Here is a 57,671-nt window from a genome sequence, read left to right as displayed (position 1 = left end):
TGATAATATTTAAATTGTGCGCCTGCGCGTTGCACAACCTTTATACTCGCTAAGTTTTCCTCTAAACAACAAAACTCAATCACTTTTGCATGACTATTATTTTTTATATAAGGCACTATTTTAGTAAGCACTTGATTCATGGCTCTTTGCCCGCGTGCAAAATCAGCTAACCAATAACCGCATTCAGCATCCTTACTGTCAGGATCAATGTGTTTAATACCAAATACACCGCTTAAGCGATCCTCTATATATACCGCAAACCACTGAGAACCTGCTTTACCGCTGTGTAGTCGTTCATATATATAACGTTTAGTTGAATTAACATCTATTACGTAATCCACCCAAGGTAAAAATTGACTCAGATTTTCCCGACTATCGGCGATAACTTGGTAAAGTTCAACTGCGTGACTAATATCTAATGGCTTTAAAGTTATTGAATCTGAAATCACCAGTTCCATTTAGTCAGCCTCAACTACTTTTGCTAAACGCATATGTAGCAGCGGAAACGGCTTTCCTTGACCATCTAATTCAGAGCGCCCTATTTGCTCAAACCCTCTACTTAAATAAAAACCATGGGCTTTAGGGTTTTGCTCGTTAACATCAACATGAGTTGCCGCTAAATTATCAATCGCGTAATTAATTAAGAACGTGCCAACCCCCTTCGCAAAGAAAGTCGGCTCAACAAACAGCATTTCAATATTGCCGCCAGCAACGCCAATAAACCCAATTATTTTTCCACTGTTGTCTTTACAACAAAAAAGACTAACAGCATCAAAATAATGTGTCAAAATCAATGGTTTCAGTTCATCTATGTGTTGTTGGGTTAAAAAGTCATGGGTATGAGAAACGCAAGCTTCCCAGATCTCAATTAAAGAGGCGTAATCTTTTTGCTCGGCGGATTTAATAAGCATTGTTAGTTCCTTTGAATATTAAAATAACCATCATCAGTTTTGCAAAAATATTGTAGCGGAGTTGGGCAACAGCTCCGAGGCTAAATCAACAAAAAGCAGCGTAACCGCTGCTTTTATAGTACTTACATTTTAGTCTCTAACTTTGCGTTAAATAAAACGCTTAATAATAAAATCAACTTTGACACGCTTAGCTTGCCCCAGCAGTTTTTTAACCGCTGGCGGGTAATCGTCCATGGTTTCTAAATCTTCGGCACCGTTTAAACGACGACAGTGTTGTAATATCTCGGCTCTTTCATTGTCGATTGCTGGCATGAGACTTTGCTCAGGATCTTCTAATAAAATGCCATTTTCGATATCTAATCCCCAGGCACGAGGATTTAAATTATGACCACTCAATAAATGATATTTACGATCAGCACAAATACCTTTCAAATGAAATGAGTTACTTTCATGCTGCCACAAATACACATTTAAATTACCGTTAATAATATGGCGCTTTTGCGATTTTAAAAATTTATGCAAAATCGTTTCATACAAGTATGGCAAAGCACCTATTTTACTAAATGGTTCACTTGGTGGCAGGTAAAAATCATTCGCCGTTTTATCGCCTACTACGATTGTTACTTGCTTGCCCTGTTTTAGTAAGCGGCGCAAGGAACGCATTAACGGTGCAGGAAAATTAAAGTATGGGGTATACAGCACTAACTCTTGCTCGGTGGCATCAAATAAGGATTTGATCACACGATTAAGCTCGTTATTACGTCGTCCCAGTCCTAAAAATAGTCGCACGCCAAGTGCTTGCTCATTTTGCTCCACACTGTGAGCGTAGTTAGCTTGCTTTAATGAACGCATCAATTGTTTTTGTGCGATTTTAATATCATTAAACTTTGTTAAAGGCCGCACATCAATACGTGGAACGGCTTCAGAACTCAACAATTCATGTTCAATAAAGTCAATCACAGAATCACATAGTGAGGCCTGCTCGACTAAAAAATAGCGATCTAACCGGTAGCGCTCTTGATACTGCAAATACACATTATTTAAACTCGCACCGCTGTAAAGCAGCGTATCATCAATTACAAAACCTTTTAAATGCAGCACCCCAAAAAGTTCTTTTGCTTTTACTGGTACGCCAAAAATTTGTACATTTGATTGATATTTTTCTTGATATTCACAATATAAACTGGCGTTACCATCTGACTTTGCCGCACCAATTAAACCGCGTTGGGCACGATGAAAGTCAACCAACACTTTTACATCTAATGCGGGGTTTGCTAATGAAGCCTGATGTAACGCTGCTAACACTTCACGCCCTGCTTCATCATCTTGCAGATAAAGTGTCGTAATATAAATACGTGTTTTTGCCTGCGCAATCAGTGCTAGTAAATGCGTGCGATATTCTTGTGCATTGGTTAAGACGTTAACGTCTTTTGAAGTCAACCCGTACGCGGGTTTTTCCTGCCAAAATAACATAATTGCCTATTCACTTAGGTCACCCTTAATCAGGGTCACAAATCAAAATTAGTTAAAACATATCAAAAAAACACAGCTTGGTCATGAATTAACGTCGCATGCTGAGTTAATACTGAATTAATAGCTCAGATATCATACAAATCGTACACTTATCATGATTCTAGTACACAATATTTGACAGCTTTGTGATTTAGAAAAAAAAATAATCGCCGCTTTTATTTACTTCCCTCTTGTTTCTCTTAAAATCGAGCGCATTAATACGCTATTAAACGTTTAGGATATAAAAACATGAGTGAAGTAAAACATTGTAAGTTGCTAATTTTAGGATCTGGACCTGCGGGTTACACTGCAGCAGTTTACGCAGCACGCGCAAATTTAAACCCGGTATTGATCACCGGTATGCAACAAGGCGGTCAACTTACAACAACGACTGAAGTTGAAAACTGGCCGGGCGATGCTCACGGTTTAACAGGTCCTGCATTAATGGATCGTATGAAAGAGCATGCCGAGCGTTTTGAAACTGAAATTGTCTTTGATCACATTCACACTGTTGATGTAACTAAGCGCCCTTTCACGCTAACTGGCGACCAAGGTACTTACACGTGTGATGCGCTGATCATTGCAACGGGTGCATCTGCTAAGTACTTGGGCCTAGAGTCTGAAACTAACTTCCAAGGCCGTGGTGTGTCTGCCTGTGCAACCTGTGATGGTTTTTTCTATAAAGGTCAAAAAGTTGCGGTTGTTGGTGGTGGTAATACTGCGGTTGAAGAAGCGCTTTATTTATCGAACATTGCTGATGAAGTACATGTAATTCACCGTCGTGATAGCTTCCGCAGTGAAAAAATCTTAGCCGATCGCCTCGCTGAAAAAGCAGCAAACGGTAACGTAGTCATGCATTATAACCGTACGCTTGATGAAGTACTGGGCGACCAAATGGGTGTTACCGGTGTTCGTATCAAGGATGCAAACTCAGAAGCCACTGAAGAAATTGATTTAGCGGGCGTATTTATTGCAATTGGTCATAAACCAAATACTGATATGTTTGTTGGCCAACTTGAAATGAAAGACGGCTACTTAGTGGTTGAGTCAGGCCTAAACGGCAATGCAACACAAACAAGTGTACCAGGTGTTTTTGCTGCAGGTGATGTGTCTGATCATATCTACCGTCAAGCAATCACTTCTGCTGGTACTGGCTGTATGGCAGCACTTGATGCTGAGCGTTTCTTAGATAACCTATAAGTTTACACAACATATAGTAAGGGCTGAATTTTCAGCCCTTTTCTTGTGGCACAAAATTATAAAGGCTCATCCAACACCGAAAAGTACTCATTGCAGTCGCATCAACATTCACCACACTTATACTCGGAATCAATCATATTTATACAATTAATGGCTTAGGTGCGATAGGATCTAAGTTCGAGCAATGAATATCGTCAAAGTATAGTAAGTAAAACTAGCTATAATTATAGTTAGGCAGAAAAGCTTTATTCATTTAGGCATTACTAGAGACTGTAAAATCAGTTAAAATGCTTAACTTCATATCAAGTAAAATACCGAGAGTTTTCTATGAGTTTGTATACAAAATATATGGAAGAAATCCAAACCCGTAAAACGGAGCTTGGATTAAACCCACAACCAATCGATAGCGCTGAACTAGTATCAGAAATCATTAATCAAATTAAAGATACTAATAACGAGCACCGTAAAGATTCACTGCATTTCTTTATTTTTAATACATTACCAGGAACAACCAGTGCTGCGGGCGTTAAAGCACAGTTTCTAAAAGAAATTATTTTGGGTGAAGAGCAAGTTGCAGAGATCACTCCAGAATTCGCATTTGAACTGCTTTCACACATGAAAGGCGGCCCGTCAATTGAAATGCTAATTGATTTAGTATTTGCTGATGACGCAACAATCGCAGCACAAGCGGCTGAAGTACTTAAGACTCAAGTATTCTTATACGATGCAGATATGGCGCGCATAAAAGCGGCATACGAAGCAGGCAATGCTATTGCTAAAGAGTTACTAGAGAGTTTCGCACAAGCTGAATTCTTCACAAAATTACCTGACATCGAAGAAAAAATCGATGTAGTAACCTATATTGCCGGTGAAGGCGACATCTCAACTGATTTACTATCTCCAGGTAACCAAGCACATTCACGTGCTGACCGTGAATTACACGGTAAATGCATGATCACTGAAGAAGCACAGCAAGAAATTGTTGCACTTCAAAAGAAACACCCTAACGCTAAAGTAATGCTTATTGCTGAAAAAGGCACGATGGGCGTTGGTTCATCTCGTATGTCTGGTGTGAATAACGTAGCACTTTGGGCGGGTAAACAAGCAAGCCCATACGTTCCTTTCATCAACATTGCCCCTGTTGTTGCAGGTACTAATGGTATTGCGCCAATCTTCTTAACAACCGTTGATGTAACTGGCGGTATTGGTCTTGACCTTAAAAACTGGGTTAAAAAAGTAGACGCAAACGGCAATACAGTGACTGATGACAATGGTGATGCAGTGCTTGAAGAAGCGTACTCTGTTGCTACCGGTACTGTGTTAACAATCAATACTAAAGAGAAAAAGCTTTATAACGGTGATAAAGAACTTGTTGATATTTCGTCAGCATTCACACCGCAAAAAGTTGAATTCATGAGAGCCGGTGGTTCTTACGCTGTTGTATTCGGTAAAAAACTACAAACGTTTGCTGCTGAAACACTCGGCATTGAAACTCCACTTGTGTATGCACCTTCAAAAGAAATTTCACATGAAGGCCAAGGCTTAACAGCGGTTGAAAAAATCTTTAACCGTAATGCAGTAGGTGTACTATCTGATACACCACTTCATGCAGGCTCAAATGTTCGCGTTAAAGTGAACATCGTTGGTTCGCAAGATACAACCGGCCCAATGACAGCACAAGAATTAGAAGCCATGGCTGCTTCTACGATTTCACCTCTTGTTGATGGTGCATATCAGTCTGGTTGTCACACTGCATCTGTATGGGATAGCAAAGCGCAAGCAAACATTCCTAAACTAATGGCGTTCATGAATAAGTTTGGTTTGATCACTGCACGTGACCCGAAAGGCGTTTATCATGCAATGACTGACGTTATTCACAAAGTATTGAACGACATTACTATTGATGACCGCGCAATCATCATCGGTGGTGACTCGCATACACGTATGTCTAAAGGTGTTGCCTTTGGTGCCGACTCGGGTACGGTTGCTGTTGCACTTGCAACGGGTGAATCAGCGATGCCAATTCCTGATTCAGTTAAAGTTACGTTTAAAGGCAAAATGGCTAAGCACATGGATTTCCGCGACGTTGTACATGCAACGCAAGCGCAAATGCTTAAGCAATTTGGTGGCGAAAACGTGTTCCAAGGTCGCATCATTGAAGTGCATATTGGTACTCTTATGGCTGACCAAGCGTTTACCTTCACTGACTGGACTGCAGAGATGAAAGCGAAAGCATCAATCTGTATTTCAAATGATGAAACGTTAATTAAGTCAATTGAACTTGCTAAGTCACGTATCCAGATCATGATCAACAAAGGGATGGATAACGAGGCGCAAACGCTACAAGGTCTAATCGACTTAGCCGACAAGCGTATTGCAGGTATTCAATCTGGTGAAGAGCCAGCACTTTCTCCAGACGATAATGCTAAATACCACGCAGAAGTTGTGGTTGATTTAGACCAAATCGTTGAGCCAATGATTGCCGATCCAGATGTAAATAACGATGATGTTTCTAAGCGTTATACTCACGATGTGATCCGCCCTGTTTCTTTTTACAACGACAAGCCTGTTGATTTAGCTTTTGTTGGTTCGTGTATGGTTCATAAAGGCGATATGAAAATTATTGCTCACATGCTACGTAACCTTGAGAAGAAAAACGGTTCTATCTCATTCAAAGCGCCATTGGTCGTTGCGCCACCAACATATAACATTGTTGATGAGCTTAAAGCGGAAGGCGATTGGGATATCCTTGCTAAATACGCAGGGTTTGAATTTGACGATGCAAAACCAAAAACGGCTGCACGTACTAAGTATGAAAATATCTTATACCTAGAACGCCCTGGTTGTAACCTATGTATGGGTAACCAAGAAAAAGCTGAACCTGGTGACACTGTTATCGCAACGTCAACACGTCTGTTCCAAGGCCGTGTAGTAGCTGATACATCTGAGAAAAAAGGTGAGTCACTACTGGGTTCAACGCCAGTTGTAGTACTTTCTTCTGTTCTTGGTCGTTTCCCGACTATCGAAGAGTATAAGTCTGCAGTTGAAGGTATTGACCTTACATCGTTTGTACCTGTTGAAGAAGCGATGACAACTAAGTTCAACGCAGGTCAAGCAGTACCCGTAAAAGTGGTTAGCTAATTCGATTAGTTAATGGTTCAATTAAGCGCGTTTTTTAACGCGCTTTTTTTATGCCTACAATTTGCCTATCATAAGTAAGCGCTGTACGAGGGGATGGATAACACAATAATTTGTGGTTTGTGAATTTAAAGCAACAGGTTACACTTTATCTTGACCATTCAGTTATTCAATCGGTGTTATGACTAAACAACTTTATCAACTCGCTAAAAGCCACTTTGCTTTTCCTGATCCCACCCATGCATTAGATGATCCAGATGGTTTACTTGCCATTGGTGGATGCTTATCTGTAACGCGATTAAAAAATGCCTATCGCTACGGTATTTTTCCATGGTTTAGTGAATACGAGCCAATTATGTGGTGGTCGCCAAGTATGCGCGGCATCATTGAACTCGATGAATTTCATATTAGCCGAAGCTTACGCAAGCATCTGAAAAAAAATCCGGTTAAAGTGACTATTAATACCGAATTTACTCAGGTGATTGAAGCCTGTCGCCAACAACGATTAGAAACCGATGGCACCTGGATCACAAAAAAAATGCTCAACGCTTATAAAGATGCACATAAAGCAGGCTTAGCGCATAGTTTAGAAATCTGGTCAGACGACAAACTTGTTGGTGGCTTGTACGGTATTATGCAGCATGGCGTATTTTGCGGCGAATCAATGTTCCATCATCAAGCTAATTGTTCAAAATTAGCCATGTGGGCATTGGTCAATTGGTTGAAACGTCACCATGCGCATTTTATTGACTGTCAGCTTGAGAATCCTTATTTAGTCACTTTAGGTGAAAAAGTGCTACCGCGCTCAGAATTTTTAACTAAACTAAAACAAGCAGAAGAGTTTATTATTCCAACAACAATGTGGCAACCTAAGGAGCTTATCGCTATTTATGACTGAACACTTACCTGCTCGTTTAGGTTTAAGCCAACAATTTGATTGTAGCTACCTAGCCGATCGCCAAGAGCAATTATTAGTCATTTTGGATCCAAGTTGTTATACCCCGGGCAAATTTGAGCAATTACTGGCCCTCGGTTTTCGCCGTAGTGGTGACCAAATTTACCGACCACACTGCCCTGTTTGCAGCGCATGTAAGTCTGTGCGTGTATTAGCTAAGGCATTTTTACCGACAAAATCACAAAAACGTAAACTTAATAAAGCAAAAAATGCCTTTTGCGTGAAATACTCAGACCAACAACGCCCTGAATACTTTCCGTTATACAGTAAATACATTACCGAGCGTCACCAAGACGGTTCTATGTACCCACCAGAACAAAGTCAGTTTAACAGCTTTATATTTTGTCACTGGTTACCAATTACTTTTATTGAATTATGGGACCAAGAGAAACTGGTTGCAGTGGCGGTAACTGATTGTATGCACAACGCTGTTTCTGCTATTTACACTTTTTTTGATCCTGATTATGAGCACTTCAGTGTGGGCACAATTATGATTTTAGAGCAGCTCAAATTCGCCAAACAATACGATAAAGAATTTGTCTATTTAGGTTATCAAATTGATGAATGTGCAAAAATGCGTTACAAAACCCAATTTTTACCTGCCCAAAATAGGGTTGCAGACCAGTGGCTGGCTATTTAATTTACAAAAATGCCTACTGCGGCTTTACTTATTGGTGTATTTTCGGCAGAATCTGCATCGTTTAACTATTAAAGAGGTGTTACGCTAAACATGGCGAAAGAAGACGTAATCGAAATGCAAGGGACGGTCCTTGATACTTTACCAAATACAATGTTCCGAGTTGAGCTTGAAAATGGTCACGTAGTTGTGGCTCACATTTCAGGTAAAATGCGTAAAAACTATATCCGCATTTTAACCGGCGATAAAGTTACCGTAGAAATGACCCCATACGATTTATCAAAAGGTCGCATCGTATTCCGTGCTCGCTAAGTTAGTGCGTTAACGAAATATCAAGTTTTTAGCTAAGTTGTCTGAGTAACTTAGTTACTTTCTACATTAGCTTGAAGCGTTTATTAAATGTAATTGATAGCTAAACTAACAATTACATTTAATAAACAAAAAGCCCAGCAATTGCTGGGCTTTTTGTTTTCTATTTAACGCTGCAATTATGCAGGTGTTAAATTCGTTTCATAATCAAAACGCAATTTTTTATCTTTGATAGACACTTTCACTGTGCCACCGTCGATAAGTTGCCCAAATAAGATCTCGTTTGCCAGCGGCTTTTTCAATTGCTCTTGGATCACGCGGCCCATTGGACGTGCGCCCATAGCTTTATCGTAGCCTTTATCTGCCAACCATTCCCGCGCTTTATTAGTAAGCTCAAGATTAACTGACTTTTTATCCAGCTGCGCTTGTAACTCAACAATAAATTTATCAACAACCAGTAAAGTTACATCACGATCAAGGTGGTTAAACCAAATGATGTTATCTAGGCGGTTTCTAAATTCTGGCGAAAATACTTTATTGATTTCGCTCATCGCATCATGAGAATGATCTTGATCAGTAAAGCCTATTGATTTACGTACTGTTTCTTGTACGCCCGCATTGGTAGTCATCACCACCACAACATTTCTAAAGTCAGCTTTACGGCCGTTATTATCTGTCAGCGTGCCATGATCCATCACTTGCAGTAAGATATTGTAAATATCTGAGTGAGCTTTCTCAATCTCATCCAGTAAGACAACCGAATGTGGATTTTTAATCACAGCCTCAGTTAACAAACCACCTTGTTCAAAACCAACGTAGCCTGGAGGCGCACCAATTAAACGGCTTACCGCGTGGCGCTCAACATACTCAGACATATCAAAACGGATAAACTCAACACCCATACATTTTGCAAGCTGTTTAGTTACCTCCGTTTTACCTACACCCGTTGGTCCTGCAAACAAGAACGAACCGACTGGTTTATCTTCATTTGATAAGCCTGAACGTGATAAGCGAATGGCCGAGGTTAGTGCATCGATTGATTGATCTTGGCCAAATACCAACATCTTCAAGTTACGATCAAGATTTTTAAGAGTCTCTTTATCGCTTGATGACACACTTTGCTGCGGAATACGCGCCATTTTTGCCACGATCAATTCGATATCTGCCACACCAATGGTTTTTTTGCGTTTAGAGATCGGTTGTAATCGTTGGCTAGCACCCGCTTCATCAATAACATCAATGGCTTTATCAGGTAAGTGACGCTCATTAATGTACTTAGCACTGAGCTCTGCCGCCGCTTTTAACGCTTTTTGCGTATAGCGAATGCCATGATGCTCTTCGTAACGTTCTTTTAAACCATTAAGTATCTTAGTGGTATCAGCGACACTTGGTTCAAGTACATCAATTTTCTGAAAACGGCGCACTAACGCACGGTCTTTTTCAAAGATATTTTTATACTCGTTATAGGTAGTTGAGCCCATACAACGTAACTTACCGCTCGAAAGCAGTGGTTTAAGCAGGTTAGATGCGTCCATAACGCCACCAGAGGCTGCGCCGGCACCAATTATGGTATGGATCTCATCAATAAACAAAATAGCGCCAGGTTTCGCCTGAAGCTCTTTTAGTAATGCTTTAAAGCGCTTTTCAAAATCACCGCGGTATTTAGTACCTGCAAGTAATGCCCCCATATCTAACGAGTACACCACAGCATCGGCAATCACTTCGGGTACTTGTTCATGCACTATGCGATACGCTAGACCTTCAGCAATAGCAGTTTTACCTACCCCAGCTTCGCCAACTAATAACGGATTATTCTTTTTACGACGACACAGTACTTGTACCGTGCGCTCTACTTCACTATCACGGCCCACCAATGGGTCGATATTCCCTTCACGGGCGAGTACATTCAAATTAGACGTGAAGTTTTCTAATTTACTTGGCTCTTCGCCTTGAACGGCTTGTACTTCTTCATGGATGTCATCAGCATCTTCACCGCCCATGTCATCGTCTGCTTTAGAGATACCATGAGATATAAAGTTCACAATATCTAGTCGCGAGATATCAGCTTTTTTCAGCAAGTAAACCGCTTGGCTTTCTTGTTCTGAAAAAATGGCAACCAGCACATTGACGCCTGTTACTTCGTTTTTACCCGATGATTGCACATGAAATACTGCGCGTTGCAATACCCGCTGAAAACCAAGTGTTGGTTGAGTTTCACGTTCTTCTTCTAAATCAGGAATGACTGGAGTGGTCTCATTAATAAACTCTGATAGCTCAGCTTTTAATGCTGCCATATCAATCCCGCAGGCGTGTAGCGCTTCTCCAGCCGATGGATTATCAAGTAGGGCAAGTAATAGGTGCTCTACAGTCATAAATTCATGGCGACGTGTACGCGCTTCGCGAAACGCCGCGTTTAAAGTTAGTTCTAAATCTTTGTTTAGCATTAGCAACCCCTTACTGAGATAATATTTTTATACCGTTGTGATGGGTATTTTGATCACCCTACCTTGGTATTATTCCTGCTCACAACTACATAGCAGTGGATGCTCGTTATCTCGTGCATAACGGTTAACTTGTTCAACTTTGGTATACGCTACATCTGCGGTATAAACACCGCAAATTGCGCGACCATTTTGATGAACTTGCAGCATCACATCTGTTGCTCTATCGCTATCCATATTAAAAAACGTCGTTAGTACTTCTATCACAAAGTCCATTGGCGTGTAATCATCATTATTTAAAATGACTTTGTATTTTCGCGGTGGTTGCAGTTTTTGCTTCTCACTATCGCGAACCGTATCTAAAACACCTGAATCTTTCATGCCACTCATAATTAAATATAGTCTTGTCTTTGGAACTCAAGCAAACTTGAATAAAAAATAAATTAAATGTTAAAAAAATAGTTTAAAACACTTGACTGATCGGCGAAATAAACTACAGTCAGTTGTAGATTGATTAAACCTTAGTCAGTCTATCAAACTATACGGTTTAGAATAACTAAATTAGTCAACTTATAGAAGGATGTAGAAGTATGGCTTGTGGTAAAGTCAAATGGTTCAATAATGCCAAAGGTTTTGGTTTCATCGTAGAAGACGGCTGCGAGAATGATATATTCGCCCATTACTCAACGATTGTAATGGACGGTTATAAAACACTTAAAGCTGGTCAAGATGTAACATTCGAATTGCAGCAAGGCCCTAAAGGCATGCATGCGACTAATATAGCGCCTAACGAAGAGTTAGTGTAGTTGTTTAGACGTTCGACTAAAGCGAGCGACCTGTAAAGATCCTCGCTTAATTCCTCTAAACTATTTAATCTCAATTAAATTTTACATTCAGATTCAAAGCTGGCATTTCTAATCTATTAGAAATTAAACGTACAGAATGAACAAAAACTGTCCTTCCTCTTGAAATTCTTTTTTAATACCCCCATGTTATATTTGTTATTAGCCCTTTGTTGCCAAGCTTGTTACACTCTTAGGTGCTTAAAAGCAGCCTCAAAAGGCCCTTTAAACACTAATAATTAGGCTAATGGCTAATTTACTTAGTTTATAAATAACATAAAATTAAATACAGTTCGTCAGGTGTGATTATTTAATCAACAGTATTAACACCTAACTGACTGATCATTGTCACGTCGTGCACGCATGATGGCGATGATATTTCTTTGCATTGTTGAATATGGCTCTTACGCCTACTATCTAGGAATGATGATGACATCAAAAATTATCTACACTAAAACAGACGAAGCTCCGGCACTAGCAACATACTCTTTGCTGCCGATCATCCAAGCATACACTAATGCCGCAGGCGTTGAAGTTGAAACACGTGACATCTCTTTAGCGGGTCGTGTTATTGCTAACTTCTCTGAGTATTTAACTGAAGAACAACGTATTGGTGATGCGCTTGCTGAATTAGGCGAGCTGGCTAAAAAACCTGAAGCAAACATCATTAAATTACCAAATATCAGTGCATCAGTTCCACAATTACGTGCTGTTATCAAAGAATTACAAGCAAAAGGTTACGCACTGCCAGACTACCCTGCAGAACCTAAAACAGATGAAGAAAAAGCAATTCAAGCAACTTACGACAAAATCAAAGGTAGTGCTGTAAACCCAGTATTACGTGAAGGTAACTCTGATCGTCGTGCTCCTGGCTCTGTAAAAGAATATGCACGTAACAACCCACATTCAATGGGTGCGTGGAGCAAAGATTCTGCTTCAAATGTTGCGAGCATGAGCGAAGGCGATTTCTTTGGCTCTGAGCAATCAGTAACGCTTGATACTGCTACTGATGTACGTATTGAGCACGTTGCTGAAAATGGCGACGTATCTGTTCTTAAAGCAAGCACGCCATTACTTGCTGGTGAAGTGATTGACGCATCTTCAATCAGTATTACGAAACTACAAGCTTTCTTAGCGGCTGAAATCGATGCTGCAAAAGAAAAAGGCATTCTGTTTTCATTACATATGAAAGCAACCATGATGAAAGTATCTGATCCAATCATCTTTGGTCATGCGGTAAAAGTATTCTATAAAGACGTTTTTGCTAAGCACGGCGCTTTATTTGCTGAGCTAGGTGTTGATGTTAATAATGGTCTTGGTGATGTTTACGCTAAAATCCAAACATTAGACGATGCTAAACGCGCTGAAATCGAAGCTGATATTGACGCTGTATACGCTACACGCCCTGCAATTGCGATGGTTGATTCTGATCGTGGTATCACTAACTTACACGTACCAAGTGATGTGATCATCGATGCGTCTATGCCTGCTGCAATTCGTTCAAGTGGTCAAATGTGGAACAGTGAAGGTAAATTGCAAGATACTAGCTTTGTCATTCCTGATCGTTGTTACTCTGGTGTTTATCAAGCAACAATTGATTTCTGTAAAGAACACGGTGCATTTGATCCAACCACTATGGGTAGCGTTCCTAACGTTGGCCTAATGGCACAAAAAGCTGAAGAATATGGTTCACACGACAAAACCTTTGAAGCACCAGCAAATGGTGTGATCCGTGTTGTTGATAGTGCTGACAACGTATTGCTACAACACACTGTTGAGCAAGGCGATGTATGGCGCATGTGCCAAGTTAAAGATGCACCAATTCAAGATTGGGTAAAATTAGCTGTAAACCGTGCACGCGCTACCGGTAACCCTGCTATTTTCTGGCTTGACGAAAACCGTGCGCACGATGCACAGTTAATCAAGAAAGTTAACGCATACTTGCCAGACCACGATACATCGGGCCTTGATATTCAAATACTTGCACCACTTGAAGCAACCTTATTCTCTCTTGCACGCATTAAAGATGGCCTAGATACTATTTCAGTAACAGGTAACGTATTACGTGATTACCTAACTGATTTATTCCCAATTCTTGAGCTTGGTACGAGTGCAAAAATGCTTTCAATCGTACCACTTATGAATGGCGGCGGTTTATTTGAAACTGGCGCGGGTGGTTCAGCACCGAAGCACGTTCAACAATTCGAAAAAGAAAACCACTTACGTTGGGATTCGTTAGGTGAGTTTTTAGCACTTGCGGCATCACTTGAGCACCTAGCTGTCAATACTGGTAACAACAAAGCACAAGTGCTAGCTGATACCCTTGATAAAGCAACCGGTACTTTCCTTGCTGAAAACAAATCACCGTCTCGTAAAGTGAAAGAAATTGATAACCGTGGTTCTCACTTCTTCCTATCTTTATTCTGGGCGCAAGAACTTGCCAAGCAAAACGATGACAGTGAACTTAAAGCACAGTTCACACAAATCGCCAGTGATTTAGAAACCAACAAAGAACAAATCGTTAACGAACTTAACGATGCACAAGGCCCAGCTGTAAACATCGGTGGTTATTTCCAACCAAATGATGATGCAGCATTTAAAGCAATGCGCCCTAGCACAACATTTAACGATATCTTAGCTAAACTAGTATAAGTATCGATTTAAATTTAAAAGGCGCTCACTGTTAAAGTGAGCGCCTTTTTTGTGGTTTTTAAATAATGTTTTATTTTTCACTGATACAAAAAGCAAAAAGGCCGCAAATGCAGCCTTTAAATTGTTCAAGTTACTAAGCTGAACGTAGTTACTTAGTATATGCGCGAGGCATATCTGAGTCAGTAGTATAACGCTTACGGAGTTTATCTTGGCGTGCTTCAGTTGAAACTTCTTCGCCGTTAATAAACATTTTAGTTACGTGACTAGTAAAATCAAATGGGTCATCGTTCCACATCACTAAGTCAGCAGCTTTACCTACCGCCACACTACCGGCATTAATTCCAAATACATCAGCAACATTCGCTGTTATCGCTTTTAATGCACCCGCTTGTGTCATGCCATAAGAAACCGCATTACCCGCGTCAAAACGCAATTGATAAACATTGTGACTGGCATCGCCTGCGATCGACAACAACACCTTTACGCCTGCTTTTTCGAGTTTGCCTGCATTATCTAAACTCGCATGTAGCGAATCAAAACTGCCTGGCAAGCTCTCCATAGAACTTACAATGACTGGAACATTTGCTTGCGCTAATTGCTCTTTCACAACCACGGCATCTTGTGCGCCTGCAATCACTAAATTAAGTGAAAACTGTTGTTTTACTTTGATTAGCTCAATAATATCTGCGGCGCGAGAAGCCGTTACTAATAGTGGCATTTCACCCGCTAATACTTTATCGAGCACTTTATCTTCAGTGCTTGGTACAGCATCGTCTTTTTTATCTTTTTTGCTGGCTTTTTGTTGATGTGCTGCTAACTTATCAATCAAGTTTTTCAGCGACATTGCGCGCGAGCCTTTGCTTTTCTCACCTAAATTAACTACCAGCGCGACTTGCGTTTGCTTAACACTGTCAAACTCACCGCTTAAATCAACTACGCTGGCAAGGCCTGCAAAAATACTTTCTCCGCCATGTGGGGTGATCACATCACGGGTAATGCCACCTTTACGTGCATACGGGATCAAGCTTGAGTGAGCATTAAATGCTAGGCTTGGATCAAAATCGATCCCCGCTTTATCATCGCCAGCATCGCGAGAGCCAGCAACAGCGCCCACTTCAACTAGACCTAACTGATTCATGCTGCCAATAAAGCCAGCTGTAACAATTTGCCCTTTGGCATCAATAATCGTATCAGCTTCGACTGTTGCAGGATTAATAGCAATAATTTTGCCTTCATCCATGATGATGCTAGCGCCTTGTAAAATACCTTGCTCAGTTGAGGTATGAACAGTGGCGTTGATGATCGCGACTGATTGGGCGTTCACCGCAGTACTTGCTAACAAACCAGCAGCAACTAGCGAGAGTGAAAATGAATGTGTTAATTTTGTCATCCTAGTTACTCCTTATTTTTGACCTAACATAAAATCGCTTTGTGCTTGGAATGTATCATCGTAGCGATCATACACTTTCGCACCATCAACAAATACTTGCTCAGCTTTAGCATAAACACTAAACGGACTTTGATTCCAAATTACCACATCAGCCTGTTTGCCAGCTTCGAGTGAACCGGTTTTATCAGCTATACCTAGCGATTTTGCAGCATTCGAAGTGATCCATTTAATTGCGTGCTGTTCTGAAATATTAAACCCATTATCGTTAGCGCGGTACATTACTTTACCGGCTTCTTGGTTTAAGCGCTGGATTGTGGTGTCAGAATCTGAATGAACAACAGCACAAGAATTTTTAACCGCATCAACAATCGCTACGTTCTCTTGTACCATGTCGTAAGCTTCCATCTTAAAGCCCCACCAATCAGGCCAAAGCGCAGCACATGAGCCATTTTCAGCGAGTAAATCAGCAATTTTGTATGCTTCAATACCGTGATGGAAAGTACCCGCGTGATAACCAAACTCTTTTGAAAGGTCAATCATCATTGCCATTTCTTCTGCTTTGTAACAATGATTGTGGATCATTACTTCGCCTTCTAATACACCACGCAATGTATCGTATTTAATATCACGATGCGGCACCTCTGGATTTTTACCTGCTGCATAATCAGCATCGTATTTATCCCACGCGCGTTTATATTCAGCGGCGCCAATCCAAGCAGTGCGATAGCCAGCCATATTGCCCATTCGTGTTGATGGTAAAACCCCTTTACGCCCGTAAACACGCTTAGGGTTTTCACCACAGGCCATTTTTAAACCATACGGTGCGTCAGGGAACTTCATACCCTGCATCGTGTGCGATGGAACATTTTTTAAAGTAACCCCACGACCACCAAATAAATTAGCTGAGCCGGGTAAAATTTGTAATGCGGTAATACCGCCTTCACGCGCGCGGTTAAAGCCAGGGTCTTGCGGCCAAATTGAATGCTCAACCCACACTTCGGCAGTATTTGGGCTGGTCATTTCATTGCCGTCCTGATGAGATTCAACAGAAGGGCTTGGGTATGCTCCTAAATGTGAATGTACATCAATGAGCCCAGGTGTAACCCATTTACCTTGTGCATCAATAGTCAAATCAGCTTGTGCAGTTAGATCTTTACCGACTTGTTGCACTTTTCCGTCAACAAGTAATACATCGGCTTCTTCTAAACGCTCACCTGTACCTGTTAGTACTGTTGCATTGGTGATAAGCGTCGTGGTTGATTTAAGTACCTTATAGGTACTTGGATATGGATTTTTATTGATTGTTACTTTGTCGTCTTGTGGGCCGTTGTCTTGGCAGCCGGCAATCGCCACACCAAGTGCAACAACCAACAATGAAGGAGCAAATTTTTGCATCATATTAGTCTCTGTTGTTGTTTTTTTGTTACTTTATATAAACACACAACATAAAGCTAAAAAATCAGCTAGAGCTGCATTTATATAAGATGAATGTTATTTCTTAATATAATTGTTATACAGTTGCTCAAGTGCAGCTTCTGTTGTCAAACTTGGATCTTTACTAATAAAGTGCTTAACAGTTCGAGTTACGAAGTCTGAATTTTGTTTATGCAATTTTGAAAAATCCTTAATTAGGCAATCGCCATCTTTAGCGGCAGTCACTTTATCGTGACGATGACGATACTGACTCAAGGCTTTATTAAAATCACCTTGGTAGTCTTCTACTAAAATTTTATAAAAATCACTTTTTTGTACTTTTAATTCGCTAATACAATAATTTAAAGCTTCTTTAAAATCAGTAAAAATGGCGCCTTCAACATCAAACTCAGCCGTTTTTTCTCGCACTGTGACCTTGGCTTCTTCGGTTGCATAACTAAAACCACTAAACGCCAAGCGCTCTGCGGCTTCTTTTCCTAACGCCATACCCGCTTTAATGCTATGTGCAAACTCATCACTCATATCGCTAAGTTCATTCTCATGCCACATATTATAAACCCGCAGTGGTTTAGCGTATTTGGCACCGAGTTTGTTTTTTAACTTAGTAAAGCGTTCATCAATCGTCATTAAGCGCTCGTTGTGCAATATTGCATAGCATTCATAGCACGCTGGAATACTAATAAACTCAGCTTCTTCACCTAAATCAATAATGCTTTGTAGCATATGCAATGGCGGGCAATGATCGCGCTCAGTCGCTTCACAGCCACAATAAAAGCAACGGTTAAAATTATGCTGTTCACAGGCGTATGCTTGCTGATAATAACTCGCCAATGTTTTACTCACAGAGTCTCCTAATAGACAGGTATTTTGATAATCAAGACGATCATAACAGGGTTGAAAAATATGTCAGTAATGCTGCACAACAAAGTACAATGACTCTAAAGTAAATAGCATGTAAAACCTATGAAAGCAGATTGAAAAACAACCAAAAACAATAAAAAAAGTGAAAAATAATTTGTTTGAAATATGTCAAAATACATACATTAAATCATTTATTATCAGATAGTTAATTATTATAAAACACATCCACACACGGTGTTACATCTTGTCGATTTTCATTTACAGCTTTATTTAAAAATAAAGCTGATAATTAACTCATCAACAAGCAGACATACCCAAACCACTGGAGAATGATGATGAATACTTTATCAACAACGATTTGTACAACATTACTTTTAAGCTCTGTAGCACTTACTGCAACAAATACTGAGGCTGCACAATTTGTTGCAGCTGATAACAGTCCAAGTACCCAAATATGCATGGCGGTGAGCTCCAATAGGCCTTCGCAACTTTATACAACGATGAGAGACTTACGTATTAGCAAAACAACCACAACCGATAAACTGCGTTGTAACGACATGAGTATCGCAAAATTTGCGGGAACTTACGGTTTTAATAAAACGGCAAAATATCTAAACCTTGAAACGACAACGGGTACCTCAATTCAAGATTTAGCAAAACTAGACCAACAAACAATTATGGTTGTTGCCGGTTCTAAGTAGTATGGCTAAGCAATATCAAATTTAAGCAGGCGAGTCGTTGGCCTGCTTAAAAACTAATTTATATGATTGCAGCAATCAGGCCAAACAAACCACCGAATACCCCGCCCCATACAACTAACCAGCCTAAATGCTCACGGATCATGGTTTGTATAATATCTTTGACCATTTTTGGTGTCAGCTCGTCTAAACGCTCATCAACTAAGCCAGAAACCGTGTTAAACAACGAATCACTTGCGAGTCCTGATTGCGTTAATTTTTCATTCACCAAGCTTTTAAACTCATCGGTTTCGCTCATATTAAGTAATGAACCACGCATTTTGTCAATAAATGCTTCGCGCATCGGCTCAACCGCGGTACTACCACCAAACATCGCTAACATGCTACCAAATTGGGAGTGCTCAATAACGTCAAGTAAGCTATCAAAAGCAGGATTTAAATCGACTTCATTGATCACTGGCTGTAGATCAACATTGATATTTTTGTTGCCTAACAATTGAGATATTTTTTGCTCTGAAAAGAACTCGGTTAAAATAAGATTTTTAATCGCCACTTTAAACCCTGCAAACTTCAGCTGGATCACGCCCGAACCATATAACAAAGGTACTTTTTCAAATAACATATGCACTGCGAGTAAATTAGTCACTGCGCCTGAGAGTGCAAATAAGCCGATTGACAGTACAATTGCTTGGTCAAATAGAAAACCCGCCACCACTAAAATCCCGGCAATTACATTGGTAATAAGGCTTTTATTCATCATTCTCTCCACTTGGTTGTTGCATAAAGCTAAGCGCGCGCTTATAAAACATTAATTTTACTCTCAAGAGTTTGTTTATTTAACTACTTTTTGCCATAGTTTAATTATCTGTACAAAAGGCGAACAATGCTATGTGGAATACGGTTAACGAACAGATCAGCCAAGCAATGCATTTTGACTTTAAACACACTATAAAACGCCAACTGCAAAGCCCTAATAGCGATAAATTATTTCAACTCAGTGATGGTATACACCAGTATTTTGTTAAAGTAGCCCATCGTAGTGACTTAGAGCGATTTGAAAACGAAGCCCACAATTTACAACTGCTCACTAAAGAGAGCTTATTTATGGTGCCAGATTGTATCACTACAGGTGCTAATATTGAGTTTTCATTTATCGTTTTAGAATGGCTTGAACTTGACCAACAACCTCATACCAACTGGCATATTATGGGTGGCCACCTTGCAAGCCTGCATCTGAAACATCGCCAAGCCATGTTTGGTTTTGATCAGGATAACTTTATTGGCCCAACAACTCAGCCCAATCGCTGGCATAAAAAATGGAATATATTTTTTGCCGAAGAGCGCATTGGCTGGCAGCTCCAATTACTGCATGAAAAAGGCATTGATCTCGTCGACAAAGATTACTTTGTCGCACTGATAAAAGACATGCTACATGGTCATACCGTAAAGCCATCATTGTTGCATGGCGATTTTTGGCGTGGCAACATGGGATTTATTCAATCAGTACCGAGTGTATTTGATCCGAGTTGCTATTATGGTGATCGGGAAGTTGATATTGCCATGAGCGAGCTGTTTGCTCCTTTACCTGACGCTTTTTACATCGCCTATAACAAGCATTACCCACTAACACATGGCTATGAGCAACGTAAGTTAATTTACCAGCTTTACCCTATTTTAAATCATGCAAATATCTTTGCCGGCCACTATCTTACTGAAGCTAAACAACAAATAGAACTACTACTGAAATAAGGTCGTTTTTATTGTCAAATAGATGTCATAAATGAATAAAGCAGACTATATTTAGGTATCGCCTAATGTTGAACAACCCCAGCAATGACAGGCGCTAGCGTTCAATTATGGGGTGCATAACCATTTATCAGCAGCGATAAATAATTACCTTTTATTGCTCTGCTTTGTAAGGTTGAATCATTTATGAAAAACCAACTATCACAACGGATCTGCTGCCCACATTGTGGCCATCATATTCATATTACCCTTGATGCTAGTGATGGCGATCAAGATTACTTCGAAGATTGCGCAGCATGCTGTAACCCTATCCATTTTAATATGCATATTGACTATGCAAATAGTAAGGTAGAGTTACATATTGATAGCGATGACGAACAAATATTTTAGCCTAGCATTTATATTTGACTACGAAGCCTGCTGTCGTAAGTAATTTTCGACCGTATTGATGATGGTATAAGTTTGTTGATCAACCTCGATATTTAGCGCATCACCAATTGCAGCCTTACCAATATTGGTAATAGCTAACGTCTCTGGGATCAAATGCAGCCAAAAGCCCTGCTCATCGGTTTCACCTACCGTGAGACTAGCGCCATTGACTGATACAAAACCTTTATACATCACATACTTTTGCCATTGACTTGGTAAGCATAACTGTATTTTACAATTATCTTGTGTATGAATAATATTTTCAATCTGGGCGGTGCAGTGAATGTGACCAGATACAATATGCCCACCTAACTCAGTACCAAAAGTCATAGAGCGCTCATAGTTAACGGTACTGCCAGCAATAAGCTTTCCTAAATTAGTTAACTGTAATGTTTCGTCAATTACATCATAGTGAACCTGAGCAAGCGGTTGATCAGAGATATTATCTACTTTAACAACCGTTAAACAGCAACCATTAATGGCAACGCTGGCGCCTAACTCAAGTTTTGTAACATATTGCTTTGCTACAGCGAGCACTAAACGCATCACACCTTGCTGCTGGTTAGTTGAAATCACCGTCGCTTGTGTTTGCACAATTCCTGTAAACATAAATCAATTCACCTTTTATTACCTAAAGTAGATACTATTCATATTATTTCACGCTTTAGTTTACCCGATCCACGTTATTATTACTGTAACCAATAACATTGACTCATCGCTATAATTTTTGATTCTGTGCTTTATCGATTACACTATCTGCCTCTTCAGTTTACGTAGTAAGTGATATGACTTTTTGTAGTTGGGAAGCCAAACGGTTAGTTTCTCTGGCAATCCCCGTTTTTTTAGCACAAGTAACCTTAGTTTTAATGTCAGTGGTCGACACCATCATGGCAGGACAAGTGAGTCCTACCGATTTAGCAGCATTGTCAATTGCAACCGGCGTATGGAACCCCGCCATGTTGGCTCTGCAAGGCATATTATTAGCCCTGACTGGCATAATTGCGCAATTTTCCGGCGCTAACGATAAAACCGGCATCAGCCATTACTTTCAACAAGGCTTGTACCTAGCTGGTGTACTGAGTGTTATCGGTTTATCTATTGCCTATTTTGCCGATATTATTATTCTCAAACTCGATACCAGCCCTGCTATCGCCAATATGGCCTATGACTATATTCATTTTGTAAAATGGGGCATTATTGGATTTTTAGTGTTCAGTGTTTATCGTAATATTACCGAAGGCATGGGGATGACAAAGCCGGCTTTTTATATCAGCTTAATTGGTTTAGCCATCAATATCCCAGCCAACTATGTGTTTATTCACGGTATGTTTGGTATGCCCGCACTCGGTGGTGCAGGCTGTGGGATTGCCACAGCATTAGTATTTACTGCTATGGCCATCGCACAAGTTATTTATTGCCAATTAAGTAAAAAAGTAGATGCCAAAACATTATTAGCAAACTTTCAAGCACCGCAATTACCAACCATGTGGGCAATTACTAAGGTGGGCATACCAATCTCACTTGCTACATTTTTTGAAGTCACTTTATTTGCCTGTATTCCTTTATTTATTGCGCACTTAGGTGCGGTTGCGGTAGCCGGCCATCAGATTGCTGCAAGTGTCACAACCTTGCTGTTTATGATGCCACTGAGTTTATCTATTGCGATCAGTATTCGGATTGGCAATTTATACGGCCAAAATCATTTTGAGCAGCTTAAAAAAGCTATTTCAACAAGCTATATTCTAGCCATGATCATTGCCATTCTACTTGCTGCCATCACCTTCTTTGGCCGAAACGTGATCAGTCAACTTTATACAGATGATGCACGTGTTATTGCCTTAGCAACGTCAATCATGATTCTAGCGTGTATTTATCAGCTACCTGATTCCTTACAAGTAGCTGCCAACGGTATATTAAGGGGTTTAAAACACACAGCACCGATTTCGTATATAACCTTTATATCTTACTGGTTGATTGGTTTTTCACTGGGTTTTGTTTTAGCACGCACCGATTTAATAGTGCCAGCAATGGGCCCGCATGGTTTTTGGGTAGGTATCATCGTCGGCTTAAGTGTAGCCGCAGTGTTATTAATGCTCACTGTCGCGAATAGATTCAAACATGAACCACTTAAAAGCGCTTAAAAAATCGCACCAACAAGGTAACCAAACGTCACGGTTTGGTTACCTTTGTAGTTTACTGTGCTGTTTACTGCTACTTTGTGCATGCACAGATAAACCCGCTGATGTGTATTTAGAATATCAGCAGCGGCTCGCTAATGCGTTAGATAAGCCAACTCCTGATACAGCAAAACTTACCAATGTTGCGCTATCAGTTGTTAGCAACAATAAACCAAAAAATGCACAACAGTTGAGCATATTGCAACTGGCACAACTTTCACACTGTAAACTCAATACCCTTATTGCTGAACATAATAGTCAACTAGGAAAACTCGCCTCTCCTGCTAGCCAGTTAATATACCAGATTCAATTTATTCAATTTGCACCACAGTGCTTAGATAGTCTAGAACCTGATTCAAAAAGTTATCAAGCCATAAGTAACGAATTACATAATAAAAAACAACAGTTATTAGATCAGTTCAAGCAGCTACTTTATAAAGACCCAGAACTAAAACGCACATGGCAGCTAACCGGCTATACACTTGATACAAACTTAGCCGGCCTTGTAGAAACCGAACTTGCGCTGCAAAGCCTAGTGAATTTAAAACAGCAAATAATACAGCAGCAATATGCACAAATAGACTCTAAAGCGCTCTATCCGCTACTGGCGCAATTGCGCCAGTTTAACTTCAATCAAGCTTTAATAAGCGCAGTACGCCAACAAACACAGCTAAATAATAGTACTAGTAACTTTTTAGCGAATATTGAGCTAAGCACACTATGCAACCCGCTAAAAAATAAACGCCAAGCACAGATCCTCAGCAACGTATTCAAGAAATATTACTTGCAGCAGTTACAACCCTATCAGGCTCAACTATCAGGTGCTTTAGAGCGCCTAATGCCGTTGTATCAAGCATTATGGCAAGACTCCAGCCCAACACAACCGCAACTAACGGCATTACTAAGCCCAGCACAGCCAAGTAATATACTCACAGCATTTAAAGAATCCACCAAAACACACGTTATTTGGTGGCAAAAATTTTATAAAACGTGTGAAATCAGCCCAATATGAATAAAAAAACGGCAAACGAACTAAAAAAAGCGTTTCTCGCTTGATTCACTTCAGCGCACGCTATATATTAGCGACCGTTGTTAAGCAATTAGCACAACTTAAATTTATGATACGACCGTAGCTCAGTTGGTTAGAGCACTACCTTGACATGGTAGGGGTCGGTGGTTCGAATCCACTCGGTCGTACCAAATTTAAGTAAATTTTAAATAAAAGTACTATCGTAAGAAAAAGCACTACCCACTCTTGATCACCCGGTCCTGAGGCCAGTAGTTCGAATCCACTCGGTCGTACCAAATTTAAGTAAAAGTCCTATTAAAATATATTGTACGACTGTAGCTCAGTTGGTTAGAGCACTACCTTGACATGGTAGGGGTCGGTGGTTCGAATCCACTCAGTCGTACCAATCTTAATCACTAATATCCTCAATTCGTAAACCCTAGCTCAGTTGATTAGCCCACTACCTACTCTTGCTCACCCGGTCCAAAGGTCAGTGGTTCGGATCCACTCAGTCGTACCAATCTTAATCACTAACATCCTCAATTCGTAAACCTTAGCTCAGTTGATTAGCGCACTACCTACTCTTGATCACCCGGTCCACAGGTCAGCGGTTCGAATCCACTCCGTCGTACCAATTCAAGTAAAAACAAAAATCAGCCTAACCTACTTTATAAATCTTAAGTAAACTACAACTCAGCTGGTTAGAGCACTACCCATTCTTGATAACCCGGTCCAAAGGTCGGTGGTTCGAATCCACTCAGTCGTACCAATCTTTATCACTAATATCCTCAATTTAGCTCAGTTGATTAGCGTACTACCTACTCTTGATCACCCGGTCCAAAGGTCAGCGGTTCGAATCCACTCAGTCGTACCAATCTTAATCACTAACATCCTCAATTCGTAAACCTTAGCTCAGTTGATTAGCGCACTACCTACTCTTGATCACCCGGTCCACAGGTCTGTGGTTCGAATCCACTCAGTCGTATCAATTCTGAATAAATAAATTAAAAAATGCCCGCCACGATTTGACTCTACACAGAAGATCAATGATTCAAATATTAAATACCCTGCTCTTTCCTTCGCCATACAAATGCGCTTGATTGCTTATTGAAAATAGTAACATTTTCATATTCATCACTTGCTCTGCCAGCTAAGCCATAGCATACATGCAGTGGTAATAGATGCTCTTCTCGCGGATGACAATAACGTGCATGAGGCGCTTTATGCCAGTTTTGCATCATTAAATTACGCTTTGGTTCAGGCAAGGTGTTATCACTTAAGGTCGACCGTAGCCACTGTTCAAATTCGTGGTTATTGATTTGGCTCTGCTGATTATCCTGCGCGAAAAATGCCTGCATGTTATGAAACGAAAAACCAGAGCCAATAACTAATAAATTTTCATAATCCAAAGATTGCAACGCTTTACCGATTGCTAAGTGCTGTGCAGCATCTAAGTTATTCACTAGTGATAGTTGAATCGCGGGTATATCGGCTGCTGGGTACATTAATGTTAAAGGCACATACAAACCATGATCGTAACCGCGATGATGATCTAACTTCGCTTCAATACCAGCATGTTGTAACACTTGTTGTACTTTTTCAGCTAACTTGGGCTCTCCCTGACTTGGGTATTGCACTTGATAGGCAGCTGGCGGAAAACCATAATAATCGTAAATCATCCCCGGTGCTGCATTGGCAGTAATAGTCGCTACTGACTCTTCCCAATGAGCGCTAATTAATAAAATGGCACTTGGTTTTTTTAGCGTGCTTGCAAGTGATTTTAAATAAGCAACCAATTGTGTATGGTTTGGTTCATTTAACAGTGGCATTGGGCCGCCACCATGAGAGATAAATGCAATGTCTACATTATTCATAGTTACTCCAAACAAGCTCACTTAACATGAGCAAGTAAACCTTGATAGTTAAACTAACGCAAAGCTAAGACGCGGATTTATCCGTAATCCACGTCATTTCATAATAGTGATTAAACATGCTTGGACTGTAACTGCCTAGACGTTAATTTATTCGCTATAAAGTTATCAATACTAAAACGACCACCACCTTGTAATGTTAGCGCAATCAGTACTACAAACAGTGTCAGTGCATATTCGTAGCCGTTATTTGCCATAAACAAGCCATTGTCTATATGTACTGAAAAAATAGCCACTAGCATGGTAAATGCTGAAATAAGTGCAGCAGGACGCGTCAATAACCCAAGTAATAATGCTAACCCGCCAAAAAATTCAGCACTGCCTGCGAGTAATGCCATTAAATAACCTGGAGTAATACCGATACTCGCCATCCATTGACCTGTTCCTTCCAGACCATAACCACCAAACCAAGCAAACAATTTTTGTGATCCATGTGCAGCTAAAATCAAACCAATTGGCGCGCGAAGTATTAAAGCGGCAAGTCCTGCATCTGATTTTAGTATCGTGTTTATTAGTTTCATTATTTGTTCCTCTTTAGCAAAGTATTTATTTACGTTTTAATTAGACCCTGTTGGGATAAGTACACTTTACTATCAATGTCATGGCGGAGTAAGATGACAAATAAAGAATAATTAACAACAAAATGTTGTTAATCAATTTAAATATGAGAAAAATTATGGATAGAATTGATGCAATGCGGGCCTTTGTATCTGTGGTGATCGAAGGTAGTTTTAGCAATGCAGCAACAACCTTACAACTTTCACCACAATTGGTTAGTAAGTACGTTTCTAAACTAGAAGAACGCCTTGCTGTACGGTTACTTAATCGCACTACCCGTAAAGTGAGCCTCACTGAAGCTGGCACTCATTATTTTCAGCATGCGCAACAGATATTGTTAAGCATTGATGAAATGGATTCACAATTAGGGGGCTTACAGCAGCACCCAACCGGAACTCTGAGAATAAGTGCTCCGGTGTCGTTCGCGTTAAAACACATGGGTAAATTAGTGACTGAGTTCCAATCACATTACCCTTTTGTTAATGTTGATTTGCAACTGAACGACCGCAAAGTTGACATTGTTGATGAAGGTTATGATGTAGCACTGCGTATTGGTCGACTCAAAAGTTCGTCTTTGATTGCCAAGCAGGTCGCGCCCATTAGATTAATTTTATGTGCCTCACCTGACTACCTTGAAAAACATGGTACTCCTGAAAAACCTGAAGATCTAAAAAACCACCGATACTTGCATTATAGCTACACAGAAATGGATACTAAAGACGAAATATATCAGTGGTTACGGGTAAAAAACACGCAACGTAGTAGCGAGTTTCAAAGTAATAATGGGGATGTATTAGTTGATTGTGCTATCGCCGGTGCAGGGATTGCATTACAGCCTACATTTATCGCCAGTGAAGCCATTAATAGTGGCAAGTTGATCGAAGTTTTACCTCAATTTGCAACGGGATCTGTTGGTTTATATGTTGTTTATGCCCACCGAAAATTACTACCACATAAAATCAGGTGTTTTATTGATTTTATTAACGGATACTATGGTACGCCACCATATTGGGACAAAGTAGTAACCTAATAATTAATGAGTAATGTCGATTGAATTATATAAGTTTAGCCATGTGGATAAAACTGCGGTAGTGCTACCGTTTAACAATTATTACACGTCGTAACTCTTATACAATTTTAGCGGGTACTTTACTTACTGTAAAAAGCTTACCTGAACAACTAAGCCAATGATCACTCCTTATTCTGCTGTGCTCTAACGCCTTTTATACCTGTGACGAGTTTGGAACAGGCGCTTAACAATATAGCGCGATTAATTTGATCTTACTGAACAAAATTAGAGCTCTATCATTATTAACTTAGCAACGTAATAACCTCGTTTACTATATGCTAGTACCAATTTTAAAAACGGCGCTCTTAATGAGCAGTAATTTAATTGTGTTGCAATTTTACGATAACAACACCTCGCGTAAATAATTCCAATCTGATATCTTTACTGCTAGCTCATTGGATTATAACTGATGGTAATATACTTATTAGTCTAGCCACTTTCGAACCTAACAAGTTTAGCTTTGATGGCCTATCACCCGTTAACCATAAATTGCGCACTAATTATGTTAATTCGTGAATACCAATATATAATAACTATACCAATAGTTGCTGAAGCAGCACGATTAAACCAGGCAGATTCATAATGCTACATTTACCCACTGTGATTAGCATCTCGTTACTTTTGAATGTCCTGATCGGCGGCTTTTTTTTTACCGTTTATAAGTATAAAAAACAACCCTGCTATTTATACTTAGGCGGGTCGTGTATGATATTTGTGGTCTCGCAAATCTTAGCATGTCTACGGATAGTACTTGATAGCCCTTTTATTACGCACTATCTGGCAGATATGTGCATCATAATCAGTCCTATACTCGCTCTTATTGGTTTGCAGAAAGTAACTAATCTAACTAGAAATACTAATCGGCACTTTTTAACCTTAGTGATTGCCAGTGCAATTGTGTTACTACCAATCTATGCGATTACAGCAGGCCAATTGGTGACAAGTCTCGTTATTGCAACACTCTTTATTTACGGTGCATACTTAGTTTATAAGATGAAATGCGTAGCACCAATGCAACAAAAAATCTTGTCCGGCTGTTTTATTAGCCACTCTCTCATCATGTATATACAAGTATTTATGTTAGCAGCTCCTTTGGTTAGTAATTCTGCAACTGATTATAGTCTTTGGCTACAAGCAATTTTAGTAAGCCATATAATACTAGCCACTGCTACAGCATTGGTATTGCCGTTTTTATTATTTGTAAATATTGAAGAAAACCTTCAGCGTCTAGTTAATCACGATGTATTAACAGGTCTGTTAAATCGACGTGGTTTTTTTATGCAAGGTGAAAAACTTCTCAAACAAGGTGTTGCATATCAGCAATCATTTTCGGTAGTTATGATCGATATTGATTACTTCAAAAGTGTTAATGATAAATATGGTCACAGCACAGGTGATACCGCTATAAAATGGATAGCGCAACATATCATGGCACAATTAAATGATAACGATATTGCTGCGCGAATTGGTGGTGAAGAGTTTGCTTTATTACTTCCTGATCAATCTCTTAATCAAGCTCAGGTAACTGCTCAAAAACTCTGTGATGCAATTAGAGGGCATAGCTTACGTTTTAAAGGAAACACTATTAATTTATCAGTAAGTGTTGGAATTAGCAGTAGTTATGATGCCAATGCTTCAATTAAAACACTGTTAGACCAAGCCGATAAACGCTTATATATTGCTAAAGCAAAAGGCCGGGATCAAGTGGTTATTAGTGATCAACAAACCGACCATGTTGCCAACGGTGTTATGTAACCGAACTGAATTGTAATTTTTTAAACACTGAATCCACTGAGTATAACCACTGATTAAACTTAGCCTGGTGTCTTTGTCATATACAAACAATTAGCAAGTGGTATTGGCTCTGGGTAATCAGCAAGTACAAAGCCAAGTTTCTTATACGCTTTAATCGCACTTTTGTTATGAGCTAATACAAATAAAGAACATGTTTGCGTAGCTAAAGTTAATTGACCTAGTTCACTGAGCTGGGTAATTAGTGTTGCTACAATGCCACCGCCACGATACTCAGGGTTAACCACTAACCTACCTAGATGACAACAGCCAATACGTAAATAAAACTGACCAAAAGCCATTAGCGTATTATCATCAGCAAGCAATACAGATGAGTTTATTTCATCAAGTTTTAAACCCTTTTTGAAAGAATTAAAATCGTACGGGTATCTAAAATTAGGCCCAGCCCATGCATGAACTTCTTTTTCATTTAAAAACCATGACATGATTTCTTTTATGTGGGTATTTCTGACGTGAGTTAACAACATAACGACTCTTACACAATCGCGGGAAGTACGATATATTCCATTTTAATTGATAATAAACAATACGTTATAAATATACAAAACGCAATTAGATAATAACAATAAGGTACTTTTTACTTACGCTAATTGCTACTCCATCATTCACTTAGCCTCCCGTTTAAGTTCAGTTGTTTTCATATTTATGGCCATAAAAACCATGCGAACACCCATTTACCTAATAAAGTTACAAAAATAAAATAAAAATAAAAATAATTGACTGATAATTATATATAAAACAATAAACACCACATCCAATTAAACAAATTTAATACATTTTAGCTGCAATAAATTAAACACAGTAGTTGACGCAACATAAAAATTACACTAGCCTTTCTGGAAGCGCTTCCACAGAAATTAATACAAGCCACTATGGAAGCGCTTCCACACACAGTGATACCGCCGCATTTTTGTGGCGAGTAAATAATAATGATAACAGTACGAGGGAAGTCTAATGTCCAAGCATATTTTAATGAAAACAAAGTTAGCCACCAGCTTATCTTTGATTTTAGGTGCCGCAACCACTATGTCTACGTTTGCCGCCGAGGTTGAACAACAAAGTGAATTAGAAGTGATTCAAGTCACCGGTTTTAAAGGCAGTATCAAAGAATCAACTCAGCTTAAGCGTTACTCTTCTGGGGTTGTTGATGCCATTTCTGCAGAAGACATTGGTAAATTTCCAGACACTAATTTAGCTGAATCGCTGCAACGCATTACCGGTGTTTCAATTGACCGCAGCAATGGTGAAGGTTCTAAAGTGACGGTGCGTGGTTTTGGTCCAGATTATAATATGGTGACATTAAACGGACGTACAATGCCTGCGGCTTCTCTTCCTGCTGGTGGTGGTGCTCCAAACTCTCGAGCTTATGATTTTGCTAATCTTGCCTCAGAAAGTGTGAAATCAGTGGAAGTATATAAAACAGGTAAAGCAAGCATCGCATCTGGTGGCATTGGTGCAACTATTAATATCAATACCGCTCGTCCACTTGATAACCCTGGCCTAGTTGCCAATATTGGTGTTAAAGCACAGCACGATACAACTAACCGTGTCGGCGATGACGTTACTCCAGAAATTTCAGGGATCTTTAGCTGGACAGATGAAGATGCTAAATTTGGTGCTTCACTCACAGCAAGTATGCAACAGCGTGATAGTTCAGCAACCGGGGCATTTGTTGGCGAATGGCGCACCACAGAATATGATGGCACCATCCCTCAAGCAGCAGATGACATTGTATTAGAAAATGCTCCTGCGATGGGCCAGTATTATTCAATGCCATCAGACTTGCGCTACACCATTGCAGATCGTGAGCGAACTCGTACTAATGCTCAATTAACATTGCAATACAGCCCAATTGACTCGTTTACCGCAACACTTGATTATACTTACTCACAGCAAGAGTTATTTGAAGCCCGTGCAGAGCAATCAATTTGGATGGACAACTATAAAACCCATTTAACATTTGATGACAATGCTGTTAAAACACCTATTTATTACCGTGAAGAACGCCGCGACTTATCCACTCGCGACTTAGGCTTAGCATTACAAGAGCAAAATCAAGTAAACGAAAATAATTCAATCGGTTTAAACCTTCAATACTACTTTAGTGATCAACTGAACTTTTCGTTTGATGCCCACAGCTCAAAAGCCACCAGCAAACCCGATGCGCCTTATGGTAGTTGGATAAATGCAGGCTTAGGTGCCAATGTCGTGGCCGCACAACAAGTTGACTTTAGCCGTGACTTACCCTCTATGGTAATAGATTTCGATGACTGTAGTCACACAAATCTAAACTGCTCAGGAGCGCTTGATCAAGCTGATGTAGGTAGCTCAATTTTAGATGCAAACTTTGCAAGTCAAGAATCAACCGTTGATGAATTTCGACTACACGGTAGTTATCTCATAGACAACGGCAGTATCGACTTTGGTATTGAGTCACGCTCAATGGAAAGTCACTCTTTACAATCGCTAACACGTAATACAATGGGTAACTGGGGCATTGAAAACCCTGGAGAACTACCCGATGGCTATTTAGATCCAACTAATTTTTTAGCAGAATTTGATGATTACGATACCAGTGGTTCATTTGATCAAGGCTTTACCGGTAGTGCTTCACAAATTGGTTACTGGGCGGCAGATCAATACGGGTTCAATTTTGCGGCTGATGGCGCGTTTGCAACAAATCGCACTATTGAAGAAGATATTCAAGCGGCATTTGTACAATATAATTACAGTAACGAAATCAATGGCATGGTATTTAACCTTGTGATTGGTGCGCGCTACGAAACAACCGATATTACCTCAACTGCTAATATTGATTTACCTGATGCAGTTGCATGGGAAGGTAACAACGACTTTAATGTGCGTTACGGCACCAATAAAGATGACTATTCCTTGAGCTCAAGCTATAACCATTTTTTACCTAGCTTAGATTTTAACATTAACGTTATTGAGGATGTGACTCTTCGCGCCTCTTACAGTACCACTATTGCCCGCCCTACTTACGACAATTTAAGTTCTGCGGCAACAGTAGGTGTACCTACCGGCCCTTCGATCATTCCAGGCACCACTAATGCACCAGCAGCAACTGGTAACCCTAGCCTTGTCCCACTTGAATCGAATAATTTTGATGTATCTGCTGAGTGGTACTTCACTGATCTAAGTTATGTGTCGATTGGTTACTTTAATAAAAAAGTAGATAATTTTATTGGTCTATCACCAATGACTCAAAACTACTACGGCTTACGCGATGCATCTGCGGGTCCAAGAGCACAAGCAGCCAAAGCAGAGCTTGAGGCACAAGGTATTGCGTTTACCGATTCAAATTTATTCCAAATGGTTGCTGCAATGGAAAATGGTGTAGCATTTGACTCGATGAGCTATGAAGAATTTGAAGCCGCTTACGACGTTCTACCAAACAGTGATGACCCACTGATGGACTTTACGGCACAAGTACCAACCAACAGTAAAGATGCCAAAATTGATGGTTATGAATTTGCTATACAACACTTCTTTGGCGACACGGGTTTTGGCTTACAAGCTAACTACACCATAGTAAATGGTGATATTGATTATAATGTAGCCGCTGATCCAACCGTCACACAATTTGCCCTTGTTGGCTTAAGCGACACAGCTAACTTTATAGCCATGTACGAAAACGATAAGTTTCAGGCGCGTATCGCCTATAACTGGCGTGATAAATTCTTAAACAGTGCTGCCCGTTACGTTAACGAGCCGGGCTTTACAGAAGAGTATTACCAAATTGATTTTAATATTGCTTACAACTACAGTGAACAAATGTCGTTCTTTGTCGAAGGGCTTAACATTACTGAACAAAATATGCGCCAACATGGCCGGTATGAAGCACAGTTATGGAATTTAGAACAAAATGGTGCACGCTATAATATTGGTATGCGTTATAACTTCTAAGCAAGGGTTATTGACTCATTAACGCCATGAGTATTAAGCCGCTAGTTGTTAGCGGCTTTTTGCGTTGCAGGTTAATAGCAATTTTATTAAAACAACAGAGCACACAATGAATAATAAAATACAACACATTGTGGTATTAGGTGGTGGCGCAGCAGGTTGGCTAAGTGCAGGGCTATTAGCCGCTGAACACCCTAAAAAAAAGATTACCTTAATAGAGTCTGCAAACATTGCTATTTCAGGTGTAGGCGAAGGCACTTGGCCGTCTATGCGCAATACGCTCAAGCGAATTGGTATCGAAGAAATAGATTTTATACGTCACTGCGATGCTTCATTTAAGCAAGGTTCAAAATTCATAAACTGGCGTAACATAAATATAGGCGAAAACTACTATCATCCGTTTATGACTCCCGAAGGCTATTTAGAAACCGATTTACACGCTTACTGGCAACATCATGCAAGCACTCAAAAATATGCCGACGCCGTTAATATGCAAAGTTTTGTTTGCCAAGCAGCACTTGCACCTAAGCAGTTACACACACCAGAATACGCGGCGGTCACTAATTACGGCTATCATCTTGATGCCGGTAAGTTTGCCACATTTTTAAAACACCACTGCGTAAAAAAACTCAATGTGCATCATATTATTGATGACGTCATCGAAGTAAAAAATAGTCATGACGATTATATTCATTCACTCACCACCATAAAGCACGGTGACATAGACGGCGACTTATTCATTGATTGTACCGGTGCTCGGGCGCGTTTGATTGGTGAGCACTATGGCGCAACGCTTATCACACAAGAGCATATTCTTTTTAATAATAGCGCTATCGCTGCACATCTCCCTTATAACGATAATCAACAAGAGATCGCCTCAGCCACTTTATCAACGGCGCAGCCACATGGTTGGATCTGGGATATTGGTCTACCGAGTCGTCGTGGTATTGGGTATACCTATAGCGATAAATACTGCGATGAACAAACCGCTGTGAACACCTTAAAAAGCTATGCTGCGCTATCTGTTGGTGAAGAAGTCGCCGAGCAAATACAAACTCGCAAGCTGAGTTTTATTCCTGGTTACCGCACACAGTTTTGGGTAAAAAACTGTGTTGCTGTTGGTATGTCGCAAGGTTTTATAGAGCCACTTGAAGCATCAGCACTGGCGATGGTGGAGCTTTCAATCAGCATGTTAAGTGAACAAATGCCGCAAAACCGTACTCATATGGACTTGCTGGCTAAACGGTTTAATGAGCGCTTTAGTTATCGCTGGCAGCGAGTAATCGACTTTTTAAAGTTACACTACATATTAAGTGAACGTGATGATAGTCAATACTGGCGTGATATAAAAAAACCATCGAGCATTCCTACTCGTTTGAATGAATTGCTGGCAATTTGGCAATATCAACCACCAAGCAGGTTTGATTTAATTGAAAACGAAGAGGTATTCCCCTCTGCCAGCTATCAATATGTATTGTATGGAATGGGCTTTCACACGCAAAATACAACAGCAGAAAATACCTTTAATAACTCTAAAGTTGGGCAGTATTTTTATCAGCAAAACCGTGAAAAAATTGCCAAATACTTACAAGGGTTACCAACAAATCGCGCATTATTAAATCAACTTTTAAACAATAAGGCTTAACCTGACAATGACACACAACAAACCTATAAAAAATGTGGTGATCGCTGGCGGTGGTACAGCTGGTTGGATGGCTGCGGCTGCGTTGAGTAAACTCGTTGGTAAAAATATCAATGTCACCCTTATCGAATCCGACGACATTGCTACGGTTGGTGTTGGTGAAGCTACTATTCCACCGATCCGCACTTTTCATAAATTACTTGGCATAAATGAGCAAGCATTTATGAAAGCTACCCAAGCAAGCTTTAAATTAGGGATCAGTTTTGAAAACTGGGGCGAAAAAAACACCGATTATATTCACTCATTTGGCATGACGGGCAAAGAATGCTGGGCAGGTGAATTTCATCATTTTTGGCTACACAGCTTAACATTAGGACTTGAATCCGAGTTTGGTGATTACTGTTATGAACTGCAAGCAGCTAAACAAGGTAAGTGTGCTTTTAATCAGCAAAATCCAATTAATTATGCATTTCATATGGATGCGAGTCGTTATGCATTATTCCTACGTGAATTTTCAGAACAACTAGGGGTTAAACGTCTAGAGGGAAAAATAATCCACGTTAATAAATGCGCCACTTCGGGCTTCATAAACAGCCTAACTCTTGCAAATGAAAGTATCATAAATGGTGATTTTTTTATTGATTGTACTGGCTTTAATGGACTACTTATTGAACAGGCTTTGCATACCGGCTATGAAGATTGGTCACACTTACTGCCGTGCGATAGCGCAATTGCAGTACAAACTAGAGCCATTAGCGATGATATAGTGCCTTGTACCCGCTCAATAGCACATGATGCAGGCTGGCAGTGGCGAATTCCTCTGCAACAGCGCGTAGGTAATGGTCTAGTGTATTGTAGCCGTTATTTAAACGATACTGATGCAAAGCAGCTTTTACTCAGTAATATTCAAGGTGAAACTCTCACTGAACCCAGAGTAATTAAATTTAAAACTGGCCGCCGCCGCAAAGGCTGGAATAAAAACTGCCTTGCTCTGGGGCTTGCCAGTGGCTTTGTTGAACCACTTGAATCTACCAGTATTCATTTAATTATGTCGGGCATTATTCGCTTTATCCGGCTATTTCCATTTGATGGTATTACCGAACAAGCAATCCACGAATACAACAAACAGCTAAAAAGTGAGATTGAAAATATTCGTGATTTTATTGTCTTGCATTATAAAGTCACTGATCGCACTGATAGCGAATTTTGGCGTCATTGTAAAAATATGGAAGTGCCTGATACCCTTGTTCATAAAATTAGTTTATTCAAAGAAACTGGGCGGGTATTTTTAGATGACGGCGATATTTTTAGAGTCGACTCATGGGTGCAAGTAATGTTGGGTCAAGGTATCAAACCTAAACAATACCATTTAATTGCAAGCCTGATGAGTGATGATGAGTTAAGCCACTTTCTGATCAGTATCAAACAGCAAATTACTCAACGCGTGGCACAATTGCCAACACATAAAGCGTTCTTACAACAATATTGTTCTGCGGAGTAATCTGAGTGAGCATAAAAAGCCCTTTAATCACTTAAAGGGCTTTGCACAACAAAATCAAAGACTAAGTTAACTATCTGGGCAGATAATTGTTGCCTGTTTTGCTCCCTCTGGCACAAAGTTGATATGCGCCACAGAAACCGAACCGTTACCCGTGCTCTGTAATGAAAATGGGCTAATCACTCTTGAAAAATCAACGCCTTGCTCAGTAAAGCAGGTTAAGTCTATGCTGAGTGTTTGCCATCTATTTAATGTAGCCTTTTTGAGTTCTGCGCTGATATCAACACGTCCACCACAACCATGCTCGCAACTCATAGCAACAAATAATGGAGCAGCAAATTCGCTATTTATCTTGTAATCAAAACTCAGCGCTGAGTTTGCTTCGATATAAGCCACTTTATCTTCAGTGAAGTTACTATTGATTTCGGCTGTAGTAAGGCCTATACCTGTAAATACAAATGCCATTGCATCTTCTTGAATATTTTTATCTTCAGTACGATAACTAATACCTGCTAATTCGACGCTATTGCTAGCTACTTGAACTTGCTGCTGTGCTGACTTTAAAAACAATCGCCATGGATCAGTCAGCACGCCATTAAAAATAGCCATATTAGGCAAACTAGCTATATCAACACCTGAGTCTTCATTTAAATTATCTGCCAGGGTATTTTTATCTGTATAGGTTAAACCAAAGCCATAAGGAAATAGTGGCGAATAGTCTACATCATCTTTATTTACTGTGGTTTGCAGTGGTGATTTTGGCCATGAAAACGACAATTTACCAGTAAAGTCATGCTGAATATCACCTCCTGCGTCAGTTAATAATACATCGGCCACACCTTGTCCTTCTGTACCCGGTAGCCATGCGGCGACAAACGCATCAGAGGCATTTAACTCAGCGTTAACCCACATTGGTCGACCTGAAATGAATACCGATACGACCGGCACGCCTTTTGATTTAAGCTGTTTTAATAACGCTAACGACTTTTTATTATTACGCTCAAACTCAAGATTATCCCTGTCACCGTGGCCTTCTGCATAAGGTTCTTCTCCAAACACCACAATCGCCACATCAGGTTTTTGTGTAAAGTGTCCATCAGGACTTAAAATGGCCTCTCCACCTGCGGCCGTGATCTGCGCTTTTAAACCCGCAAAGATTGACGTAGCACCAGGGAAATCGGTATTTTCGTTATTGGTGCCTTGCCAAGTAATACTCCAGCCCCCCGCTTGCTTAGCAATATTATCTGCGCCATCTCCGGCAATTAATACTCGTGAATTAGCCGCTATCGGCAAAGTATTGTTGTTGTTTTTTAATAACACCAGTGATCCACGCACAGCTTGTCGCGCAATATCGCGGTGCGCTTGCGCGCCAATTAACTGCGTTTTACCTGAGAACTGACGTTTTGCAGGGCTCGGTTTATCAAATAAACCCGCTCTTAGTTTGACTCTTAAAATACGCGCAACAGCATCGTCAATTCGGCTCATGGCAATTTCACCGGCTTTCACTTGCGCTATCGTATTTTCATAAAGTGGTTTCCACGCCCCCGTAGGAACCATAAAAATATCAAGCCCCGCGTTTACAGCCTGTGGGCAGCTTTCGTTACTACAACCTACAACTTGTCCGTGGCCATTCCAATCACCAACAACAAAGCCATCAAAGCCCATTTTCGTTTTCAGTACATCGGTAAGCAGGTATTTATTGCCATGATTTTTCTTACCATGCCAGCTATTAAACGACGCCATAACAGATTGACTACCAGCCGACAAACCACCAATGTAGCCTTGAGCATGAGTATCAAACAAGGCTTGCTCTGAATCGATATTGTTACCTTGATCGTCACCATCGACGGTACCGCCATCACCTAAAAAGTGTTTAACTGTGCTAATCACCCGCTTATGACTTAAAAAATCACCATCTGCATGGCCTTGCAAGCCGTTAACAATGGCAACTGAGTACCGGCGGACAATCTCTGGATCTTCAGAATACCCTTCATAAGTTCGACCCCAGCGGTCATCACGTACAACAGCAACAGTCGGCGCAAATACCCAATCAATACCAGTAACCATCACTTCGATTGCCGTCGCAGCGGCTATTTTTTCTATTAAAGCGGGATTATTTGCTGCGCCTAAGCCAATGTTATGTGGAAATAACGTTGCACCAATCACGTTATTATGACCATGTACAGCATCGGTGCCCCACATGGTAGGCATATCGATGCCATCAAGAGAATCGTCAACCGATGCTTGATACATCTGTTCAGCAAGTGCAATCCAATCTTGTGGTGTGGCATGTTTATTCGCGTTCGGAAATGAGCCTCCGCCATTTAAATACGAGCCAAAACCATATTTACGCATATCATCAGTCGTTATATCGCGGATCTCAGGTTGAATCATCTGCGCAACTTTTTGCTCTAATGTCATCGTCTGCAAGTACTGAGCAATCTTAGACTCAATTTGCGGATCAGCTCGAACCACATTATTCAGCTTTGGCCAAATAGCTAGCAATTGTTGCTGCTGCGTTTGTTCAACAGCTCTATTATTTTGAGACGTATCTTTATTTTCGCTTGCTGAACAACCAGCCAGAGTAACTAATCCAGCTAACAAACTTAGTGTAGGTAACTTAGCTGTGTGTAAGTGTGTTTTCATTTTTATATACCTATCTATTATCAACTCATTGCTGCTTAAAAGACTCTAAGTACCTGCTGTATTACAAAAGCGAGACCAAGCGGTTTATTCATCTAAGCAACGGTAGAACTATTTTTTGTCATCATTGAAATTAAAATTTAACTGTTGACCTGTTAAGAAATAGTCACTAACCTAAATATGGAAGCGCTTCCTTAAAGTCATTAAATACCATCTATTGGCATTAATCAAATTAAATATGGAAGCGCTTTCAGCTATGTTAGCTTTAAAAGCTAAAAATAACAGCATCACGGACTATAAAAAGAAAGCAGAGGTTTTCTATTAATGAAACAATTATCTTTACCTAAACACTCGCCGCTACTGAGCAAAGACTTCACTTTTGGCGTAGCAACTGCTTCATTTCAAATTGAAGGTGGTGCAGCAGATCGTCTGCCATGTATTTGGGACACCTTTTGTGCTCAAGACGATAAAATTGCCGATAACTCAAATGGTCTAATCGCCTGTGAACACTACACTCGTTGGCCTCAAGATATTGAGTTAATAGATTCTTTGGGCGTTGATGCCTATCGTTTATCAATTTCTTGGCCACGCGTGATGCAGCAAGATGGTAGTTTAAACCCATTAGGTGTGAAATTTTATACTGATCTTCTAGATGAACTTAAACGCCGCAACATCAAGGTATTTGTCACTTTATATCACTGGGATCTACCGCAGTATTTAGAAGATCAAGGCGGCTGGTTAAATCGTAATACCGCCTATGAATTTGCTCACTACACAGATCTTATTAGCAAAGCGTTTGGTGATCGTGTTTATTCATATTCAACCTTAAATGAACCTTTTTGCAGCTCTTATTTAGGGTATGAAATTGGTGTGCATGCCCCAGGTATTGTCGGTCGGGAATTTGGCCGAAAAGCTGCCCATCACTTATTACTAGGTCATGGTTTAGCGATGCAAATGCTGGCTAAAAATAGCCCACAGACACTTAATGGTATCGTACTCAACTTTACTCCCTGTTACCCGGTAACACAAAGTGACGCAGATCTTAAAGCCACAGCCTTTGCTGATGATTATATTAACCATTGGTATATGCGCCCTGTAATGACTGGCAAATACCCAGATATTATTGAGCAACTTCCAGCAGAGCAGCGTCCAGATATTCACCCCGGTGATATGGAAATTATTGCGCAGCCATTAGATTACCTTGGCGTTAATTTTTATACGCGTTTACATTACCAAGCAAGCGCTGATGATTTTTATGACGAGCGCCCACATCAAGGCCTATTAACTGATATTGGTTGGGAAATTTACCCGCAAGCACTTACTGAATTATTAGTATCGTTAAATGAGAAATATACCCTACCACCGATTTATATTACTGAAAATGGCGCAGCAATGGCCGACAAGATGATAGATGGTAAAGTTAACGATTCAGATCGCATAGCTTACTATCAGCAACACTTAAACGCATTGCATAACGCAACTGAACAAGGTGTGGTGATCCATGGCTACTTTGCATGGAGCTTAATGGATAACTTTGAATGGGCTGAAGGCTATTCAAAGCGATTTGGTATCGTTTATGTTGATTATCCAACTCAACAACGTACTGTAAAAGCCAGTGGCCTTGCGTATAGTAGTTTAATTACTAGCCGGTAAACTTAGCTAGTGCTCCTTTAAAAACAACAATAAGAAACACACAGTGAACAAAATTCCTTTATACGAAAAAATCGGTTATGCGATGGGTGATGCCGGAGCCAACTTAGTTTGGCGAGGTGCACTTGCCTACCTAGCAGTATTTTACACTGACACATTTGGCATATCGGCTGCGGCCGCAGCTATGTTATTTTTGGTGGTTAGGTTATCCGATGGTGTAACCGATATTATTATGGGAATGATTGCAGACAGAACCACCACTCGGTTTGGTAAATTTAGACCGTGGATTTTATGGTCTGCTCCTTTTTTAGGACTGTTCATGGTGTTGTGTTTCACCACACCTGATTTCAATGACACCAACAAGTTAATTTACGCCTACGTTACCTACATAGGCTTAACGTTAGCTTATACGGTGAGTAACGTGCCTTACTCTGCATTAATGGGAGTAATGAGTCCAGACGATACCGAGCGCACGAAACTATCGAGTTTTCGCTTTGCCGGAGCCTTTGCAGGCGGTTTATTAGTGATGGGCTTTTTACCTGAACTGGTTGCTTATTTTGGCGATGGCGATAACGCCAAAGGTTATCAGTTAACCATGTACTTATTTGCAGCATTACTAATTGTTTTGATGGTGATCACTTTTGTTAGCACCAAAGAGCGGGTAATACCCCACAAAACAACCAGTGGTAATTTAAAATCAGAGCTCAAAGATTTAACTAAAAACTTACCCTTTATTATTCTGCCATTATTGGCAACTACCTTGTTCTTTTACTATCGCGAAATCTACAGTGGGCTATTTTTTGCATTTATCATGACTATGATGACTGTTGTGATAAAAAAATTACTCAACAAAGATCATCAAAATCTCACGGGAACTCAACGTGATATGGTTGATTTGCTCACCAACAAGCCTTGGTTAATTTTATTAGGCATGGGCTTTTTGACCATGATGTTCAACGGTATAAAGTATGGTGTAATTGCTTATTACTTTAAATATCAGGTTGGCAGCGAACTGATGGCAGGCCAATACTTCGTTGCGTTATTAGTGGTGTCTATCCTCGGCGCTCTTGCCACTGGTAAACTTGCCGAACTAATAGGCAAACGTAATTTATTTATCATCTCTTTAATATTAAGTGGCTTATTAACCACAGCATTTTATTGGGTGCCTGCTGACAACATTGTTGCCATATTTACTTTTGGTTGTGCAGCTGAATTTTTTGCTGCCATGATGCCTACCCTGTTTTTTAGCATGTTAGGAGATGCTGCCGATTATTCTGAGTGGAAAAACAAACGCCGCGCCACAGGCTTAATTTATTCAGCAGGGACGTTTGTGCAAAAAACTGGCGGCGGTTTCGCTGGGGCATTAGTATTAGTGGTATTGGCAGGCTATGGCTATAACGGCATGAACGAAGCAACCATTACGCAATCATTACCTGGCATGCAACTATTAATGAGTTGGATCCCCGCAGCATTTGCTTTTTTAGGTGCCGCCTTGATGCTTATCTATCCGTTGACACCCGCAATGACGCAGAAAATCACGGAAGACTTGGCTTTTAGACGCAGTAATGTGTAAATTATATTTCATTATCAATACGTTTTTATAAAGTGCGAATAATCACGCTAGGAAATTAATGGCTACAATTTATCAAGTATCAGAACTTGCAGGTGTCTCTCTCTCTACGGTATCAAGGGTTCTGAACGACAATGATTATGTAAGTAAAAAAACCAAGAAAAAAGTGCTCGAAGCAATGCAGCAACTTGGCTATCAACCCAGTTCTATTGCCCGTTCTTTAGCATCGAGTCGTACCAGTAGTGTTGGTGTTTTAGTCTCTGAACTGGACGGCCCGTTCTTTGGTCAAATGATGTCGGCGATAGAGCAGCAACTTCGTGCCGCAGGTAAGCATGTTATTATTACCGCAGGGCACAGTGACGAAGACAAAGAGAAAAATGGCTTTGAATTTTTAATCAGTCGTAACTGTGATGCCATAATTGCCCATGTGGAAATAGTATCGGACGAATATCTAATTGAACTTAGTAAGGGAAAAATCCCCATTTATTTAATGAGCCGTTATGTTGAGGAAATTAAAGACAACTGTATTAGTCTTGATAACGTTCTGGGCGGTTATCTTGCCACTAAAACGATGATCAATAAAGGTCACAAAAATATTGCTTATATTGCGGGTCCACAATTTAAAGTTGATGCGTCAGACCGACTCGTAGGACATAAAAAAGCGCTTGCTGAATACAATATAGCCTTTGATGAAAGCCTTTTTTACATTGGCGACTTTAAAGAAACCGGCGGCAATGATGGCTTAAAACATTTTATTGAAAATAAAGCGCAATTTAGCGCAATTGTCTGTGCCAATGATGAAATGGCCTCAGGTGCGATGAAGTTCGCCAGAGAACACGGTTTTAATTTACCGAAAGATCTCGCCATTATGGGCTACGATAACGTGATTTTCACCAATTACCTTTACCCAACTCTAACAACCATAGATAACCCAGTCCCAGAGATGGGCAGAATGGCGGCTAACCTTGTACTTAAAGACATTTACAAACGCCCTGGCATTACAATTAATCGTGTATTCCAGCCGACTCTCGTTTTAAGAGACTCCACGCCAGATATTAATTAATGCGGTAAAATCATTCGTTCACTAGGTTGAATTTTCAACTAACGAATTTGCTGATCAGCTAAACTTAGATTCAGCCCATGCAATTCATTACGTACCCATCGACCATCTAAGTATTGTTCAAGGTGGTCTTGGGCAAATGTTAAAAAACTACGCGCAGCATGAGCAATATGCCGATCAGTGCGGATAACAAAGTACCAATGACTTGCTAAGCTTGCATCACTTACAGTTAATACTTTGAAGCCATGATCTCCTATTGGCAACACATGGCGAGACAGCACACCAATTCCCATTCCTGATGATACTGCAACGCGAATAGCCTCATTACTTGCCATTTGCACGCTGTTACTCAGTACTAAACCGCGTCTTTGCAGTTCGCTCTCAAATAACATCCGAGTTGCAGAGCCAGGCTCTCTTAATAAAAAGCGGTATTTCACTAGCTCAGAAAGTGCAACGTGTTGTTGATTAGCTAATGGATGATCATTAGGCACAATAAACTCAAGCGGGTTTTTTAAAAAGCGTGCCGCTTTTGCATGTTCAAGTGACGGTGGATGGCTAAATACATAAATATCATCTTCACCGCGTTCAAAGCGCGCTAACACCTCTGCTCTATTGCCAATCTCAAGAGGCAACTCAACATGAGGATGCAAATTACTATAGGGCCCGAGTAATTTTGGCAAAATATATTGTGCGGTATTCACCATGGCGATTTTACATCGCCCGCGCTCACCCCCTTTGAGTTCAGCTAAAAAATCGTTGTAATCATCAAAGTGGCCAAACACTCGTTGGCAAGTCCTAAATAACTCATGCCCGGCTTCTGTGACATGCAGTTTTTGTTGCTGCATAATCACCAGCGGCTCATCTACAGCCTCCTGTAAACGTTTAATTTGCAGCGACACCGTTGGCTGAGTTAAGTGTAAACGCCGTGCGGTTTCACTGATCGAGCCGGTTTTTACTACACTCATAAACACTTCAAGCAGCCGAAAAGAAATATGTCTTAAATCCATCGCTATCTCATCCCCTCTGGTATTAATCAGCCCATAGATAATAACCTATAACTAACTACCAATCATTTTATTATTTACAATGCATGATTTTATCTACAATAGCGCGACTTTAAATTAATAGGAGAAAGGTGTGCCAGATATTGTTGTAATGTTTTTTGTTTTGGGTTTAGTCGCGGGGATTTTACGTTCTGATCTCGTTATTCCAAAAGCAACTTACGAGACCTTAAGTTTGCTGCTGATGCTGACCATAGGCTTAAAAGGCGGCATGGTATTACACGGCAATCTTAGTTGGCAATTATTGCCAGAAATGGGCTCGGTGATGCTGCTTGGCGCATTTATACCTTTAATGCTCTACCCTATTTTAAAATATGTCATAAAACTTTCGGTAGCGAACAGCGCAAGTATCGCCGCCCATTATGGCTCCGTAAGCGCGGGGACATTTGCAGTCGCCCTCGCTTATGCTGAATCGGCGCAGCTAGCAGTAGGTGCTGAAGTAACCCTGTATTTAGTGATGCTAGAGCTTCCCGCGATTATCGTCGGGCTGTTACTTTATCGACGACTTGATAAACAACATAGTGCCGATAATACCTTATCGCTTAAAGCACTCTGGCATGAAACCTTAACCAATAAGAGCGTTATTCTCCTCGTAGGCGGTGTTGTTATTGGTATGATGTATGGCACACAGCACGGCAGCCAAGTAACTGGATTATTAACCAATAGTTTTAAAGTCGTGCTTGCATTATTTTTACTCGAAATGGGTTTAACGGCAGCGCAAACATTACGCCCTATACCTTGGCATCACTGGAAACTGACACTATTTGCTATAATCAGTCCATTAATATTAGGCACGATTGGAGTCAGTGTCGGCACTTTATTAGCGCTTGAGTTAGGCTCAATCGTTATCTTGGGGAGTTTAGTGGCCAGCGCATCTTATATTGCAGCGCCTGCCGCTATAAAAGCCGCAATCCCCAAAGCCGATATAGGTCTGGCTATGCTCAGTTCACTAGGCATCACTTTCCCATTTAACGTACTTATCGGTATCGGTTTGTATCATCAACTTGCTGTTGCGATGCAATAAATTAAACAATAGATAAGGGCTATTTAGCCCTTATCTATCTATAAGTTAAGCAAGCTCGGGCCATTGAATTGACTTACTGTCTTTGCCATTTTTACAGCTAAGTGGATCATTACCTTTATAATTTTTGCATCCCCAAAACTGCCCTTTTGCGCTATTGCGTAATACCATTTCAGCACCGCATTTATCACACGTTGGCACTAGATGGTTACAGGCTGTATTTATACATAATTTAAACCCTGTATAGCGACTGCGAGTCATTGGGCTTTGGCACTGCTCGCACGATTTTTCTTTATGCTCACAACGCGGAAATAACGAACAGCCGTAGAATGGCCCAAAACGACCACTGTGTTTTTTTAATACCCCGCTATCACAGCGCATACAGTTTATATCTGCGATATGTAATTGATCAACATCACTAGTAAATTCATCCAGTTCTATGTCATGTTCAGCAATTAACTCCGAGACAAAACAACTGCTATTGGTCATATCAGCAATGATGTAGGCGCGGTGTTTTGCGCGCGTTAGTGCAACGTAAAATAACCGTCGCTCTTGTGCGTAAGCGAAGTTTTCTGGCGCTGGTAATAAAGCTTCGATAATTGCGGGCGCAACTTTTTCAGATGGAAAACCATGTTTACCCTTTTGTAATCCGATAATAATAACATGATCGGCTTCTTTACCTTTTGAGGCGTGAAAAGACTGCGACTGAATTTTTAACAACGGGTATTTAACACTCATGGTTTTAATATCCGTATTTGTTGGTAGCTGAAACCAAAATCGCGCTAAAAAATACACGGTTGTGGGTTTACATGCCTTGCTGTGTATTGTGCAGAGTATGTCATCAATCGCACCATTTAATAGTTCAGGAATGTCACTGTAATAACTATTTTTATAACCAATAGACGCATTACTACTGCGCCTTAATAACGACACACTAGGATGTGAAACCTGAGTTAAAGAAGTAATCGTTTTATCAAGCTGCGCGGGATTTTTACTAATAAATGCTGAGGCAACTTCACCAATTTTATTATTGAAACGAAACGTAAGATCCAGCGCCGTTTGCGTAGTAAAGCCAAAATACGTTGCAAACTCAGTGGTCAACTTAATATCAGCGCCGCTGAATCGGTAAATTGCTTGCCAATCGTCACCCACTGCAAATACTGAACTACCCTTGTTGCTATCGCGAAGTGCTTTAACCAATCGTGCTCTTGGCTGTGATATATCTTGAAATTCATCAACCATAATATAACGCCAAGGCGATTTAAACTTGCCCGACTCAACATACTCGATTGCCTTGATAATCATATCATCAAAGTCAATTTCACCGCGCTGCTGCAAGTGAGCGTTGTAGTTAGATAAAATTGGTTTTAATAGCGCCAACGCTTGGGTTGTTTGTTTGGCGTCAAGGGAGCGTTTAATGACATCAACTTCATCAGCATCAGTTAAATAAGCCGCCTTATATAAACTCAGCAATTGACTAAATAACGCAGCTAATACGGTGATCCTGCCAGTTTCTTTTAAGCTTTCGAGCAGTGATTCTAAGGGCAATATCTGTGTTTTCACGCTCGCACTTAAAAGCGCTTGTTCAAGTTCGCTTAACAGCTTACCTTGTTTATGTTGCCCATAAGTCAAAGCTATACAGTGAGTGTTATTACTGGCATGAGTGGTATTTTTCCAATCAATTTCGCTATGGTATTGCGCTTTATCAATGTAAGGCGCAGTATTGCCAGCGTCATCGATGCCGTAATATTCAATGTAAATATCGTACTCAGGTAAATAAAAATCAGGCTTGTACTGTCTGCGTTCAATGGTTTTTACGTCAACTTTATAAGGCGCTTCGTATTGATAATCTATGCCGTGATAAAACAGCCAATTAGCTATATATAACTCACCAAAGCTTTTTACCTTGTCGCCTTTTAGGCTACGGATATCGTTATCATTTAAGTAGCTGTAATAATCACCCAATGTTTTAAAATCAAATTCATTTTTTTCAACATAATAGTATTTACTAAAATAATCTAAAACCAGATGACGATACTCGGCACTGTTTTCAATCAATGATTCAAAGCACTGCTGCACCCATTTTTCTTTCACTTTTTCGTCTTCTGCAAATACACTCATAGTCGGTTTAGCACGTTCAACTTGTGAGATAATCGCCAGCCCAACACTATGAAAAGTAGCGGCTTTTATTTTATCGGTGGCGAGCTTATCTTCGATCCGTTGATCCATTTCATCAGCAGCTTTGCGACCATAGGCCAGCAATAAAATATCACTGTAACTTGCCTGCTGACTTTGCACTAAAAACCCAGCCCTGCCAATCATAACACTGGTTTTACCGGTGCCTGCGCCAGCCAATAACAAGTTATTATCGTCATCAATCACACAAGCACGTCTTTGACTTAGTGTTAATGGATTTGCTTCAACACGGTCAAAAAAAGCGTGGTGTAGGTTAAGTTGCTTAGTAACGTATTTTTGTTGTAGATACTGCGTAAGTGCAGCATCCCAGTTTGCATATTGCTCTAATACGTTTATTTTTTTATCCACTAAAACAAATGCGGGGCTGTTTTTTATCCACGGCAACCAACGACCATGCTCTTGCTGTGCCAACCGCTGAATACGACTAACATAAGACTGGCGTAAATATCGCTGCTTGACTAGTTTTGTTATTTTATTAAGAAAAGTGTCAAGCTTAGCTTCATTAGCGTTCACCCAATAGCGTTCAAATTCAGCTTGAAATTTACGGTGAGCACCATATGCCAGCAGCGAAAATGTATGATTTTGTTGTGCCGTAACAAAAGAAATCGTTTGACCAAACAGGCCGTAAGCAAACGACGGCGGTGCCTCCAAATCACTCCAACTTATTTGTCTCGTTGAGTTACCTTGGCAAATGGTCAACATATGGTGATCAAACGCCAACATGGCTTTATTAGAAAACATCCTGCCAAACAGGCTAACTGCAATAGAATTCATTACTGCTGAATTCCTAAATAAAAAGAGTAAATTAACGGTATTTTAAGTTAATCAGCTGGATAAGTGTGAAAATAACGGCAATTATTTTAGCGTAGTTTTTCATCTGGATTTAAAAAGAACATTTTCTTCCAGCCTTGGCTTTGCGCGGTCATTAACCATGGGTACGGCAGTAACGATAAAATAGAGTAATGTACGTGAGGTTGTTTACCTGCCGCATTCCCCGTGTCTCCTAAGCTACCAATCACCTCACTGACTGCAACATAGTCTCCTGCACTTACCGAATAACTTTCTAAGTGGGCAAAGTAATGCAGTCGCCACTTAGGCCCAAGTAATGCCACCACTTTACCACCGCGCTTTAGCTCACCTGAATACAGCACCACACCACTTACCGAAGCAACCACTGCCGTGTGTTTTTTGCCAAAAATATCTATCCCTTTGTGTACACCTGATTTACCCCAAGGGCTATACCAAAAGGTATTATGATGCCAATCATTTGCTGTTGCACCTTTGACTGGGATCACTATTTTTTCAGGTATGAGCAGCCCAATAACAAGGACTGTAAAGAACGTTAGTCCCATGTACTTCATCACTTTCATTACAACTTCCTTGAAATAGTTTAACAGTGAAATAGTTCATTATTGTTTGATACGTGTGCAACCAGCCACTCACACAACTCATGTGTTAAACTATCTTTTTTAAGCTGTAATTGGTCTACCTGCTGCGTTTTAACCGCCGTTAGCCATGCCTCTAGCATTGACTCAAAGCCCCGTTTATATAGCGTTGCTTGCCAATCATTTTGCATCGCGCTCTGCTGTATTCCATTAACCATAGAGGTCATATTGGTTAGCGATTCAAACCGCCACTTTTCATTCAAACCGGTTATTTCAACCACTTCTTCATTGCAGCCACTTAATCTATCCATAGCGCCTTGAAATAACCGCCCCTCAAACTCAAAACTAACATGTATTGCTGCCAATAAGCCTTGTGGATCTAGCTGTGAAAACACCTGTAACTGGTTAAGTTGATCAAAACGCTCTACATTTGCAAAATGGCATAAACTATCAACCACATGGATGAAGTCATCAAAAATAAAAGTGCGCGGCTGTGCTGGTAAATTTAAGCGGTTTTTTTGCCATTTAAGATGGCGTATTTGTGGCTTTGCAATATCGGCCATAATTGGTAAAAAGCGACGATTAAAACCTAAAAATAATGGCGTGTTATGTTTAGTTGCTAACGCAATAAGTTCACTTACCTCACTAAAACTATACGCTAATGGCTTATCCACAAACGTAGCGATTTTTTGTTCAAGTGCCTGCTTCGCAAACGTAAAATGAGACTCAGTATTAGTGTGGATCATCACCCCATCGGGCTTACACGCCAGTACCGCTTGGTAATCTGTAAAGCACTTTTGAACCCGATACTGCTTAGCTAACTGCGTTAATGTTGTCAGGTTTCGTGTACAAAAAATAGGATCGATCTGTGCATGTTGCGTGGCAATAGGTAAATATGCTTTTTGTGCTATATCCCCAAGCCCGACTAAAGCGATTGTTAGCTGGTTCATTTTTACTACTGCCTCTTGATGAAAAATAAAAACACAGCATACCAAGTTATTATTTAGATTGATAAAACAACTACAAATTTTAAACAATTTCGCTAAAAAAATGATACCAAAATGACGTAAATAACCGGTTTATTTACCTAACTAAGTGTTCTAAATAAAATGTTGAGTAAATATTCAAATATAACTTTACTTGTGTTCAAAATCGGATTAAATTCGCCGCAAAATTAACCAACCAAAAATAATTGCCAGCTATTAAAACACTCCAACGCAATTATTTATGCCCTTTAAATCGGATTCTTTAATGGTTGAGCTCGCTGCCGGTCATAAACCAAATAACCCACTTGCACCTGTTATTGGTTTGTCTTTTTTTGCTATTGCCTCAGGCTTTTTAATGAGTCTAATTCCTTTATCATTGAGCGCCTTTGGGCTTGATAATGAACTTGCCTCTTGGTTAGCTAGTGTCTTTTATCTTGGCTTATTAATTGGTGCTTTTTTTATTGAGCGTATTGTTGCAAGAGTAGGCCACCGTCATGCTTTTCTGGCATTTCTGGGGTTATTAATTTTCAGTGTTGCAGCACAGCTTATTTTACCTAATGCCAACGTGTGGCTTTTAGCCCGCTTTGTAGCTGGTATCGCCGTAGCTGGGGTATTTGTGGTGGTTGAATCTTGGTTACTAATGACTGACACTGCCAAAGCACGAGCTAAACGATTAGGCCTGTATATGACATCCCTGTACGGTGGCAGCGCCGTTGGCCAACTAGCTATCGATCCGCTTGGCACCAGTGGCCCACTCCCCTATTTGTTTGTTATTGCTCTATTATTTTTAGCGATGTTAGCACCGCTGCTGATTAAATCAGGGCAACCGCAAAGTCAGCACTCGCAAAAGCTACAATTAACTGAGTTAAAAAAGCTCAGTCGCCCAGCAATTTTAGGCTGTTTGGTATCAGGATTAGTACTTGGCCCAATATACGGTTTAATGCCAGTATATATCGCTGCCCAAAGTGAGCAGGCCGCTTTTACTGGCACCTTGATGGCGGTGATTATTTTAGGCGGTATGTTAGTACAGCCGTTGGTGAGTTATTTATCAACACGAATGGCAAAAAGCTTATTAATGGCATTATTTTGTTTATTTGGCGCGATGGGTGTAGTTGGTATTATGCAAGCTGTACACTTCAACGTATTGATGGCCAGTTACTTTATTTTAGGGGCTGCAAGTTTTGCACTCTACCCCATTGCCATCACCTTAGCCTGTGACGCATTGCCAATCGAAAAAATAGTCTCAGCAACGGAAATTATGTTACTGAGTTACAGCTTTGGCTCGGTCTTTGGGCCTTTGCTTGCTGCCAACCTATTTGCTTCAGCTAACGGCATTATGTTGTATTTAGGCGGTTGTTTATTTACCACCTGTATTTATATGCTGATCAAAAGCCTTAAAGGCATCTCCACTGACAATACCCCTGTGGCAGGATAAGCCATAGCCTAATAACGCAAAAACCCCATGCTGAGTTAACAGTATGGGGCTTTAATTCAAGTAATAAGGCCTAATTTATAACGATAGGTATTCTTTAGCACGAGTAAGGTTATGCGATACCATCGCGCTATCAGCCATTTGTGCAGCTTCATATAAATCTGAAAGACCAGCGGTATCATTTTTAGCCATCATACGTGATACACCGCGATTACTTAATGCAAACGATGTTAATTCACGTAATTTCATTTTTGGGCCTTCGCTTTGTTTTAGCAACGCAATCGCTTTAGTACAAATAGTTTCTGCTTGCGCGTAATTTTTTGATTTAACGTTTAGTGCGCAATTATTAAATGATTGTTCAACTGGCTGTGGCGCTGTTGCTGTCTCAATAACCATTAATTTGTAATCACTTTGATCAGCCAGAGCAACAGCTGAACATGTTAATAGTGAGCTAAGAGCAATAGTTTTGATAAGTGTACGTTTCATGATTATATTCCTATTTGATTATTTGCCTAAATCGTGTCGTATCTGGTGCCGACAATTGAACTTTAGAGTGTTAGCTCAATTTCAACAAACGATAAAAATAAACCTAATAGGTGAAGAAAATTAACTTATGGACTTTATAAAAATGAATTGTTACTGAAACTAGATTGAGCAACACAACTAAAAGGTGTCAATAGCGACACCTTTTTAGCTATAAACAGCTACTTTATGTTTTTAATATACGAGCTAATAATGCTGCTATTACTGATAAAATGTTTTTTCTGGGCTGGAAGGCGTTTGCACGAATGGTAAAGCAGGATCGTTCGTTAGCGTTTTTTCAGCTGTGGTACTAGGTATTACAGGGCTTGGGCCGACTGAGCCTTGCGTTGTTTCTGTGTTCAAAATTAATGGTAAACCATCTTTACCACCACCTATCACTACAACTTTACTATTGTTAGATTTGGCCAACTCCACTGTAGCTTCAATCCCTCGCCAGCGTAAATATGTTTCAGAAATACCACCACTGACTGTTTGCTGAAAATCTCTGATCCCTTCTGCTTCGGTCTTCTTACGCTGCGCTTCTTTTCTAGCAACAACTAAACGCATGTCGTATTCTTCGTTCAAATAATTTTGATTCACTTTTGCGATAATCGCATTATGTACCTTTTCTGGTATATTAACGCGCTTGATCAGCATATCATCCAAATTAACTAGCACTTGCCCTGAGTGCGTCGCTTTTTCTTGCTGTAAAATTGTCTGCTCTTGTAATTGCAGTTCCTTTAAAACTTCATCTAGAAGCTCATTTTGCACTTGTAAACGCATATTACCGTACACTTGCTCTGCCGTATAACGCGATACAATCATGATCACCGCAGAATTAACTTCTGGTAGTACTGTTTCTTTTAGGTAATCCGTACCAACTAACTTATGTAGATAAGGTATTTGTGAAACCACTGGCCGATAACGCACAGTCACATCTAACGAAATTTGTAAGCCTTGGGAAGTAATAGCGTGAATTGTTTCATCAGCAGTTTGAAACCGACTTGAATAAAGCGTTAGCGTATCCCAAGGCAGAACTAACACTGTTCCTTCATCAAACGGTTTTTCCAAATAGGTACCACCGCCTAAACGTTTCCACAAAACTCCGACTTGGCCTGAATCAATTTTAATAAACATCACTGGCACCAGCACCATGCCTAGAAACATAAAAACCAGTAATGTGATCCCAGCTCTAAAACGCCATGACAAAATACGTTTATGAAATTTAGGCTTATAACGTTTAATAAAACGCATACTGATATTTGTGATTATTAATGCAAGTAGTAAACCCGCAAGCACCAACAGAGTTAAATCGGGAGTAATGACAATATTCATGATGAGACCCCATTGCTTACAATATCGTTATTATCGGTTAACTGCCCTTCCACCATTTTTAAATGGGCATCAGCTAAATGAAAGTATGTATCATCATGGGTAATTGCAATCACTGTATTTCCTCTTGCTTTGAGTCGTGGTAATACTTGCTCGTAGAATTTACGCCTAAAAATAGGGTCTTGATCGGCAGCCCATTCATCAAAAATATATACAGGTCGATTTTCTAAAATTGTACTCAATAACGCTAAGCGCTTTCGCTGCCCTGACGATAAGTCAACAGTGCTAAATTGACCATCGACGATACTCACTTTGGTGTTCATTTCTAAAAATGCCAACCATTCATCAATTTCTTGTTGTTTTGTATCGTGAATACCATACAGCTGTTTAAATAAATGAAAGTCAGAAAATACCGCAGTAAACAAGCTACGATAACCTTGCAGTGAAGTTTCATTGAGCTGTTGACCATCGAGGAGTATTTTTCCAGCCTGTAACTCATATAGACCTGTGAGCATACGAATAAAGGTAGTTTTTCCGCTCCCATTTCCCCCAGTAATAAAAGTAATTTTGCCTCGCTGCAGCTGAAAATCAATGGGACCAACTACAAAGGCATGTTCACCAGGTGCACGATTATGCTGATAATATGCACCACTTAGTTGTATCTGTTCAAATGTTGCGAGCTCAGCATGAGCCGATTTAGTATGTTGAGTTTTTTCCTGTTCAGACTGTAACTCCTTTTCCAACGCTAACACATTTTGTCCAGCTTCACTGGCAGCGGTAAAAATAGGAATACCGCCGACAATACTGGTGATTGGGCCAATTAAAAACAGCGAAGCTGTGGTAACTTTAATAACCACATCGGTGTAGACATGCGATAACACCGGTACAATAAAAACCATAGCCCCAGTTGCCGCAAAAAAACTGATTTGCGATAAAATAAAATCGCTGGCAAACAAAGTTTGTGTTTTCGTCTTAGAGCGTTTAGCGCGCGCTGAGTCCATTGCAAACTCATATTCAAGATCATCCGCTCTTGGAACACTTAGCTTTACTTCTTTAAAGCCATCGAGTAAATCAGACAAGCGTTGAATTAATTTGTTTTCGCTCTCAAATGACTGCTGCATATTCTTTTGTATTTCGTCTGCCCGAAGCCGGTGAATGCTGCCGCCAAGCATAATCAATACGGCCAACACAATGAAAGCCACAAAGGAGTGATATGCAATATACATAGATGTAAAAAAAACTAAGCTAATTGACTGACCTATAATCACAAACAGTTGCGCAGACTGAGAAATAGTCTGTAATTCTTTGCTTAGCGTAGTAAAAATTTTCTCTTTACCAATCTTCTCTAAGGTCGCCAGTTCAGTATGACGAACACATTCAAACAACTCGACACGTAACCCATCTATGGCTTGTTCAACCATTTTTGCAGCTTTAGTCATTAATCTATGTTGGGTGAGACCATAAATAGCAATGGTTAACGAAAATAAAGCGAGATAATAAAGAATATGATTTTCGCGGTGAATATCAGCAATATTTTCCGCAACATTATTTATTAGCGCTAAAACGAGGGCATTTGCTAATCCGGAAATACAACCTAGCGCAGCAAAAGTTCTTTTTTTAACTGTGATGTTTCGACTAATTAAATCGTATAATACCATTTTAGAATCTTTTATTGTTTTTTGATGGTCTTTATCAACACTCATTAACGTACAGCTGAATAATATTACCACTGCTTTAAAACCAGTGGTTTAACTAAGCTATATAACTAATTGAGCGTTAAACGTTGTTATCCATGTCGCTGTATTACTTGTTATGTATCTTGGCTATGTGTTGCATCTTTTTTGTGCGCAAAAATTAATATTAATAAACCGACAAAAGGTGTCAGCATCAGCGACAGCAAAAAAAAGCCTACCGGGCCTGCAAAAGTGTTTCGCCCCCAGTAACCACACAATAAACATAATCCTAAATATAAAATGACGATCATTATTAATTCCTTTTCAGTTAAGCTGTAATCAATTGATAAATAAACCAGCAATAACTGCTGGTTTATTTAGGGTTTAGCTCATTCTACTTACACTGCAGCTTGGCTTTGTTGAGCACTTGCATCACCTTTGTCTTTACGATACTTCGCTGCGATCTCAGAGATATCACCTTTAATACTCGCTAAATTAAGGTCTATCAATGTACCGCCATTTTCAAAGTGTCGAATAAACGTAGAACCGACTGCATGCGAAGATGCCGCCGAGATCACTGGCATAAATGCAATGGAACTAAGCGTTCCAATGATAGGTATAGCTTTAAGGAAACTACTCAAGCCAGCCCCTCCCAATGTCTGTGGAAAAGAGCCACCAATTACCGCACTAATAGTGCCTCGCAGCTTATTCTCACTATAGGATTGGCCATATACCTTAGCAATCTCATCAATCATTTTTATTTGAATACCTGTCAAAGCTACCAAATCAACCACTGGAATTGGAATAAGTCCGCTGCCAAATGACCATTTGCTATACTTATCGACGATGATCTGCGCTATAGCAACTCGATTTTCTGCTTCAACGAGATCTGCTTGTTGCTCAGAAACGGTGTCAGTATTCGCCTTTTCGTCCTTCGCTGTTTTTGCCGCTGTCATATTTTTTCCTCTATGAATTAAATTAACAGTTGTTGAACCCACTAAATTACTGCTCTAGTAAAACTTTAGTCAGTAACTTGCCCTTTTTCACTTTTCTTTTCATATTCATGAAAAGAAAAGTAATACTTTGCATAAACATGCAAACAGTAATTGGACTACAACCACTCCTTGTTCAGGTTTGGTTCCAACTTTATTAGTACTTAGCCCACAGCCAGTACAAGAAACTAATCAATTCAATTCTTTTGACATTCACCAATTCATCGACACAACTTTACGCATCAATTAATATCGCTTGGCACTTATCTTCTCGGTGCTTATCACTGTAAAAAATTATATTTCTGATCTCACTTGCAATGCAGTCCGACTCTAGTCCTGTTTTAACGTAATTACTAAAGACCATCACTGATTGATCCCGTTCCACTAAACGGTTAAAGCTTGTCACCCATGAATAAGGATAACTACCTGAGTACTGTAAAAATTTTTCATATTTTCGCAGGTTTGCATCAGCAGGATCTGATGGACAATCGGCAACTTTGCCAAACTGTAAAGGGTCAATAAATGTGACAAACCAACCATAACCATAGTATTCGCATTGCGTACTGTTACCGGTATTAGAATAAGGTGCAAATGCCACTAATTTTTGTGCCTCATCTAAAATTTTACTTGTGTATAATGCCTGATCCCACTTATGCATATCAGTCACTGTTGAGTACATATCACCAGCAGAATAAAGTACCAATGGATTGCTATAAGGATTCTTTAAAATATTCTCGTATGGCGCAGGCCCACCAACTAATGGCGGTCTGCCATTGGCTAGTGGTAAATATGGGTTTTGATTTGAGATATAGCCTGTGGTCATATTTTGATACACGCCAATGGCGCTAAATGAACCACTATCGTTCATATTAATGGGATCTAATATCTGTTCTTTAAGAAGGTTTTCGAACCAAAAGTTACGGTCAATATCGCCTTGGCTACCCGCAGCTATTTGCTCAATAATATTGCCGACCAAATAATAATTACAATTACTATATTGATACTTAGAGCCCGGAGTAAATGTCGGTTTTTCATCTTGTTCTGTACAAGTACAAAAACGATTACTGAAATCTTCAGGCCCATTTAAATTTAGCGTTTGATCATAAAGAAACGGCCGCCAACCATAATTATCATAAACGTCTTCATTATCACTGTAATTATTAATGCCTGAAGACATAGTCAATAAATTGTGCAATGACACATCCGCACATTGATTTTTAGGAAACCAAGGTAAATAGTCGCCTATAGTCTGTGTTCTTAAATCTTTTCCTTTGAGCATTTTCATTAACATGGTTGCCGCAAATGCTTTAGTGTTAGAACCAATTCGGTATTTTGACTCTGTAGTATTTGCAATATCATATTGCATATTTTGC

46 protein-coding genes and 2 tRNA genes (2 of these 48 cut by a window edge) are annotated in these 57,671 nt (G+C 40.1%); 24 read left to right on the top strand and 24 right to left on the bottom strand.

What is annotated here, in order from left to right:
* From H5180_RS02155 to pssA, 3 genes are all read right to left on the bottom strand, one after another.
* Window positions 1-458: the 5' portion of a GNAT family N-acetyltransferase gene (locus tag H5180_RS02155; RefSeq protein WP_145233080.1), read on the bottom strand. It extends 73 nt beyond the left edge of the window; only the first 458 of its 531 coding nucleotides appear in the window; the start codon lies at window positions 456-458; its stop codon lies off the left edge, out of view.
* Window positions 459-911, bottom strand: coding sequence for a GNAT family N-acetyltransferase (locus H5180_RS02150; protein WP_182731287.1), 453 nt, complete (start codon window positions 909-911; stop codon window positions 459-461).
* Window positions 912-1,058: 147 nt separating this feature from the next.
* Window positions 1,059-2,384 carry a CDP-diacylglycerol--serine O-phosphatidyltransferase gene (pssA, locus tag H5180_RS02145; protein WP_149982341.1) on the bottom strand — a complete coding sequence of 442 codons (1,326 nt, stop codon included), beginning with the start codon at window positions 2,382-2,384 and terminating at the stop codon, window positions 1,059-1,061.
* A 288-nt stretch (window positions 2,385-2,672) separates the two neighbouring features.
* On the opposite strand from pssA, the gene trxB reads away from it, so the two are divergent.
* The 5 genes from trxB to infA all read left to right on the top strand — a co-directional run bounded on the left by trxB (window position 2,673) and on the right by infA (window position 8,665).
* Window positions 2,673-3,623 carry a thioredoxin-disulfide reductase gene (gene trxB, locus H5180_RS02140; protein ID WP_182717361.1) on the top strand — a complete coding sequence of 317 codons (951 nt, stop codon included), beginning with the start codon at window positions 2,673-2,675 and terminating at the stop codon, window positions 3,621-3,623.
* 327 nt (window positions 3,624-3,950) lie between these two features.
* Window positions 3,951-6,764 carry a bifunctional aconitate hydratase 2/2-methylisocitrate dehydratase gene (locus tag H5180_RS02135; RefSeq protein WP_182717360.1) on the top strand — a complete coding sequence of 938 codons (2,814 nt, stop codon included), beginning with the start codon at window positions 3,951-3,953 and terminating at the stop codon, window positions 6,762-6,764.
* A gap of 178 nt (window positions 6,765-6,942) precedes the next feature.
* On the top strand, window positions 6,943-7,659 hold the full coding sequence (aat, locus tag H5180_RS02130; RefSeq protein WP_182757593.1) for a leucyl/phenylalanyl-tRNA--protein transferase: 717 nt from the start codon (window positions 6,943-6,945) through the stop codon (window positions 7,657-7,659).
* Complete coding sequence (locus tag H5180_RS02125) at window positions 7,652-8,356, top strand: arginyltransferase (RefSeq protein WP_182717359.1); 705 nt, start codon at window positions 7,652-7,654, stop codon at window positions 8,354-8,356. The genes aat and H5180_RS02125 overlap by 8 nt, the downstream gene beginning before the upstream one ends.
* A gap of 90 nt (window positions 8,357-8,446) precedes the next feature.
* A complete protein-coding gene (infA, locus tag H5180_RS02120) occupies window positions 8,447-8,665 on the top strand; it encodes a translation initiation factor IF-1 (protein ID WP_002962494.1) in 219 nt (72 codons plus the stop codon).
* Between the two features lie 176 nt (window positions 8,666-8,841).
* Here infA and clpA read toward each other — a convergent pair whose 3' ends face one another.
* Together clpA and clpS are read right to left on the bottom strand one after the other, a co-directional pair.
* Window positions 8,842-11,106 (bottom strand): ATP-dependent Clp protease ATP-binding subunit ClpA, encoded by a 2,265-nt coding sequence (gene clpA / locus H5180_RS02115; RefSeq protein ID WP_145233074.1) that lies wholly within the window; start codon window positions 11,104-11,106, stop codon window positions 8,842-8,844.
* Between the two features lie 69 nt (window positions 11,107-11,175).
* On the bottom strand, window positions 11,176-11,484 hold the full coding sequence (clpS, locus tag H5180_RS02110) for an ATP-dependent Clp protease adapter ClpS (protein ID WP_179959204.1): 309 nt from the start codon (window positions 11,482-11,484) through the stop codon (window positions 11,176-11,178).
* 209 nt (window positions 11,485-11,693) lie between these two features.
* Here clpS and cspD point away from each other — a divergent pair, with 209 nt between their 5' ends.
* Window positions 11,694-11,909: a cold shock domain-containing protein CspD gene (gene cspD / locus H5180_RS02105; RefSeq protein ID WP_054204685.1), complete on the top strand. Its 216-nt coding sequence runs from the start codon at window positions 11,694-11,696 to the stop codon at window positions 11,907-11,909.
* 465 nt (window positions 11,910-12,374) lie between these two features.
* A complete protein-coding gene (locus tag H5180_RS02100) occupies window positions 12,375-14,597 on the top strand; it encodes an NADP-dependent isocitrate dehydrogenase (protein ID WP_145233392.1) in 2,223 nt (740 codons plus the stop codon).
* A 148-nt stretch (window positions 14,598-14,745) separates the two neighbouring features.
* Here H5180_RS02100 and H5180_RS02095 read toward each other — a convergent pair whose 3' ends face one another.
* The 3 genes from H5180_RS02095 to H5180_RS02085 form a co-directional block, all read right to left on the bottom strand.
* Window positions 14,746-15,987, bottom strand: coding sequence for an amidohydrolase family protein (locus tag H5180_RS02095; protein ID WP_145233072.1), 1,242 nt, complete (start codon window positions 15,985-15,987; stop codon window positions 14,746-14,748).
* Window positions 15,988-15,999: 12 nt separating this feature from the next.
* A complete protein-coding gene (locus H5180_RS02090; protein WP_182757642.1) occupies window positions 16,000-17,382 on the bottom strand; it encodes an amidohydrolase in 1,383 nt (460 codons plus the stop codon).
* Window positions 17,383-17,478: 96 nt separating this feature from the next.
* A complete protein-coding gene (locus H5180_RS02085; protein WP_145233071.1) occupies window positions 17,479-18,264 on the bottom strand; it encodes a hypothetical protein in 786 nt (261 codons plus the stop codon).
* Between the two features lie 353 nt (window positions 18,265-18,617).
* Between H5180_RS02085 and H5180_RS02080 the strand changes: the two genes are divergently transcribed.
* A complete protein-coding gene (locus tag H5180_RS02080) occupies window positions 18,618-18,983 on the top strand; it encodes a DUF3718 domain-containing protein (RefSeq protein ID WP_182757592.1) in 366 nt (121 codons plus the stop codon).
* A gap of 58 nt (window positions 18,984-19,041) precedes the next feature.
* Here the strand turns inward: H5180_RS02080 and H5180_RS02075 are convergent, their stop codons facing one another.
* The gene (locus H5180_RS02075) at window positions 19,042-19,737 is read right to left on the bottom strand and encodes a DUF445 domain-containing protein (protein ID WP_145233069.1); all 696 of its coding nucleotides are present in this window, start codon (window positions 19,735-19,737) and stop codon (window positions 19,042-19,044) included.
* 131 nt (window positions 19,738-19,868) lie between these two features.
* Between H5180_RS02075 and H5180_RS02070 the strand changes: the two genes are divergently transcribed.
* Together H5180_RS02070 and H5180_RS02065 are read left to right on the top strand one after the other, a co-directional pair.
* Window positions 19,869-20,729, top strand: coding sequence for a fructosamine kinase family protein (locus H5180_RS02070; RefSeq protein WP_145233068.1), 861 nt, complete (start codon window positions 19,869-19,871; stop codon window positions 20,727-20,729).
* Window positions 20,730-20,912: 183 nt separating this feature from the next.
* Complete coding sequence (locus H5180_RS02065; protein WP_145233067.1) at window positions 20,913-21,116, top strand: CPXCG motif-containing cysteine-rich protein; 204 nt, start codon at window positions 20,913-20,915, stop codon at window positions 21,114-21,116.
* A gap of 18 nt (window positions 21,117-21,134) precedes the next feature.
* Here the strand turns inward: H5180_RS02065 and H5180_RS02060 are convergent, their stop codons facing one another.
* Complete coding sequence (locus H5180_RS02060; protein WP_145233066.1) at window positions 21,135-21,764, bottom strand: riboflavin synthase subunit alpha; 630 nt, start codon at window positions 21,762-21,764, stop codon at window positions 21,135-21,137.
* 176 nt (window positions 21,765-21,940) lie between these two features.
* Between H5180_RS02060 and H5180_RS02055 the strand changes: the two genes are divergently transcribed.
* From H5180_RS02055 to H5180_RS02040, 4 genes are all read left to right on the top strand, one after another.
* On the top strand, window positions 21,941-23,296 hold the full coding sequence (locus H5180_RS02055; protein ID WP_145233065.1) for an MATE family efflux transporter: 1,356 nt from the start codon (window positions 21,941-21,943) through the stop codon (window positions 23,294-23,296).
* Window positions 23,274-24,344 (top strand): DUF3080 family protein, encoded by a 1,071-nt coding sequence (locus H5180_RS02050; protein WP_182757591.1) that lies wholly within the window; start codon window positions 23,274-23,276, stop codon window positions 24,342-24,344. The genes H5180_RS02055 and H5180_RS02050 overlap by 23 nt, the downstream gene beginning before the upstream one ends.
* Window positions 24,345-24,455: 111 nt before the next feature.
* Window positions 24,456-24,532: transfer RNA gene (locus H5180_RS02045), tRNA-Val, on the top strand.
* A 138-nt stretch (window positions 24,533-24,670) separates the two neighbouring features.
* Window positions 24,671-24,747 (top strand) — tRNA-Val (locus H5180_RS02040).
* 652 nt (window positions 24,748-25,399) lie between these two features.
* Here H5180_RS02040 and H5180_RS02035 read toward each other — a convergent pair.
* Entirely contained in the window at window positions 25,400-26,215 is an 816-nt protein-coding gene (locus tag H5180_RS02035) for a class III extradiol ring-cleavage dioxygenase (RefSeq protein ID WP_259399522.1), read from the bottom strand.
* 110 nt (window positions 26,216-26,325) lie between these two features.
* On the bottom strand, window positions 26,326-26,793 hold the full coding sequence (locus H5180_RS02030; RefSeq protein WP_145233063.1) for a DoxX family protein: 468 nt from the start codon (window positions 26,791-26,793) through the stop codon (window positions 26,326-26,328).
* Between the two features lie 155 nt (window positions 26,794-26,948).
* On the opposite strand from H5180_RS02030, the gene H5180_RS02025 reads away from it, so the two are divergent.
* Window positions 26,949-27,860 (top strand): LysR family transcriptional regulator, encoded by a 912-nt coding sequence (locus tag H5180_RS02025; RefSeq protein WP_145233062.1) that lies wholly within the window; start codon window positions 26,949-26,951, stop codon window positions 27,858-27,860.
* Window positions 27,861-28,604: 744 nt separating this feature from the next.
* Window positions 28,605-29,654: a GGDEF domain-containing protein gene (locus H5180_RS02020; RefSeq protein WP_182734307.1), complete on the top strand. Its 1,050-nt coding sequence runs from the start codon at window positions 28,605-28,607 to the stop codon at window positions 29,652-29,654.
* A 59-nt stretch (window positions 29,655-29,713) separates the two neighbouring features.
* Here the strand turns inward: H5180_RS02020 and H5180_RS02015 are convergent, their stop codons facing one another.
* Window positions 29,714-30,178 (bottom strand): GNAT family N-acetyltransferase, encoded by a 465-nt coding sequence (locus H5180_RS02015; protein ID WP_259399521.1) that lies wholly within the window; start codon window positions 30,176-30,178, stop codon window positions 29,714-29,716.
* A gap of 487 nt (window positions 30,179-30,665) precedes the next feature.
* Between H5180_RS02015 and H5180_RS02010 the strand changes: the two genes are divergently transcribed.
* The 3 genes from H5180_RS02010 (at window position 30,666) to H5180_RS02000 (ending at window position 36,778) form a co-directional block, all read left to right on the top strand.
* Window positions 30,666-33,638 carry a TonB-dependent receptor gene (locus tag H5180_RS02010; protein WP_182757590.1) on the top strand — a complete coding sequence of 991 codons (2,973 nt, stop codon included), beginning with the start codon at window positions 30,666-30,668 and terminating at the stop codon, window positions 33,636-33,638.
* Window positions 33,639-33,744: 106 nt separating this feature from the next.
* Window positions 33,745-35,280: a tryptophan halogenase family protein gene (locus H5180_RS02005; RefSeq protein WP_182757589.1), complete on the top strand. Its 1,536-nt coding sequence runs from the start codon at window positions 33,745-33,747 to the stop codon at window positions 35,278-35,280.
* A gap of 7 nt (window positions 35,281-35,287) precedes the next feature.
* Entirely contained in the window at window positions 35,288-36,778 is a 1,491-nt protein-coding gene (locus H5180_RS02000) for a tryptophan halogenase family protein (RefSeq protein ID WP_182757588.1), read from the top strand.
* A gap of 66 nt (window positions 36,779-36,844) precedes the next feature.
* Here H5180_RS02000 and H5180_RS01995 read toward each other — a convergent pair whose 3' ends face one another.
* The gene (locus H5180_RS01995) at window positions 36,845-39,421 is read right to left on the bottom strand and encodes an exo 1,3/1,4-beta-D-glucan glucohydrolase (protein WP_182757587.1); all 2,577 of its coding nucleotides are present in this window, start codon (window positions 39,419-39,421) and stop codon (window positions 36,845-36,847) included.
* Window positions 39,422-39,742: 321 nt separating this feature from the next.
* Here H5180_RS01995 and H5180_RS01990 point away from each other — a divergent pair, with 321 nt between their 5' ends.
* The 3 genes from H5180_RS01990 to H5180_RS01980 are packed head-to-tail and all read left to right on the top strand — an operon-like array spanning window position 39,743 to window position 43,701.
* A complete protein-coding gene (locus H5180_RS01990) occupies window positions 39,743-41,071 on the top strand; it encodes a GH1 family beta-glucosidase (RefSeq protein WP_182757586.1) in 1,329 nt (442 codons plus the stop codon).
* A gap of 43 nt (window positions 41,072-41,114) precedes the next feature.
* Window positions 41,115-42,641, top strand: a complete 1,527-nt coding sequence (locus H5180_RS01985; protein ID WP_145233054.1) for an MFS transporter — start codon at window positions 41,115-41,117, stop codon at window positions 42,639-42,641.
* Between the two features lie 58 nt (window positions 42,642-42,699).
* Complete coding sequence (locus H5180_RS01980) at window positions 42,700-43,701, top strand: LacI family DNA-binding transcriptional regulator (protein ID WP_145233053.1); 1,002 nt, start codon at window positions 42,700-42,702, stop codon at window positions 43,699-43,701.
* A 38-nt stretch (window positions 43,702-43,739) separates the two neighbouring features.
* Here the strand turns inward: H5180_RS01980 and H5180_RS01975 are convergent, their stop codons facing one another.
* Entirely contained in the window at window positions 43,740-44,705 is a 966-nt protein-coding gene (locus H5180_RS01975; protein ID WP_182757585.1) for a LysR family transcriptional regulator, read from the bottom strand.
* A gap of 130 nt (window positions 44,706-44,835) precedes the next feature.
* Between H5180_RS01975 and H5180_RS01970 the strand changes: the two genes are divergently transcribed.
* Complete coding sequence (locus tag H5180_RS01970; RefSeq protein ID WP_182757584.1) at window positions 44,836-45,783, top strand: sodium-dependent bicarbonate transport family permease; 948 nt, start codon at window positions 44,836-44,838, stop codon at window positions 45,781-45,783.
* Between the two features lie 45 nt (window positions 45,784-45,828).
* Here the strand turns inward: H5180_RS01970 and H5180_RS01965 are convergent, their stop codons facing one another.
* The 3 genes from H5180_RS01965 to H5180_RS01955 form a co-directional block, all read right to left on the bottom strand.
* Window positions 45,829-48,750, bottom strand: coding sequence for a UvrD-helicase domain-containing protein (locus tag H5180_RS01965; protein WP_182757583.1), 2,922 nt, complete (start codon window positions 48,748-48,750; stop codon window positions 45,829-45,831).
* An 86-nt stretch (window positions 48,751-48,836) separates the two neighbouring features.
* A complete protein-coding gene (locus H5180_RS01960) occupies window positions 48,837-49,346 on the bottom strand; it encodes a M23 family metallopeptidase (protein ID WP_145233049.1) in 510 nt (169 codons plus the stop codon).
* Between the two features lie 20 nt (window positions 49,347-49,366).
* Window positions 49,367-50,311, bottom strand: coding sequence for a Gfo/Idh/MocA family protein (locus H5180_RS01955; RefSeq protein WP_145233048.1), 945 nt, complete (start codon window positions 50,309-50,311; stop codon window positions 49,367-49,369).
* A 301-nt stretch (window positions 50,312-50,612) separates the two neighbouring features.
* On the opposite strand from H5180_RS01955, the gene H5180_RS01950 reads away from it, so the two are divergent.
* The gene (locus H5180_RS01950; protein WP_149980981.1) at window positions 50,613-51,782 is read left to right on the top strand and encodes an MFS transporter; all 1,170 of its coding nucleotides are present in this window, start codon (window positions 50,613-50,615) and stop codon (window positions 51,780-51,782) included.
* 75 nt (window positions 51,783-51,857) lie between these two features.
* Here H5180_RS01950 and H5180_RS01945 read toward each other — a convergent pair whose 3' ends face one another.
* The 6 genes from H5180_RS01945 to H5180_RS01920 form a co-directional block, all read right to left on the bottom strand.
* On the bottom strand, window positions 51,858-52,265 hold the full coding sequence (locus H5180_RS01945) for a hypothetical protein (protein WP_182718887.1): 408 nt from the start codon (window positions 52,263-52,265) through the stop codon (window positions 51,858-51,860).
* A 258-nt stretch (window positions 52,266-52,523) separates the two neighbouring features.
* Window positions 52,524-53,636 carry a prohibitin family protein gene (locus H5180_RS01940; protein ID WP_145233046.1) on the bottom strand — a complete coding sequence of 371 codons (1,113 nt, stop codon included), beginning with the start codon at window positions 53,634-53,636 and terminating at the stop codon, window positions 52,524-52,526.
* Window positions 53,633-55,336, bottom strand: a complete 1,704-nt coding sequence (locus H5180_RS01935; RefSeq protein WP_259398210.1) for a cyclic peptide export ABC transporter — start codon at window positions 55,334-55,336, stop codon at window positions 53,633-53,635. Before H5180_RS01935 ends, H5180_RS01940 begins: the two co-directional genes overlap by 4 nt.
* Window positions 55,337-55,443: 107 nt before the next feature.
* Window positions 55,444-55,617, bottom strand: a complete 174-nt coding sequence (locus H5180_RS01930; protein WP_182731271.1) for a hypothetical protein — start codon at window positions 55,615-55,617, stop codon at window positions 55,444-55,446.
* Window positions 55,618-55,704: 87 nt separating this feature from the next.
* A complete protein-coding gene (locus H5180_RS01925) occupies window positions 55,705-56,262 on the bottom strand; it encodes a YcjF family protein (RefSeq protein ID WP_182757582.1) in 558 nt (185 codons plus the stop codon).
* A gap of 271 nt (window positions 56,263-56,533) precedes the next feature.
* On the bottom strand, window positions 56,534-57,671 hold the 3' portion of the coding sequence (locus H5180_RS01920; RefSeq protein ID WP_182757581.1) for a serine hydrolase. 230 nt of this gene lie beyond the right edge of the window; 1,138 of the gene's 1,368 nt are visible here — the last part of the coding sequence; its start codon lies beyond the right edge, outside the window; its stop codon occupies window positions 56,534-56,536.

It is taken from the genome of Pseudoalteromonas sp. SR41-4 (genome assembly GCF_014163985.1).
Classification (GTDB): Bacteria; Pseudomonadota; Gammaproteobacteria; order Enterobacterales; family Alteromonadaceae; genus Pseudoalteromonas; species Pseudoalteromonas rhizosphaerae.
Note: the sequence above shows the minus strand (reverse complement) of the source record. Positions and strands in the feature narration are given on the sequence as shown.

Excerpts from the sequence above, each read along its gene's own strand:
- cspD (WP_054204685.1), top strand. The coding sequence starts at position 11,694 with ATGGCTTGTGGTAAAGTCAAATGGTTCAATAATGCCAAAGGTTTTGGT.
- H5180_RS02100 (WP_145233392.1), top strand. The coding sequence starts at position 12,375 with ATGACATCAAAAATTATCTACACTAAAACAGACGAAGCTCCGGCACTA.
- H5180_RS02090 (WP_182757642.1), bottom strand. The coding sequence starts at position 17,382 with ATGCAAAAATTTGCTCCTTCATTGTTGGTTGTTGCACTTGGTGTGGCG.
- H5180_RS02015 (WP_259399521.1), bottom strand. The coding sequence starts at position 30,178 with ATGTTGTTAACTCACGTCAGAAATACCCACATAAAAGAAATCATGTCA.
- H5180_RS01930 (WP_182731271.1), bottom strand. The coding sequence starts at position 55,617 with ATGATCGTCATTTTATATTTAGGATTATGTTTATTGTGTGGTTACTGG.
- H5180_RS02095 (WP_145233072.1), bottom strand. The coding sequence starts at position 15,987 with ATGACAAAATTAACACATTCATTTTCACTCTCGCTAGTTGCTGCTGGT.
- infA (WP_002962494.1), top strand. The coding sequence starts at position 8,447 with ATGGCGAAAGAAGACGTAATCGAAATGCAAGGGACGGTCCTTGATACT.
- H5180_RS02050 (WP_182757591.1), top strand. The coding sequence starts at position 23,274 with ATGAACCACTTAAAAGCGCTTAAAAAATCGCACCAACAAGGTAACCAA.
- H5180_RS02055 (WP_145233065.1), top strand. The coding sequence starts at position 21,941 with ATGACTTTTTGTAGTTGGGAAGCCAAACGGTTAGTTTCTCTGGCAATC.
- H5180_RS01980 (WP_145233053.1), top strand. The coding sequence starts at position 42,700 with ATGGCTACAATTTATCAAGTATCAGAACTTGCAGGTGTCTCTCTCTCT.
- H5180_RS02060 (WP_145233066.1), bottom strand. The coding sequence starts at position 21,764 with ATGTTTACAGGAATTGTGCAAACACAAGCGACGGTGATTTCAACTAAC.
- pssA (WP_149982341.1), bottom strand. The coding sequence starts at position 2,384 with ATGTTATTTTGGCAGGAAAAACCCGCGTACGGGTTGACTTCAAAAGAC.
- trxB (WP_182717361.1), top strand. The coding sequence starts at position 2,673 with ATGAGTGAAGTAAAACATTGTAAGTTGCTAATTTTAGGATCTGGACCT.
- H5180_RS02005 (WP_182757589.1), top strand. The coding sequence starts at position 33,745 with ATGAATAATAAAATACAACACATTGTGGTATTAGGTGGTGGCGCAGCA.
- H5180_RS02070 (WP_145233068.1), top strand. The coding sequence starts at position 19,869 with ATGTGGAATACGGTTAACGAACAGATCAGCCAAGCAATGCATTTTGAC.
- H5180_RS02065 (WP_145233067.1), top strand. The coding sequence starts at position 20,913 with ATGAAAAACCAACTATCACAACGGATCTGCTGCCCACATTGTGGCCAT.
- H5180_RS01945 (WP_182718887.1), bottom strand. The coding sequence starts at position 52,265 with ATGAAACGTACACTTATCAAAACTATTGCTCTTAGCTCACTATTAACA.
- H5180_RS01965 (WP_182757583.1), bottom strand. The coding sequence starts at position 48,750 with ATGAATTCTATTGCAGTTAGCCTGTTTGGCAGGATGTTTTCTAATAAA.
- H5180_RS01955 (WP_145233048.1), bottom strand. The coding sequence starts at position 50,311 with ATGAACCAGCTAACAATCGCTTTAGTCGGGCTTGGGGATATAGCACAA.
- H5180_RS02080 (WP_182757592.1), top strand. The coding sequence starts at position 18,618 with ATGAATACTTTATCAACAACGATTTGTACAACATTACTTTTAAGCTCT.
- aat (WP_182757593.1), top strand. The coding sequence starts at position 6,943 with ATGACTAAACAACTTTATCAACTCGCTAAAAGCCACTTTGCTTTTCCT.
- H5180_RS02135 (WP_182717360.1), top strand. The coding sequence starts at position 3,951 with ATGAGTTTGTATACAAAATATATGGAAGAAATCCAAACCCGTAAAACG.
- clpS (WP_179959204.1), bottom strand. The coding sequence starts at position 11,484 with ATGAAAGATTCAGGTGTTTTAGATACGGTTCGCGATAGTGAGAAGCAA.
- clpA (WP_145233074.1), bottom strand. The coding sequence starts at position 11,106 with ATGCTAAACAAAGATTTAGAACTAACTTTAAACGCGGCGTTTCGCGAA.
- H5180_RS02150 (WP_182731287.1), bottom strand. The coding sequence starts at position 911 with ATGCTTATTAAATCCGCCGAGCAAAAAGATTACGCCTCTTTAATTGAG.
- H5180_RS02125 (WP_182717359.1), top strand. The coding sequence starts at position 7,652 with ATGACTGAACACTTACCTGCTCGTTTAGGTTTAAGCCAACAATTTGAT.
- H5180_RS01940 (WP_145233046.1), bottom strand. The coding sequence starts at position 53,636 with ATGAATATTGTCATTACTCCCGATTTAACTCTGTTGGTGCTTGCGGGT.
- H5180_RS01995 (WP_182757587.1), bottom strand. The coding sequence starts at position 39,421 with ATGAAAACACACTTACACACAGCTAAGTTACCTACACTAAGTTTGTTA.
- H5180_RS02075 (WP_145233069.1), bottom strand. The coding sequence starts at position 19,737 with ATGAATAAAAGCCTTATTACCAATGTAATTGCCGGGATTTTAGTGGTG.
- H5180_RS01935 (WP_259398210.1), bottom strand. The coding sequence starts at position 55,336 with ATGAGTGTTGATAAAGACCATCAAAAAACAATAAAAGATTCTAAAATG.
- H5180_RS01925 (WP_182757582.1), bottom strand. The coding sequence starts at position 56,262 with ATGACAGCGGCAAAAACAGCGAAGGACGAAAAGGCGAATACTGACACC.
- H5180_RS02010 (WP_182757590.1), top strand. The coding sequence starts at position 30,666 with ATGTCCAAGCATATTTTAATGAAAACAAAGTTAGCCACCAGCTTATCT.
- H5180_RS02000 (WP_182757588.1), top strand. The coding sequence starts at position 35,288 with ATGACACACAACAAACCTATAAAAAATGTGGTGATCGCTGGCGGTGGT.
- H5180_RS01950 (WP_149980981.1), top strand. The coding sequence starts at position 50,613 with ATGGTTGAGCTCGCTGCCGGTCATAAACCAAATAACCCACTTGCACCT.
- H5180_RS01975 (WP_182757585.1), bottom strand. The coding sequence starts at position 44,705 with ATGGATTTAAGACATATTTCTTTTCGGCTGCTTGAAGTGTTTATGAGT.
- H5180_RS01960 (WP_145233049.1), bottom strand. The coding sequence starts at position 49,346 with ATGAAAGTGATGAAGTACATGGGACTAACGTTCTTTACAGTCCTTGTT.
- H5180_RS01990 (WP_182757586.1), top strand. The coding sequence starts at position 39,743 with ATGAAACAATTATCTTTACCTAAACACTCGCCGCTACTGAGCAAAGAC.
- H5180_RS02025 (WP_145233062.1), top strand. The coding sequence starts at position 26,949 with ATGGATAGAATTGATGCAATGCGGGCCTTTGTATCTGTGGTGATCGAA.
- H5180_RS02030 (WP_145233063.1), bottom strand. The coding sequence starts at position 26,793 with ATGAAACTAATAAACACGATACTAAAATCAGATGCAGGACTTGCCGCT.
- H5180_RS02035 (WP_259399522.1), bottom strand. The coding sequence starts at position 26,215 with ATGAATAATGTAGACATTGCATTTATCTCTCATGGTGGCGGCCCAATG.
- H5180_RS02020 (WP_182734307.1), top strand. The coding sequence starts at position 28,605 with ATGATATTTGTGGTCTCGCAAATCTTAGCATGTCTACGGATAGTACTT.